At 65.0% G+C, this 55,280-nt stretch carries 52 protein-coding genes (2 of these 52 cut by a window edge); 26 read left to right on the top strand and 26 right to left on the bottom strand.

Annotation, left to right across the window (positions count from 1 at the left end):
• From ACVOLO_RS00865 to ACVOLO_RS00840, 6 genes are all read right to left on the bottom strand, one after another.
• Positions 1-389: the start of a ferredoxin--NADP reductase gene (locus ACVOLO_RS00865; RefSeq protein WP_481568378.1), read on the bottom strand. The gene continues 394 nt to the left of window position 1, outside the view; 389 of the gene's 783 nt are visible here — the first part of the coding sequence; its start codon is at positions 387-389; its stop codon lies beyond the left edge, outside the window.
• 223 nt (positions 390-612) lie between these two features.
• Positions 613-2,478: an ABC transporter ATP-binding protein gene (locus ACVOLO_RS00860; RefSeq protein ID WP_481568377.1), complete on the bottom strand. Its 1,866-nt coding sequence runs from the start codon at positions 2,476-2,478 to the stop codon at positions 613-615.
• 70 nt (positions 2,479-2,548) lie between these two features.
• Positions 2,549-2,866 (bottom strand): BON domain-containing protein, encoded by a 318-nt coding sequence (locus tag ACVOLO_RS00855; RefSeq protein ID WP_481568376.1) that lies wholly within the window; start codon positions 2,864-2,866, stop codon positions 2,549-2,551.
• 86 nt (positions 2,867-2,952) lie between these two features.
• Positions 2,953-3,597, bottom strand: coding sequence for a trimeric intracellular cation channel family protein (locus ACVOLO_RS00850; protein ID WP_481568375.1), 645 nt, complete (start codon positions 3,595-3,597; stop codon positions 2,953-2,955).
• 80 nt (positions 3,598-3,677) lie between these two features.
• Entirely contained in the window at positions 3,678-4,127 is a 450-nt protein-coding gene (locus tag ACVOLO_RS00845; protein ID WP_481568374.1) for a carboxymuconolactone decarboxylase family protein, read from the bottom strand.
• Positions 4,128-4,160: 33 nt separating this feature from the next.
• A complete protein-coding gene (locus ACVOLO_RS00840; protein ID WP_481568373.1) occupies positions 4,161-5,060 on the bottom strand; it encodes an RNA polymerase sigma-70 factor in 900 nt (299 codons plus the stop codon).
• A 186-nt stretch (positions 5,061-5,246) separates the two neighbouring features.
• Here ACVOLO_RS00840 and ACVOLO_RS00835 point away from each other — a divergent pair, with 186 nt between their 5' ends.
• From ACVOLO_RS00835 to ACVOLO_RS00825, 3 genes are all read left to right on the top strand, one after another.
• Positions 5,247-6,764: a fumarate hydratase gene (locus ACVOLO_RS00835; protein ID WP_481568372.1), complete on the top strand. Its 1,518-nt coding sequence runs from the start codon at positions 5,247-5,249 to the stop codon at positions 6,762-6,764.
• A 72-nt stretch (positions 6,765-6,836) separates the two neighbouring features.
• The gene (locus ACVOLO_RS00830) at positions 6,837-7,154 is read left to right on the top strand and encodes a hypothetical protein (RefSeq protein WP_481568371.1); all 318 of its coding nucleotides are present in this window, start codon (positions 6,837-6,839) and stop codon (positions 7,152-7,154) included.
• Positions 7,155-7,465: 311 nt separating this feature from the next.
• Positions 7,466-8,101: a glutathione S-transferase family protein gene (locus tag ACVOLO_RS00825; RefSeq protein WP_481568370.1), complete on the top strand. Its 636-nt coding sequence runs from the start codon at positions 7,466-7,468 to the stop codon at positions 8,099-8,101.
• 9 nt (positions 8,102-8,110) lie between these two features.
• Here the strand turns inward: ACVOLO_RS00825 and ACVOLO_RS00820 are convergent, their stop codons facing one another.
• On the bottom strand, positions 8,111-9,220 hold the full coding sequence (locus tag ACVOLO_RS00820; RefSeq protein WP_481568369.1) for a sterol desaturase family protein: 1,110 nt from the start codon (positions 9,218-9,220) through the stop codon (positions 8,111-8,113).
• Positions 9,221-9,414: 194 nt separating this feature from the next.
• On the opposite strand from ACVOLO_RS00820, the gene ACVOLO_RS00815 reads away from it, so the two are divergent.
• On the top strand, positions 9,415-9,948 hold the full coding sequence (locus tag ACVOLO_RS00815) for a DsbA family protein (protein WP_481568368.1): 534 nt from the start codon (positions 9,415-9,417) through the stop codon (positions 9,946-9,948).
• 54 nt (positions 9,949-10,002) lie between these two features.
• Here the strand turns inward: ACVOLO_RS00815 and arsC are convergent, their stop codons facing one another.
• The 3 genes from arsC to ACVOLO_RS00800 all read right to left on the bottom strand — a co-directional run bounded on the left by arsC (position 10,003) and on the right by ACVOLO_RS00800 (position 12,108).
• Entirely contained in the window at positions 10,003-10,353 is a 351-nt protein-coding gene (gene arsC / locus ACVOLO_RS00810; RefSeq protein WP_481568367.1) for an arsenate reductase (glutaredoxin), read from the bottom strand.
• Between the two features lie 4 nt (positions 10,354-10,357).
• Entirely contained in the window at positions 10,358-11,491 is a 1,134-nt protein-coding gene (locus tag ACVOLO_RS00805; protein ID WP_481568490.1) for a phospholipase A, read from the bottom strand.
• Positions 11,492-11,622: 131 nt separating this feature from the next.
• On the bottom strand, positions 11,623-12,108 hold the full coding sequence (locus tag ACVOLO_RS00800; protein WP_481568366.1) for a DUF456 domain-containing protein: 486 nt from the start codon (positions 12,106-12,108) through the stop codon (positions 11,623-11,625).
• A gap of 232 nt (positions 12,109-12,340) precedes the next feature.
• Here ACVOLO_RS00800 and ACVOLO_RS00795 point away from each other — a divergent pair, with 232 nt between their 5' ends.
• Complete coding sequence (locus ACVOLO_RS00795; RefSeq protein WP_481568365.1) at positions 12,341-12,550, top strand: cold-shock protein; 210 nt, start codon at positions 12,341-12,343, stop codon at positions 12,548-12,550.
• A gap of 87 nt (positions 12,551-12,637) precedes the next feature.
• Here the strand turns inward: ACVOLO_RS00795 and ACVOLO_RS00790 are convergent, their stop codons facing one another.
• Together ACVOLO_RS00790 and ACVOLO_RS00785 are read right to left on the bottom strand one after the other, a co-directional pair.
• The gene (locus tag ACVOLO_RS00790; protein ID WP_481568364.1) at positions 12,638-13,132 is read right to left on the bottom strand and encodes a glycine zipper 2TM domain-containing protein; all 495 of its coding nucleotides are present in this window, start codon (positions 13,130-13,132) and stop codon (positions 12,638-12,640) included.
• Between the two features lie 109 nt (positions 13,133-13,241).
• A complete protein-coding gene (locus ACVOLO_RS00785) occupies positions 13,242-13,673 on the bottom strand; it encodes a hypothetical protein (protein WP_481568363.1) in 432 nt (143 codons plus the stop codon).
• 76 nt (positions 13,674-13,749) lie between these two features.
• Between ACVOLO_RS00785 and ACVOLO_RS00780 the strand changes: the two genes are divergently transcribed.
• On the top strand, positions 13,750-14,556 hold the full coding sequence (locus ACVOLO_RS00780; protein WP_481568362.1) for a tRNA threonylcarbamoyladenosine dehydratase: 807 nt from the start codon (positions 13,750-13,752) through the stop codon (positions 14,554-14,556).
• A 146-nt stretch (positions 14,557-14,702) separates the two neighbouring features.
• On the opposite strand, the gene ACVOLO_RS00775 is transcribed toward ACVOLO_RS00780, so the two are convergent.
• Together ACVOLO_RS00775 and ACVOLO_RS00770 are read right to left on the bottom strand one after the other, a co-directional pair.
• Positions 14,703-15,473, bottom strand: coding sequence for a TatD family hydrolase (locus ACVOLO_RS00775; protein WP_481568361.1), 771 nt, complete (start codon positions 15,471-15,473; stop codon positions 14,703-14,705).
• A 3-nt stretch (positions 15,474-15,476) separates the two neighbouring features.
• Positions 15,477-15,698: a DUF6116 family protein gene (locus tag ACVOLO_RS00770; protein WP_481568360.1), complete on the bottom strand. Its 222-nt coding sequence runs from the start codon at positions 15,696-15,698 to the stop codon at positions 15,477-15,479.
• Between the two features lie 155 nt (positions 15,699-15,853).
• Here ACVOLO_RS00770 and ACVOLO_RS00765 point away from each other — a divergent pair, with 155 nt between their 5' ends.
• The 8 genes from ACVOLO_RS00765 to ACVOLO_RS00730 all read left to right on the top strand — a co-directional run bounded on the left by ACVOLO_RS00765 (position 15,854) and on the right by ACVOLO_RS00730 (position 25,299).
• On the top strand, positions 15,854-16,681 hold the full coding sequence (locus ACVOLO_RS00765) for a glycine zipper 2TM domain-containing protein (protein WP_481568359.1): 828 nt from the start codon (positions 15,854-15,856) through the stop codon (positions 16,679-16,681).
• Positions 16,682-16,944: 263 nt separating this feature from the next.
• The gene (locus ACVOLO_RS00760) at positions 16,945-17,484 is read left to right on the top strand and encodes a GNAT family N-acetyltransferase (RefSeq protein ID WP_481568358.1); all 540 of its coding nucleotides are present in this window, start codon (positions 16,945-16,947) and stop codon (positions 17,482-17,484) included.
• Between the two features lie 135 nt (positions 17,485-17,619).
• Positions 17,620-18,279, top strand: coding sequence for a glutathione S-transferase family protein (locus tag ACVOLO_RS00755; RefSeq protein WP_481568357.1), 660 nt, complete (start codon positions 17,620-17,622; stop codon positions 18,277-18,279).
• A gap of 46 nt (positions 18,280-18,325) precedes the next feature.
• Positions 18,326-20,596, top strand: a complete 2,271-nt coding sequence (locus ACVOLO_RS00750) for a thiamine pyrophosphate-dependent enzyme (protein ID WP_481568356.1) — start codon at positions 18,326-18,328, stop codon at positions 20,594-20,596.
• Positions 20,597-20,831: 235 nt separating this feature from the next.
• A complete protein-coding gene (locus ACVOLO_RS00745) occupies positions 20,832-21,389 on the top strand; it encodes an NADPH-dependent FMN reductase (RefSeq protein WP_481568355.1) in 558 nt (185 codons plus the stop codon).
• Positions 21,390-21,628: 239 nt separating this feature from the next.
• The gene (locus tag ACVOLO_RS00740) at positions 21,629-23,044 is read left to right on the top strand and encodes a replicative DNA helicase (RefSeq protein WP_481568354.1); all 1,416 of its coding nucleotides are present in this window, start codon (positions 21,629-21,631) and stop codon (positions 23,042-23,044) included.
• Positions 23,045-23,058: 14 nt separating this feature from the next.
• Positions 23,059-24,468, top strand: a complete 1,410-nt coding sequence (locus ACVOLO_RS00735; RefSeq protein WP_481568353.1) for a cryptochrome/photolyase family protein — start codon at positions 23,059-23,061, stop codon at positions 24,466-24,468.
• 132 nt (positions 24,469-24,600) lie between these two features.
• The gene (locus tag ACVOLO_RS00730) at positions 24,601-25,299 is read left to right on the top strand and encodes a YiaD family glycine zipper/OmpA-like lipoprotein (RefSeq protein WP_481568352.1); all 699 of its coding nucleotides are present in this window, start codon (positions 24,601-24,603) and stop codon (positions 25,297-25,299) included.
• Positions 25,300-25,512: 213 nt separating this feature from the next.
• Here ACVOLO_RS00730 and ACVOLO_RS00725 read toward each other — a convergent pair whose 3' ends face one another.
• Positions 25,513-26,712, bottom strand: coding sequence for an acyltransferase family protein (locus ACVOLO_RS00725; protein WP_481568351.1), 1,200 nt, complete (start codon positions 26,710-26,712; stop codon positions 25,513-25,515).
• 160 nt (positions 26,713-26,872) lie between these two features.
• On the opposite strand from ACVOLO_RS00725, the gene ACVOLO_RS00720 reads away from it, so the two are divergent.
• Positions 26,873-27,778: a LytTR family DNA-binding domain-containing protein gene (locus ACVOLO_RS00720; RefSeq protein WP_481568350.1), complete on the top strand. Its 906-nt coding sequence runs from the start codon at positions 26,873-26,875 to the stop codon at positions 27,776-27,778.
• A 176-nt stretch (positions 27,779-27,954) separates the two neighbouring features.
• On the opposite strand, the gene ACVOLO_RS00715 is transcribed toward ACVOLO_RS00720, so the two are convergent.
• Both ACVOLO_RS00715 and ACVOLO_RS00710 read right to left on the bottom strand, forming a co-directional pair.
• Positions 27,955-29,301: an ABC transporter substrate-binding protein gene (locus ACVOLO_RS00715; RefSeq protein WP_481568349.1), complete on the bottom strand. Its 1,347-nt coding sequence runs from the start codon at positions 29,299-29,301 to the stop codon at positions 27,955-27,957.
• A gap of 128 nt (positions 29,302-29,429) precedes the next feature.
• A complete protein-coding gene (locus tag ACVOLO_RS00710) occupies positions 29,430-30,563 on the bottom strand; it encodes a PPC domain-containing protein (protein WP_481568348.1) in 1,134 nt (377 codons plus the stop codon).
• 210 nt (positions 30,564-30,773) lie between these two features.
• Between ACVOLO_RS00710 and prfB the strand changes: the two genes are divergently transcribed.
• Positions 30,774-31,899, top strand: a protein-coding gene (gene prfB / locus ACVOLO_RS00705) for a peptide chain release factor 2 (RefSeq protein ID WP_481568347.1) whose coding sequence is annotated in 2 segments (ribosomal slippage) — positions 30,774-30,848 and positions 30,850-31,899 — 1,125 coding nt in all. Because the reading frame shifts where the segments join, the coding sequence is not laid out codon by codon here.
• 108 nt (positions 31,900-32,007) lie between these two features.
• The gene (lysS, locus tag ACVOLO_RS00700) at positions 32,008-33,528 is read left to right on the top strand and encodes a lysine--tRNA ligase (RefSeq protein ID WP_481568346.1); all 1,521 of its coding nucleotides are present in this window, start codon (positions 32,008-32,010) and stop codon (positions 33,526-33,528) included.
• A gap of 489 nt (positions 33,529-34,017) precedes the next feature.
• On the opposite strand, the gene ACVOLO_RS00695 is transcribed toward lysS, so the two are convergent.
• A complete protein-coding gene (locus ACVOLO_RS00695; RefSeq protein ID WP_481568345.1) occupies positions 34,018-35,700 on the bottom strand; it encodes a long-chain fatty acid--CoA ligase in 1,683 nt (560 codons plus the stop codon).
• Between the two features lie 105 nt (positions 35,701-35,805).
• On the opposite strand from ACVOLO_RS00695, the gene ACVOLO_RS00690 reads away from it, so the two are divergent.
• Complete coding sequence (locus tag ACVOLO_RS00690) at positions 35,806-36,258, top strand: nuclear transport factor 2 family protein (protein ID WP_481568344.1); 453 nt, start codon at positions 35,806-35,808, stop codon at positions 36,256-36,258.
• A gap of 78 nt (positions 36,259-36,336) precedes the next feature.
• On the opposite strand, the gene serA is transcribed toward ACVOLO_RS00690, so the two are convergent.
• Positions 36,337-37,578 (bottom strand): phosphoglycerate dehydrogenase, encoded by a 1,242-nt coding sequence (gene serA / locus ACVOLO_RS00685; RefSeq protein WP_481568343.1) that lies wholly within the window; start codon positions 37,576-37,578, stop codon positions 36,337-36,339.
• A 206-nt stretch (positions 37,579-37,784) separates the two neighbouring features.
• Here serA and ACVOLO_RS00680 point away from each other — a divergent pair, with 206 nt between their 5' ends.
• The gene (locus tag ACVOLO_RS00680) at positions 37,785-39,173 is read left to right on the top strand and encodes an FAD-binding oxidoreductase (RefSeq protein WP_481568342.1); all 1,389 of its coding nucleotides are present in this window, start codon (positions 37,785-37,787) and stop codon (positions 39,171-39,173) included.
• 48 nt (positions 39,174-39,221) lie between these two features.
• On the opposite strand, the gene ACVOLO_RS00675 is transcribed toward ACVOLO_RS00680, so the two are convergent.
• Both ACVOLO_RS00675 and ACVOLO_RS00670 read right to left on the bottom strand, forming a co-directional pair.
• A complete protein-coding gene (locus tag ACVOLO_RS00675; protein ID WP_481568341.1) occupies positions 39,222-40,289 on the bottom strand; it encodes an ATP-binding protein in 1,068 nt (355 codons plus the stop codon).
• Complete coding sequence (locus ACVOLO_RS00670) at positions 40,289-41,035, bottom strand: response regulator (protein ID WP_481568340.1); 747 nt, start codon at positions 41,033-41,035, stop codon at positions 40,289-40,291. The genes ACVOLO_RS00675 and ACVOLO_RS00670 overlap by 1 nt, the downstream gene beginning before the upstream one ends.
• 126 nt (positions 41,036-41,161) lie before the next feature.
• On the opposite strand from ACVOLO_RS00670, the gene ACVOLO_RS00665 reads away from it, so the two are divergent.
• From ACVOLO_RS00665 to ACVOLO_RS00645, 5 genes are all read left to right on the top strand, one after another.
• Positions 41,162-42,304, top strand: coding sequence for an efflux RND transporter periplasmic adaptor subunit (locus ACVOLO_RS00665; RefSeq protein ID WP_481568339.1), 1,143 nt, complete (start codon positions 41,162-41,164; stop codon positions 42,302-42,304).
• 21 nt (positions 42,305-42,325) lie between these two features.
• Positions 42,326-45,451 carry a multidrug efflux RND transporter permease subunit gene (locus tag ACVOLO_RS00660; RefSeq protein ID WP_481568338.1) on the top strand — a complete coding sequence of 1,042 codons (3,126 nt, stop codon included), beginning with the start codon at positions 42,326-42,328 and terminating at the stop codon, positions 45,449-45,451.
• Positions 45,452-45,562: 111 nt separating this feature from the next.
• Positions 45,563-45,865 carry a DUF2388 domain-containing protein gene (locus tag ACVOLO_RS00655; RefSeq protein ID WP_481568337.1) on the top strand — a complete coding sequence of 101 codons (303 nt, stop codon included), beginning with the start codon at positions 45,563-45,565 and terminating at the stop codon, positions 45,863-45,865.
• 38 nt (positions 45,866-45,903) lie between these two features.
• The gene (locus tag ACVOLO_RS00650; RefSeq protein ID WP_481568336.1) at positions 45,904-47,739 is read left to right on the top strand and encodes a DUF7844 domain-containing protein; all 1,836 of its coding nucleotides are present in this window, start codon (positions 45,904-45,906) and stop codon (positions 47,737-47,739) included.
• 13 nt (positions 47,740-47,752) lie between these two features.
• The gene (locus ACVOLO_RS00645; protein WP_481568335.1) at positions 47,753-48,838 is read left to right on the top strand and encodes a two-component system sensor histidine kinase NtrB; all 1,086 of its coding nucleotides are present in this window, start codon (positions 47,753-47,755) and stop codon (positions 48,836-48,838) included.
• An 88-nt stretch (positions 48,839-48,926) separates the two neighbouring features.
• Here the strand turns inward: ACVOLO_RS00645 and yeiP are convergent, their stop codons facing one another.
• From yeiP to ACVOLO_RS00620, 5 genes are all read right to left on the bottom strand, one after another.
• Positions 48,927-49,493: an elongation factor P-like protein YeiP gene (yeiP, locus tag ACVOLO_RS00640; protein ID WP_481568334.1), complete on the bottom strand. Its 567-nt coding sequence runs from the start codon at positions 49,491-49,493 to the stop codon at positions 48,927-48,929.
• A gap of 115 nt (positions 49,494-49,608) precedes the next feature.
• Positions 49,609-50,379, bottom strand: a complete 771-nt coding sequence (locus ACVOLO_RS00635) for an SDR family NAD(P)-dependent oxidoreductase (protein ID WP_481568333.1) — start codon at positions 50,377-50,379, stop codon at positions 49,609-49,611.
• A gap of 79 nt (positions 50,380-50,458) precedes the next feature.
• A complete protein-coding gene (locus ACVOLO_RS00630) occupies positions 50,459-53,011 on the bottom strand; it encodes a sensor domain-containing protein (RefSeq protein ID WP_481568332.1) in 2,553 nt (850 codons plus the stop codon).
• Positions 53,008-53,901, bottom strand: coding sequence for a hydroxymethylglutaryl-CoA lyase (locus ACVOLO_RS00625; RefSeq protein WP_481568331.1), 894 nt, complete (start codon positions 53,899-53,901; stop codon positions 53,008-53,010). The genes ACVOLO_RS00630 and ACVOLO_RS00625 overlap by 4 nt, the downstream gene beginning before the upstream one ends.
• 34 nt (positions 53,902-53,935) lie before the next feature.
• Entirely contained in the window at positions 53,936-54,724 is a 789-nt protein-coding gene (locus ACVOLO_RS00620; protein WP_481568330.1) for an enoyl-CoA hydratase-related protein, read from the bottom strand.
• 125 nt (positions 54,725-54,849) lie between these two features.
• Here ACVOLO_RS00620 and ACVOLO_RS00615 point away from each other — a divergent pair, with 125 nt between their 5' ends.
• Together ACVOLO_RS00615 and feoB are read left to right on the top strand one after the other, a co-directional pair.
• Positions 54,850-55,098 (top strand): FeoA family protein, encoded by a 249-nt coding sequence (locus tag ACVOLO_RS00615; protein WP_481568489.1) that lies wholly within the window; start codon positions 54,850-54,852, stop codon positions 55,096-55,098.
• On the top strand, positions 55,095-55,280 hold the beginning of the coding sequence (gene feoB, locus ACVOLO_RS00610; RefSeq protein WP_481568329.1) for a ferrous iron transport protein B. Its footprint extends 1,671 nt past the window's final position; only the first 186 of its 1,857 coding nucleotides appear in the window; the start codon lies at positions 55,095-55,097; its stop codon lies off the right edge, out of view. Before ACVOLO_RS00615 ends, feoB begins: the two co-directional genes overlap by 4 nt.

The following is a 55,280-nucleotide window of genomic DNA, read 5'->3' as shown; positions in this document are numbered from 1 at the left end:
TCTTTGACGATGCTCAGCCACGGCGCCAGGCCGGTGCCGGTGCCCAGCAGATACAGGTGCTTGCCCGGGTGCAGGTCGCTGATCAACAGCGTGCCGGTGGGCTTCTTGCCGACCAGCACCTTGTCGCCGGGCTTGAGGTGCTGCAGGCGCGAGGTGAGCGGGCCGTCCTGCACCTTGATGCTGAAGAAGTGCAGCTGCTCTTCCCAGTTGGCGCTGGCGATGGAATAGGCACGCAGCAGCGGGCGGGCGCCCTCGTTTTCCAGGCCGATCATCACGAACTGGCCATTGTCGAAGCGGAAGCCGCTGTCGCGGGTGGTGGAGAAGCTGAAGTAGGCGTCCGTCCAGTGACGGACTTCAAGCACCGTTTCGGCGCCAAAAGCGGATGACATGCCGGTGGTTCAATTGGGGGTGACCGGGGCATTCTAGCCGATTCCGCACAAATGGGAATGAATCTCATTTGTTGGCGAGGGGCGGGGGATTGGGGAGTCGAGATTGGGGATTTGATAAAGCGCGCTACGTTGACCGGAGGCGGCGCTGGCTCCGGTGAGGAATAAGCAGGAAACCTGCGAATCCCGAATCCCGAATCCCGAATCCCGAATCCCGAATCCCGAATCATCGATACCCCGCCGCCTGCAGCTCAAACAGCTCCGCATAGCGGCCGCCTTCGATCATCAGTTCTTCGTGGGTGCCGCTGGCTTCGATGCGGCCATCGGCCAGTACCAGGATGCGGTCGGCCATGCGCACCGAGGAGAAGCGGTGTGAGATCAGCACCGCAGTGCGGTTGTCCGAGAGCTCCTTGAAGCGCTGGAACACCTCGAACTCGGCACGGGCGTCCAGTGCGGCGGTGGGTTCGTCCAGGATCATCACCTGCGCATCGCGCATGTAGGCGCGGGCGATGGCGATCTTCTGCCACTGGCCGCCGGACAGGTCCACGCCGGTCTTGAAGCGGCGGCCGATCAGCTGGTCATAGCCGCCGGGCAGGCCGTCGATGACTTCATCGGCCAGTGCACGATGTGCCGCGTCGCGGATGCGGCCCTTGTCATCCATCGCCTCGACCAGGCCCACGCCGATGTTCTCGCCGGCCGACAGGTGGTAACGCACGAAGTCCTGGAAAATGACGCCCATGTTGGCGCGCAGGTCGTCCAGGTCGTAGTCGCGCAGGTCGCGGCCATCGAGCAGGATGCGGCCTTCGTCGGGGTCGTACAGCCGCGCCAGCAACTTGACCAGGGTGGTCTTGCCGGCACCGTTCTCGCCGACCAGCGCAATCACTTCACCGGCCTGCAGATGGAAGTCGAGATGGCGCACCGCCCAGCGTTCGGCATCGGGGTAGCGGAAGCCGACGTTCTCGAACACGAAACCCTCGCGAATCGGGCGCGGGATCGCCACTGCATTCTCGCGCGAGTGGATTTCCGGTTTGATCGCAAAGAACGAGAACAGGTCGTCCAGATACAGCGCTTGGCTGGCCACCTGCGAAAAGCCGGTCAGCAGGCCTTCCAGCAACTGCCGCAGGCGCATGAAGCTGCCGGATAGAAACGTCAGATCGCCAATGCTGAAATCGCCGCGGATCGTGCGCCAGGCGATATAGGCATAGGCCGCGTAATACCCCAGCGTGCCGAGCGCGGCCAACAGCGTGCCCCACACCGCGCGCTTGCGTGCCAGGGCGCGGTTGGCGTGATAGAAGCGTTCGGACAACAGCTTGTAACGGTCGATCAGGAAACGGTGGAGGTTGAATATCTTCACCTCCTTGGCGGTTTCCACGCTGGCGCCGACCTGGCGCAGGTAGTCCAGCTGGCGGCGCTCGGGCGTCCAGCTGAAATTGAGCGAATAGCCCAGCGTGTTGAAGTGGGATTCGCCGATGAACGCCGGTATCAGCGCCACGGCCAGCAGCAGCATCAGCCACGGGGCGTACATCACCAGGCCGGCGGCAAAGCTGATGACGGTGATGACATCCTGCGCCTGGCCGAACAGTTGGCTCATCAGGCTCATGCGGCCCATGGTCTGGCGCCGGGCGCGGTCGAGCTTGTCCTGCAGTTCGGGGTCTTCGAAATCCTCCAGGTCCAGCTCGGCGGCGTGCTCCATCAGACGCACGCTGGTGGCGTTGGTGAACAACTCCGACAGCAGCGAATCGGCGTAGTTGACCAGCCGCCCGAGCAGGTCCGAGCCGATGGCGATGCTCAGTTCCAGCAGCAGCAGTTCAAGCAGGGTGTTGAGGTGGCCGCTGGACAGTGCTTCGCCCAGTGGCGGCATGCCGCCGGCACCGGCCAGGCGCACCGCCTCGTCGATGATCAGCTTGCCCACGTACAGCATGGCCACCGGCATTACCGCGCGGATCAGGCGCAGGCCCAGGCTGGTGATGGTCAACAGGCGGCTGGTCTGCCACACCTGCCGCAGGAAGGGCGGCAGGTTGCGCATGGCGTTCATGCGTTCGCGCAGGCTGGGTTGCGGTTTGGCGCTGTTGGCTGCGGGGGCGTGTGGCATGGGTGACTCAAACGGCAGGGAGCGTGTTCAGGGTAACTGCAAAGTGTTGCCTGCCGTCACGCGCGGGGACTCAGCCGTCCTCGCCCAGGTCGATGTCACCCATCCGCGCGTCATCGCGCCCATCGGGGTTGTCGCGCACGGCTTCGCCGCGTGGCCCGAAAGATGCATTGTCCGGGTCGACATGCAGGTGGCTGCGTATCTGGCGCACACCCTCGATGCCGGCGATCAGTTTTTCGACTTCATGCTTGACGGCGGCCGTGGGCACATCGCCGGACAGGGTTACTTCCCCGTCCTTCACCTGTGCCAGCACCTGCGAGGACTGGCCATGCTGGCCAAGCGTGTGCACGACTTCGTCGCCGATCAGCGTGTCTGAGCGTTCTACGGCCATTGCGGTCTCCTGCGGAAGCGGAGCCTGCACGATGGAGCAACTGCCGTGAGCGTGATGTTACCCGGGCAGAACGGACGCGGCCGTTGTCATGCGCGCGGGCCTTCCGGTGGAGGCGGATCGGAAGATTGCAGCGCCACCGGCAGGTGCCAGCCAAAATGCATGGCCATCATCCGCAGCCCGAAGCACAGTCCGGCACCGGCCAATGCGCAGGGCAGGGGCGGCAGGCCCAACCAATAGCCAACCGCGACCACCGCAGCACCGGCAAGCGCGGCCACCGCATACAGTTCGGCCTGCAGGACCAGCGGCACCTGCGCCAGCAGCACGTCGCGGGCGATGCCGCCGCCAATGCCGGTCAGCATGCCCAGCGCGGCCGCCATCGGTGGTGCGATGCCGAACGCCAGTGCCTTCTGCGTACCAGCCACCGCAAACAGGGCCAGCCCCATCGCATCGAACATGCGCACCGGGTACTGCATGCGCTCGATCAACGGCGCCCAGAAGAAAGTGACGATGCCTGCGGCCAGGGTGATGGCCGGGTAGCGCCAGTCGCTGATCGCCGCTACCGGGGTAGCGCCGATCAGCAGGTCACGGGTGATGCCGCCGGCCAATGCAGCGGCAAACGACAGCACCAGCACACCGAAGATATCCAGCCGCCGACGCACGCCCATCGTCGCCCCGGACAGGGCGAAGACGAAGGTGCCGATGAGGTCGAGGATCAGTACAAGGGTTCCCATGCGGCCTATTGTGCGGTTTGCCTGCGGCTGCGGCCATCGGCCCGGTCCGGTGGGACAGCCGGCCGGACCGGAAAAGGGGCTTACGGCAGCGGCGGCAACAGCCCGGCACCGAGGCGGTTCCAGGCATTGATGACGGCCACGGCCATGCTCAGGTCGCTGATGCCCTTTTCGTCGAAATGCGGTGCCAGGGCGTCGAAAGCGGCATCGGAGGGAGCGCCATCGGGCAGCCGGGTGAGCGCTTCGGCCCAGCCCAGTGCCGCGCGTTCGCGCGCATCGAAGAAGCGGCTTTCGTGCCAGGCCGGCAGCGTGTCGAGCTTGCGCGGCTCGATACCGGCCTTGCGCAACGCGGTGGCATGCATGTCCATGCAGTAGCCGCAGCCGTTGATCTGCGACACGCGCAGGAACACCAGTTCCATCAGGTCGTGATCCAGCGAACTGTCATGGACGGCCTTGCTGGTGGCCAACAGGCCCTTGAAGGCGTCGGCGGCAAGGCGGGTGTACGCAACGCGGGGGGAGTTTGAAGAGGACATCGTTGGCTCCATGGCGGCCACGGTGGCCGCCTTTCATTGCAAGGACGCGCCAGCGCCGGGGGCTGTGACAATGGCTGGCAGTTTGTTGGGGTTGAGCACGCTGTAGATGGTGGCGATGCGGCCGTCGACGACCTCGATGGTGGTGATCGAGTGCAGCTGGCCAGCGTGAAAACGCAGGATGGCCGGTTGACCGTTGACGCTGCCCAGCTGTGCCGGTTGGGTGCCACCGCGCCGGGCGATCGCCCAGAACAGGCGGCCGATGCGCTCGGCGCCGAGCAGCGGGCGGATGGCCGCGGTGACCACGCCGCCGCCATCGGAAAGCAGGCGCGCATTGGCGTGCAGCAGGGCCTGGATGGCCTCGCTGTCGCCGTCCTGGCAGGCGTCCATGAAACGGGCCAGCAACTGCCGGTGCTGGGTGCCATCGGCGGCAAAGCGCGGCCGCCCGGACTGCAGGCGCTGCCGGGCACGGTGGACCAGTTGGCGGCAATTGGCTTCGCCGTGGCCGAGCAGGTTGGCAATGTCGCGATAGTCGTGGTCGAACACTTCCTTGAGCAGGAAGGCGGCACGTTCATCGGGGCTGAGTTGTTCGAGCAGGGTCAGGAAGGCCAGCGACAGGTCCTCGGCCAGGGCATGAACCTGGTCCGGGGCGGGTGGGACAGGCAGGTCCAGCGAGACCTGCAGTGGCTCCGGCAGCCAGGGGCCAACGTAGTCCAGCCGTTGCCGCTTGGCCGCGCGCAGTCGATCAAGGCCCAGGCGCGTGGTGGCGGTGACCAGCCAGGCTTGCGGGTCGCTGATCACGGTGACGTCCGTGCTAGCCCAGCGCAGCCAGGCGTCCTGGACCACGTCTTCGGCATCGGCGCGGCTGCCGAGCAGGCGGTAGGCAAGGGCCAGCAGACGCGGGCGGTGGGTCTGGAAGGTGGTTTCGGCGTTCATGCAACAAGGACGCAGCAGCGTGGACCAGCGTGACAGTGTAGGAGCGCCTTCAGGCGCGATGCACGGGGTGCCCCTGATCGCCAGCGTTTCGCGGCCAAGGTCGGGATTGGCCGGGAAGCACGCGCCGGCGGCAAGGCGTAAAATGGCCGGCTGAACCCCCGCCAGCCTTCAGCAAGCGAGCAAGCCGTGACATCGATCAAGCAGGAAGACCTCATCCAGTCCGTCGCCGACGCACTGCAGTACATCTCGTACTACCACCCGGTCGACTACATCAAAAACCTCTCCGCCGCCTATGAGCGCGAGGAGTCGCCGGCGGCCAAGGAGGCCATTGCGCAGATCCTGATCAACTCGCGCATGTGCGCCGAGGGTCATCGCCCGATCTGCCAGGACACCGGCATCGTTACCGTGTTCCTGGAAATCGGCATGAACGTGCGCTGGGACGACGCCACCATGGGCGTCGAGGACATGGCCAACGAAGGCATCCGCCGCGCCTACGCCTACCCGGACAACAAGCTGCGCGCCTCGGTGCTTGCCGACCCGGCCGGCAAGCGCACCAACACCAGGGACAACACCCCGGGTGTGGTCAACATCAAGGTCGTGCCGGGTGACAAGGTCGATGTAATCGTCGCCGCCAAGGGCGGTGGTTCCGAGGCCAAGAGCAAGTTCGCCATGCTCAACCCGTCCGATTCCATCGTCGACTGGGTGCTCAAGACCGTGCCGACCATGGGCGCCGGCTGGTGCCCGCCGGGCATGCTCGGCATCGGCATCGGTGGCACCGCCGAAAAGGCGATGCTGCTGGCCAAGGAATCGCTGATGGAGCCGATCGACATCACCGATCTGCAGGCCCGTGGCGCTTCCAACCGTGCCGAAGAACTGCGCCTGGAACTGTATGAAAAGGTCAATGCGCTGGGCATTGGCGCGCAGGGCCTGGGCGGCCTGACCACGGTGCTCGACATCAAGGTCAAGGATTTCCCGACCCACGCCGCCAACCTGCCGGTTGCGATGATCCCGAACTGTGCCGCCACCCGCCATGCGCACTTCACCCTGGACGGCAGCGGCCCGGTGATGCTGGACCCGCCGTCGCTGGAAGACTGGCCGCAGATCACCTACGACGCTTCCAAGGGCACCCGTGTCGATCTGGACACCATCACCCCGGAAGAAGTGGCCAGCTGGAAGCCGGGCCAGACCCTGCTGCTCAACGGCAAGCTGCTGACCGGCCGCGATGCCGCGCACAAGCGCATGGTCGACATGCTCAACAAGGGTGAAGAACTGCCGGTCGATCTGAAGGGCCGCTTCATCTATTACGTCGGCCCGGTCGATCCGGTGCGTGACGAAGTGGTGGGCCCGGCCGGCCCGACCACCGCCACCCGCATGGACAAGTTCACCCGTCAGATCCTGGAGCAGACCGGCCTGCTGGGCATGGTCGGCAAGGCCGAGCGTGGCCCGGCCGCGATCGAGGCCATCCGCGACAACAAGTCGGCCTACCTGATGGCCGTGGGTGGCTCGGCCTACCTGGTGTCCAAGGCGATCAAGGCCTCCAAGGTGGTCGGCTTTGCCGACCTGGGCATGGAAGCCATCTACGAGTTCACCGTGCAGGACATGCCGGTGACCGTGGCGGTGGATTCCACGGGTGAATCGGTGCACAAGACCGGCCCGCGCGAATGGCAGGCCCGCATCGGCAAGATTCCGGTGATCGTCGAGTAATCGGCGCCTCACTGGTGATGCCACGACGGCCCGGGCTATGCTCGGGCCGTTGCCGTTTTCTGGAATCGACCGATGCGCTGCTTTCGACAGGGATTGGCTTCGATGGTGTTCCTGCTGTTGGCCGGTTGTGGCAGCGGAGCCTGGCGTGATGCACCAAGGAATGACCCTGCAGCCTGTGTGAATTACTGCCAGAGCCGCTATCAGGACTGCAACGCCAACCCGCGCAGTTTTGGCGATTGCGGCGAAGCAAACCGCAACAACCAGTGCGACAAGATCACCAACCCTGAACTGCGCGGGGACTGCCAGACCTCACAGGCGTTCTGCCAGAACCGCTCGGCAGCGGCGGTCTGCGGTGAGCGGCTGAACAGCTGCATGGCCAGCTGCAACTGAGTCGGGCCACGTTCGGCCGGTGCACGACAACCTCCCGCGTAGGAGTGCCTTCAGGCGCGAAGCTGGTGATTCGCAGGGAAACCGCTAGCTGCCATGCGGAACAGCTTCGCGGCCGAGGCCGCTCCTACGGAAGGCCAGCCATTCTTGAGGCGTGCTTCACTGCCTGGGCGCCGGGCTTGGGTAGGAGCGCCTTCAGGCGCGAAGCTGGCGATCCGCAGGGAAGCCACTAGCTGCCATGCGGACCAGCTTCGCGGCCAAGGCCGCTCCTACAGGGGAGCTAGAATGCCGGCCTGCCCATCTGGAAGCTGCCCATGTCCGTCGTGTTGTATGGATCGCAAAGCACCGCGTCGCTGGTCGTGCATTGGCTGCTGCTTGAGCTGGGCATCGACCATGAACTGCATCAGCTGGACTTCGAGCGCAGCGAGCAGAAATCCGCCGACTATCTGGCGATCAATCCCGTCGGTCGGGTGCCGACGTTGCTGATCGACGGGCAGGTGTTGACCGAATCGGCGGCCATCGCGATGCATCTGGCCGACCTGCATCCGCAGGCCGGGTTTGCGCCGGCACCGGGCACGCCCGCACGCGGTGACTATTACCGCTGGATCTGCTTCTGCGTGTACACGCTGATGCCCGCGTATCGCAGTTGGTTCTATCCAGATGAGCCAGCCGGCGAGGCCAATGCCGCCGAGGTCAAACAACGTGCCCGCATGCAGCTGGAAACCGCCTGGCAGCAGATGGCCGACCATCTCGCCACGCACGGTCCGTATGTGCTGGGCGAACAGTTGTCGGTGGTGGATTTCATGCTGACCATGCTGATGCGCTGGAGCCGCAACATGCCGCGCCCAAGTGATAGCTGGCCGGCCTTGGCCGCGCATGCCGCCCGCATGAAGGCGCGCCCTGCCTTTGCCGAGGTCTATCGGCGCGAGGGCATCAGCGACTGGCGCTGACGGCGCCGCTCAGTCCACGTAGTCGTCGTATTTGCGGCCGCCCTGGAAGGGCATCAGGTGCTGTTTGACGATGCCGTTCGGCACGGTCTCCAGCTTCATCACGCCGTATTCCTGCGGCCACTGCGCCTGGTCGCGCGGCAGCTTGAAGGTGCCCATCAGCATGTCCACCAGCGGCAGGTGGATGGCGTAATTCACGTCCACATATTCCTGCTGCCGCGCGTGATGCCAGTGGTGGTAGCGCGGCAGCACCAGCAGGTATTCCAGCCAGCCGAAACGGATGCCGAGGTTGGCGTGAGCCAGCACGGCCTGCAGGCCGACGAGGATCACGTAAGCGTTCACCGCGGGCGTGGAGAAACCCAGGATCAGCAACGGCAGCAGCACCGCGCTGCGGGTCATCACGATCTCGACGAAGTGGATGCGCGAACCGGCCAGCCAATCCATGTGGCGGCTGGAGTGGTGCACCGCGTGGAAACGCCAGAGCCAGGGAATGTTGTGGTACGCGCGGTGCAGCAGCGCCTGTGCCATGTCGGCGACGAACACCGCGATCAGGAACTGTGCCCACACCGGCAGTGACTGGATTGCCACCTTGAGCGAGGGGAAGGCCGCCAGCCCGGCAATGGTCGAGGTGGAGGCGGTGACCAGGATCAGAATGAACTGCACCAGCACATGGCTCATGAAGAAGTAGGCCACGTCGGTGCGCCAGCCCGGCCGCAGCGGCGAGAGTTCACGCTTGCCCAGGTAGCGCTCCAGCGGCACGAATACCAATGCGGAGAAGAACAGCGACAGCACGAACCAGTCCAGGCCCAGCGAATACGGTGTCTGCCCGATGGCATCAAATTGCACGTTGGTGCCGCCCAGCAGCACGGCCAGGGTCGCACTGCCCACGCCGAGGGTGGCGATGCGCTTGTTGCGGTCGCGGAGGATGGCAACCGTGCCCATGATGAAGGCTGCCGCCAGCCCCACCAGCAGCAGGTGACGGGCGAAGTGTTCGTTGTAGACCGCGCGGAACTCGCGGCTGGTCAGTAGTTCCGGGAAGTGGAAGCAGGCCACGGCCATCAGACTCAGCAGCCCCAGCAGGGCAGAGCCATAGGCGAAGAATGAACGGTGCTGTCGGGCCATGCGCGGACTTCCTGTCAGTGACGGGCGATTCTGCCCGCTGCCAAGCCCATCGGGAAGGCCTGACGGGGCTGCTGCTGGTGCTGGGCTTGCACTTCACACCCGCTGCGCAGCCGGCCGGGTAACGTCCGTCGGCAAGGGCGGCGACAGGAGCATGGCCGGCCTGATGCTCGAATCCGTCATTCCAAGGTGCGCTGATGGCCGTGCTGAGTGTAGTTGCCAACAAGAATGACCATGTCCAGGGCAGCCTGGATGCGCCTGTCGTGCTGGTGGAGTACGCCGATTACCAATGTCCGCACTGCGGCGAGGCGTTTTCGCTGGTGCAGCGCCTGCAGCAGCGGTTTGGCGATGCGTTGTGCGTGGTGTTCCGCAATTTCCCGTTGGTGCAGATGCACCCGCAGGCGCTGCCGGCCGCCATCGTCGCCGAGTACGCCGCCGCGCACGGCCAGTTCTGGTCCGCACACGATGCGTTGTTCCGCAGCCAGCAACAGCTGGGCGAGGTGGTCTACCGGGAGCTGATGCGCGAGCTGGGCTTGCCTGAAGACGAGATGATGGCGGCGATGGAGACGCCGGCTTATATGCAGCGCATCCAGGACGATATCGAAGGCGGCGTGCGCAGCGGCGTCAAGGGCACGCCGACCTTCTTCGTCAATGACCAGATATTCGTGCCGCAGCGCAGTTTCGAGGAGCTGTACGAGCTCATCAACGGCGCGGTGGCAGGCTCGGGCTGAAATGGACAGGGCGCGTCATCGACGCGCCCTGTGCCTGGAACCTGCAGTACGTGCTCAGCCCAGCAGCGAGAGCACCGTTTCCGGTGGCCGGCACAGTGCGGTGCCCTTTTCGGTGCGCACGATGGGGCGGTTGATCAACGCCGGGTGCGTGGCCATGGCCGCGATCAGGGCGTTGTCGTCGTCAAGCTTGCCTGCGAGTTCAAGCTCGGCGTAGGCAGGTTCCTTGTTGCGCAGCAGGTCGCGGGCGGGCATGCCCATTTCAGCCAGCAGCGTGCGCAGTTCGGCCGCTGAAGGCGGGGTGTCGAGGTAGTTGATGACCTCGATGTCGGCCCCGGCTTCCTGCAGCAGGGCCAGGGCGCCGCGTGAATTGGAGCAGCGGTTGTTGTGCCAGATCGTTGCTTTCATTGCTTCAGAACCATTCCAACAGGGAGACGCCGACACCAATGTAGGTGGCGCGGTGGTTGTAGTCGATCATGCTTTCGCCATAGCCATCGAACACCTGCACATGGCCGCGCAACAGGTTGTTGATGGGGAAGCCGTAGTCCAGCTGCAAGGAGCCGTGCGCACGGTCACCGCTGCGCAGCGAGTGGCGGCCGGTCAGCGCCAGTTCGTGCCCGTTGCGGTTGTAGACAATGGTGGCGTCGCCGCGGCCGATGTAGTCCTCGATATCCGGGTTGTTGTCGTCGCGGTCGCCTTCGGGAATGCGGTACCAGGGGCGCAGCATGATGGCCCAGTTCTCGCGGTCCAGCCCCACATTGAAGATGACCCGGTTCCAGCTGCGTGACAGCGGATCGCTGCGGCCGTTGGACTGGTGGTTGAGGCTGACGCCCATCATGCGCCCGTTCCAGCCGAACAACGAATAGCCGTTGCGGAAGGTCAGCATCACTTCGGGTTCGTAGTTGGTTTCGCGGAATGGCCGCGACAACTCACTGTTGTAGGCCTGCCAGCGCGAGCTCTGGGTGTAGCCCACCCAGATGTCGCCGTTGTCGCCGAACAGGTTCTCGGCCACCTTGGTCTTGAAGCTGAGCTGGAACTTGAGCTCGGTACTGTTCAGCTCCTCGGGCTCGGTAACGGTGTTGTTGGGGTTGGGCGAGTGCGGCATCTCGTTGGGCTTGCTGCTCCAGAAGGCCGGCAGCAGGTACACCGGCTTGTAGGCGCGCAGTTGGAACAACCCCAGCTTGGAGTCCTTGGCCAGCTCCCAGCGGCTGTCCAGCAGCGAGCCGCGGCCGGCATTGGCGGCCAGCGAGTCCAGTTCGTCATGGGCAAACAGTTCATTGCGGCGCGGGTCTTCCTCGTCCAGCGCCTTGGCAGTGGCCTTGGCTTCCTTGCGCGCCATCGATGCCGCGCTGGCCGCGGCGTCCGCGGCACGGGTGTCCACCGGACTGCGGCCGAGCGCCTTGTCATAGCAGGCCAGCCGGCTGGCATCGGAATCCAGCGCGAAACAGGCTTGCGGGGAAGCCGGGTCGGCAACGTATTCCTGGGCAAGAAGGGAGTTGCTGGTGCCGCCAAAGGTGATCAACAGGGCGCAGTGCAGGGGGCTAATTCGCATGGTGTACATCCGGTCGCTGGAGGGGCCGGGCTGCTGCCGGGCAGGAAGTGCGGGCAGCAGCATGAAGGCTTCGGTGGGATTGTCGGCGATTGTCCCGTGGAGAGGGAGTCACGGGGCCTTGCCGTTCATACGAACCAGGCCACGGCAAACACGGCGATCATCGCCATGGCCAGGCCCAGCTTGAGAGCCACGCCCAGTACGATGCCCAGCCAGGTTCCCAGTCCCACCTTGGTGGCCTGGCCGAGTTGGCGGCCGTGGTAATACTCGCCCAGCAATGCGCCCGCGAACGGGCCGACAAACAAGCCGATGGGCATGAAGAACAGGCCGGCCACGGTGCCGATGGCCGCCCCGGCAAGCGCCATCTTGCTAGCGCCCACCTTCTGCGCGCCGATCAGCGTGGACACCACGTCCACCACAATCGAAATGACGGTCAGCACACCCAGTACCACCAACGGCAGCCAGCCCACCCGTTCGAAACCCTCTGTCCAGGCGGCGACCAGCAGGCCGGCAAAGACCAGTGGGACACCGGGGAGGGCGGGCAGGATGATGCCGGCTACACCCACCAGGACCAGCAACGCAGCAATCGCATAGAAGATGAATGAATAGTCCATGTTGACTCTGAAGGGGGTCGAATAGGGGTTGACTTTATTGACGGCTCAGTATTGCAATTCCGTTGGCCCCGGGTTAAGTTGCAGCCGCTGAGCTTGGCAAGGTCACCGTGAATCGTGGCCTGATGGGTAGATCGAATGATTTGCTGCATCGTTGCACCTCGCTTCCTCCTTGCAATCAGCCGCCTTACGGGGCGTTCCATCAAACGAGAGAGAGCACCAGGGAGTTAGTGAGATGTCCGACCGCGAAAAGGGTACCGTCAAGTGGTTCAATGATGCCAAGGGCTTCGGCTTCATCAGCCGTGAAAGTGGTGAGGATGTGTTCGTGCACTTCCGCGCCATCCAGTCCGACGGTTTCAAGAGCCTGAAGGAAGGCCAGCAGGTCACCTTCACCGTCGTGCAGGGCCAGAAGGGCCTGCAGGCCGACGCTGTGCAGCCGCTCTGATCAGCAACAGCGCGCAGCATCGAAAATAAAGAAAGGCCCGCGTAAGCGGGCCTTTCTTTTCTTTTGCAGGCAGGCTGGGCTGTCAACTCAGCGCAGCACTACACGACCATTGACCACGCGGACATAGGTGTTCTCGCGGATGCCGCCGAGGTCCTTCTGGTTGACCATGATCGTGCGGCCGTCATCCATGCGCACCTGGATGTCATAGGAGTTGCCGGTCACGTTCTGCTGGATCTTGTTGCCGGCCAGCGCGCCGCCCACGGCACCGGCCACCGCAGCGATGTTCTGGTTGCCCTTGCTGCCGCCGGTGTGGTCGGAGATTTCATGGCCGGCCACCGCGCCCACCAGGCCGCCGAGAATGGCGCCGGTCGCCGCCGGTGCGGTACGGCCCGAGGCCACGGTGTTGATGCGGGTGACAATGCCACAGTCATTGCAACGGTTCTGGTTGTAGCCGTTGTTGTTGTAGCCATTGTTGTAGTTGCCGCCGCCGTAGTTCCCGCCGTTGCTGTAACCGGGGGACGTGGCGCAACCGGCCAAGGCCAGGCTGGCAATTGCGCCTACGGCGATCAGTCGAATCTTCATGGTGTTTCTCCTTGCCAGATGAGGATGCGGATATGGACGCATATCCTTCGCGAAGATCGTGTCTGTTTACACGTGAATGGAGGGCCAACCGTTGGCCCCCAGCCTGTATTTACCTGAAATCCTGGTGGCAGGCCTTGCAGTCGGTGTCGATCTTCTGGGCCAGCGAGGCCAAGGCCGCGCAGTCAGCCGGCGGGGTGGCCAGGGCGTCGTTCAAGGTCGCGCGGAAACGGCTGGCATGCTGCTGGAAACGCTGGTCGTCCCGCAGGCTCGGGAAGGCGGCCTCCAGGTCATTGGACAGGGCGCGCAGGGTCTGCAGGCGCGGAACGGTGTCGTTGACGGTGCAGCGGTTCTGCTTCTGGCTGTCGCCGAGCAACTGGGCCTGCTTGGCCATCACCGTCATCAGGCTGCTGGGGAAGTGGTCCTGGCGGGCCTGCAGGGCACGCATGCCCATCACCGTGACCACCACGCCGATCAACAGCCCGGCGATGAGGACGAACAGGTAACGGGTTGCTTTGGACGGCGGGCGGACGGGTTCGGTCATTGCGTTGGCTCCAGCGGCTACGTGGCAGTGAGGTGGTGATGTTCGCCCATTATGCCGTCAAGGCTAAAATGCGCCGATGAAAGAACAACTGCGTGAGCGATTTGCCGGCGTGGACCGGCTGTACGGGGCGGGCACCATCGAGCACCTGTCCAACTGCAAGGTGGCCGTGGTCGGCATGGGCGGGGTGGGCTCGTGGGTGGTCGAAGCCCTGGTGCGTTCGGCCGTGGGCCATCTCACCCTGATTGACGCCGATGATATCTGCGTGTCCAACAGCAACCGGCAGCTGCCGGCGATGGCCGGGCAGTATGGCCGCAACAAGGCGCTGGCCATGGCTGAGCGCTGCCGGGCGATCAACCCGGAGGTGGATGTGGATGCGGTGGAGTCCTTCCTCACCACCGGCAACATGGAGCAACTGCTGGACAAGGGTTTCGATCTGGTGATCGATGCCTGCGACAGTTTCCGGGTGAAGGTGGAAACCATTGCCTGGTGCCGCCGCCGCAAGTTGCCGTTGATCACCGTGGGCGCGGCCGGTGGCCGTACCGACCCGACGCTGGTGCGGGTGCGTGACGTGTCCCGCACCGAGCACGACGCGATGATGGCGCTGATCCGCAAGAAGCTGCGCAGTGAGTTCAATTTCCCCAAGAACGCGTCCCGCTACTTTGGCGTGCCGGCGGTGTACTCGCTGGAGAACGTGAAGTACCCGCAGGCCGACGGCAGCGTCTGCGGCGTGCGCCCGAACCTTGGCCCGGATGAGGCGATGAAGCTGGATTGCGGCGCCGGGCTGGGCGCGGCCACGCACATCACCGGCGCATTTGCATTTGTTGCGGTGGGCAAGGCGCTGGAGATGCTGCTGAAGAAGCGCGAGGCCAAGCCGGCTGCGTGAGGTCGCAGCCTGGCTGTTGTTCGGGCAGGCTTCCGTGGGAGCGGCTTCAGCCGCGAAGCTGGCCATGCATAAGGTCGGTACGCATTCTGCGGTTGCGGGCGGTGTCGGCTGCCGTGCCGCCGCGGGTTTCGCGACCCAGGTCGCTCCTACGGTGCGGACATGCCAAACAGGCGCTGTGCGTTGGCGCTGGTCTGTGCGGCGATGGCTTCAGGTGTTTCGCCGCGCAGTTCGGCCACGGTCTGCAGGATGGCGGTCAACCGGGCGGGTTCGTTGCGCTGGCCTCGGATGCCGGCATCGGGCTGGTCGGGTGCATCGGTTTCCAACAGCAGGTATTCCAGCGGCATCTGCGCCACCAGGGTGCGCAGGCGGTTGGCGCGCGGGTAGGTCAATGGGCCGCCGAGGCCGATCATGAAACCCAGTTCCCACAGCTGCCGGGCCTGCTCGGGGCTGCCGGAGAAGCTGTGCACCACGCCACGCAACTGGCCAGTCCGGCGGATGCGCTGGATCACCTCGTCCACCGCGCGCCGCGCATGCACGACCAATGGCAATTGGTACTCGCGGGCCAACTCCAGTTGCCCCTGGAAAAAAAACCGCTGCTGCTCGGGATCGAGATCTTCGACAAAGAAATCCAGTCCGCATTCGCCGATGGCTGCGGGGGATTCGCGTTCGATCCACTCGCGCAGCAATGGCAGGTGCTCGGGGCGGTGGTCGGCCAGGAACATCGGATGCAGGCCATACGCAGGGTAAAGCCCGGGATCAGCGGCACATACCTGCTGCAGCTTGGGCCAGCTGGCAGCGGTTACCGCCGGCACCACCTGCTGGCGTACGCCGACAGCACGGGCACGGGCCAGCACCGTGTCGCGGTCGATGTCGAACGCTTCGGCATCCAGGTGGCAATGGCTGTCTACCAACTGCATGGTTCAGGGCTTGCGCGGCAGCGCCGGAGGCTCGCTCACCGGGTCCTTGCGGCGCTTCCAGTTGGCCAGCAGCAAGGTGCCCAGGCCAAACAGGATTTCATCCAGGAACGGCAGCGGATCAGGCAGCAGCAAGCTGAGCGTGAACAGCGCAGCCGTGAACTTGAACAGGGTGGGGTAGCGCAGCTTGCGCGCCCAATCCAGGAGCGGCGTCAGCATCAGGGACATGGCGGATCCAGTTGAAGTGAGGGCCAACAATGCGGATATTGCGACGCCCGGAGCGTTTTCGATAGCTGACTGCCAGAAATACTGGCCTCTGTTCAGCTTGACCGTGCTGGAATCGGCCCACATCAGAACGCGGCAGAGCCGCTGGGAGCCCGCTTATGAAGAGCACCACTACAACCATCCTGGTGGCTACCGGCGCATTGCTGGTCGGCGGTATCGCCACTGCTGCCTTCATGCAGGGCCGCGACAAGGCCACCACGCTGCCGGCTGCGGAAACGCCGGCGCCGCTGGTGGACGGCGCCCTGCAGGGCGACGATGCGGCGACCAATGAGGTCGCGGCAACTGGCAACAAGCTCGAATATGCCGATGTGCTCAAGGTCGCCCCGGTGACCCAGAAAGAGCGCCTCTATGGCACCGTCACCGCCAGTGATCCGATCCGCGAGACCTCCAGCACCAGCACCCCGCATGAAGTCTGCGAGGACGTGGTGGTGCAGGAGCGTCTGCCCGAGCGCGACGGCAATGTCGGCGGCACGGTTGCCGGCGCGGTGATCGGTGGCCTGCTGGGCAACCAGGTAGGTGGCGGCAACGGCAAGAAGGCAGCGACCGCCATTGGCGCCGCAGCAGGCGGTGTAATCGGCAACCAGGTCGACAAGCGTCACGTTGGCGGCCGTGTGGTCAGCCGTACCGAACGCCAGTGCCATACCGAGCAGCGCACCGCTGAATCCAGCCGCATCACGGGCTACAACGTCACCTATCGCAAGCCCGATGGCAGCACCGGCACCATGCGCACGGACAACAAGCCGGGTGAGCGCGTGTCGCTGGGCAATACCGACCAGACCATCGGTTACGACGTGACCTACCGTTACGACGGCGAGGAAAAAACCGTGCGCATGGACAACCGCCCGGCCAGCGATCGCCTGCCGGTGCTGGATGGCCAGATCGTGACCCAGACGGCATCGGTTGCCGGGGATGGCAGCCGGCAGTAAGTGCCGCCGTTTTGCTGTGAAGTGGAAGGCCGGCGAAAGCCGGCTTTCTGCGTTATTGGGGTGCACGGTTGAAAGGCACCCCTCCCCAGCCCTCCCCTTGGCTCCGCCAAAGGGAGGGGGCAGGAGCGGCCTTCCGCTGCCAGTTATCAGGTTGCAGGAATCACACCCTCCCTTGCGCGCAGCGGAGGGGAGGGCTGGGGAGGGGTAGCGCTTTGGAAGGTAGGTGCTAGCGTTACCGTCCCCAGTAACGGAGCACACAATGCATGAGCATCTTCGACCTGCAACTGGAAACCGAGCGCCTGCTGCTGCGTCCGCCGACAGCCGAGGACTTCGAGGCGTTTGCCGCATTCTGTGCTGACCCGGTCACGATGCAGCATCTGGGGGGCGTGCAGGCCAAGCCAGTGGCCTGGCGCAGTCTTGCCGGGTTGGTGGGCAGTTGGCAGTTGCTGGGTTATTCGATGTTCTCGGTGATCGAGAAAAGCAGCGGCCGCTGGGTGGGCCGTGTTGGTCCATGGCAGCCCTACGGTTGGCCGGGCACCGAAGTGGGTTGGAGCATCGCCTCGGAATTCTGGGGCCGCGGTTACGCGCCGGAGGCGGCGCGGGCAAGTATCGACTGGGCGTTCGATACGCTGGGCTGGAACGAAGTCATCCACACCATCGCGCCGGATAACGGCAACTCTCAGGTGGTTGCACGCAAGCTGGGTTCCAGCATTCTGCGCACCGCGCATTTGCCGCCACCGAATGAAGTGTTGGTGGATGTCTGGGGGCAATCGCGCGCGCAATGGCGGGCACAACAGGGGTAACGCCCGGCGCAGTGTGGTTTCACGGCGGAGCGGCGAGGTGCGGTTTTGCTGCGATTGCAGCTTTACCCAACCGCCGTGATTCCGTTCAAATGGGCTCCGTCATCTGCCATTGCGGCAGGCGGGAGAGCCGGTTCAGTGAGTAACTCTGGGGCTGCGTTGACGGTGTACGGCATGTCCACGTCGGGCAATTGCCACAAGGTTCGGTTGTTGCTGGAGCAACTGGGCACGCGCTACGAATGGTGCGAGGTGGACAGCGCCGCTGGACAGACCCACACCCCGGAATTTCTCGCGATGAATCCCAACGGCAAGGTGCCGCTGGTACGGCGGAATGACGGCCGGGTGCTCACCGAATCCAATGCCATCCTGTTCTGGCTGGCCGAAGGTACAGCGTTCCTGCCGACCGACGGCTGGCAGCGTGCGCAGGCGCTGTCGTGGATGTTCTTCGAGCAGTACAGCCACGAGCCCTATATAGCCGTCGCGCGTTTCATCTGTGGCTGGACGCCACTGGATTCGCCGCGCCGTGATGCATTGCCGCGGCTGCGCCAGCGGGGCCATGAAGCCTTGACGGTCATGGAGCAGCATCTGGCTGCACACGACTGGTTCACCGGCCCGCAGTACGGCATCGCCGATATCGCACTTTTCGCCTACAGCTCGGTTGCCGAAGAGGGCGGGTTGCAGCTTTCGCCCTATCCGGCCGTGCAGCGTTGGCTGCAGCGCGTGCGCGACCAGCCCAGCTTCGTGCCGATGCCTGCCGCTGATGTGGAGGTGCAGGCACGCTTCGCCGCTTCGCACTGAATCTATTTCCCCCGCAATACCCGCTTGCCTTGTGGAGTCTGTCTGCATGTTTGCTCGTGTACCGAATCCCATTCCTGCCCGCATGAAGGGCCTGAACCGCGCCGAGATCTGCGACACCAATTTCATCGACCACGTCAAAAGCCTGGGGCAGGGGCCGGGCGCAGGCCCGCAGGATGCCGCGCCGATACTGCCGGGCAGCGCGCTGGACGCGAAGGGCTTCCGCGAACTGTTCGAGTCGCAGTTGATCAGCCGTCACCTGGATCTGATGGCGCGCGTATTGCGCGTGCAGAACAAAGTCTTCTACACGATTGGCTCCTCCGGGCACGAAGGCAATGCAATGGTGGCGCGGGCGACGCGGCATACCGATCCGGCGTTCCTGCATTACCGCTCCGGCGGCTTCATGGCCGAGCGGTTCCGCAAATTGCCGGGCATGGACCCGGTGATGGATTCGGCCCTGTCCTTTGCTGCCAGCAAGGACGACCCGGCCAGCGGTGGTCGCCACAAGGTGTGGGGCAGCAAGCCGTTATGGGTGTTGCCGCAGACCTCCACCATCGCCTCGCACCTGCCCAAGGCGCTGGGCACCGCAATGGCAGTGGAAGCCGGCAAGCGGCTCGGGCATGGCTTGCCGATTCCCGATGACAGCATTGCCATCTGCTCGTTTGGTGATGCCTCGGCCAACCATGCCACTGCGCAGACGGCATTCAATGCCGCCGCCTGGAGCAGCTTCCAGAAGCTGCCGGCGCCGGTGTTGTTTGTGTGTGAGGACAACGGCATCGGCATTTCGGTGAAAACGCCGGAAGGCTGGATTGCCGAGAGCTTCCGCCATCGTCCCGGCCTGGATTACTTCCATGCCGATGGCCTGGACCTGGCCACCGGCTATGCCGACGTGCAGCGCGCGGTCGAGCATTGCCGCCGTACGCGCCGGCCAACGTTCCTGCATCTGCGCACCACGCGTTTGATGGGCCACGCCGGCACCGACTTTGAAATTGAATGGCGCGCACTGGAGGAGCTGTGCGCGGTGGAAGCCGGCGATCCACTGCTGCGCTCGGCGCAGATCGCGGTTGAGTCCGGCCTGATGGACAGCGAAGAAGTGCTGGCGCTGTACGAACACACGCGCAAGCGTTGCTTCGAGGCGGCCGAAGCGGCGGATCAGCGCCCGCGTCTGAAGAGTCTGCAGGAGGTGATGACGCCGCTGGCGCCCTACACGGCGGACAAGGTGCAGGCTGAAGCCAATCGTGCCGACTACAGCGAGCGTCGCCTGCAGGTGTTTGGCAGCGACGCGGCCCTGCCGGAGAACCAGCCGCCCAGGCATCTGGCCATCCAGATCAACCAGGGCCTGCACGAGCTTTTCTGCAAGTACCCGGAAACCTTGTTGTTCGGCGAGGACGTGGCACAGAAGGGCGGCGTCTACACGGTGACCAAGGGCCTGCAGAAAGCGTTCGGCCCGCGCCGGGTGTTCAACACCTTGCTGGATGAAACCATGATCCTGGGCATGGCCCAGGGCTTCGCCAACATGGGCCTGCTGCCGCTGCCGGAAATCCAGTACCTGGCCTACCTGCACAACGCCATCGACCAGGTGCGCGGCGAGGCCTGTTCGCTGCAGTTCTTCTCCAATGACCAGTACCGCAACCCGATGCTGATCCGCATTGCCGGCCTGGGCTACCAGAAAGGCTTTGGCGGGCACTTCCACAACGACAACTCGATCACGGCCATCCGTGACATTCCCGGGCTGGTGGTGGGCTGCCCATCGCGCGGTGACGATGCGGCCGCCATGCTGCGCACGCTGGCGGCGCTGGCCAAGGTGGACGGGCGCGTATGCGTTTTTTTGGAGCCCATCGCGCTGTACATGACCAAGGATCTGTACGAAGCCGGCGATGGTGAATGGCTGTTCCCGTACCCGGCACCGGGGCAGAGCATCGCCCTGGGCGAGGGGCGTGTGTATGGCCAGGGCAACGAAGACCTGGTGATCTTCAGCTACGGCAACGGCGTGCCGATGAGCCTGCGCGCCGCGCGCACCATTGAAAAATCCCAGGGCTGGAAGGTGCGGGTGGTGGACCTGCGTTGGCTGGTACCACTCAACGATGCCTGGATCGCCGAACAGGCAAAGGGTGCCAAGCGCATCATCGTGGTGGATGAAGGCCGGCACAGCGCGGGTGTGGGCGAGGGCGTGATTACCGCCCTGGTGGAAGCCGGGCTGGGCAGCGTGCCGCTGCGGCGGGTGACCGGCGCAGACACCTATACACCGCTGGCCGGGGCTGCGTTGCTGGTGCTGCCGGGTGATGCGGATGTGGTGGTGGCTGCGGCGGAGTTGGGGTGAGTGGAGGGGCTTTGCCGCTTTCCGCTTTCCCCTCTCCCCAACCCCTCTCCCGGGAGGGTTGTGGGGCTTCATAGAGGCAGCTTCTCAGATTGGTTCATATTGCCATGTACTGAGCCCCTCTCCCCGCGCGGGTGAGGGGTTGGGGAGAGGGGGGCGATGCCCACAACGCACCCCCTTCACCCCGCCCATAGCCCATCATGGCTAGCCTGATAACTTCATTCGCAGCGAGGTCACCATGAGTCATCACAAGATTGCGGTTTTTGTCGGCAGTCTGCGCAAGGAGTCGATCAACCGCCGCTTGGCGCATGCACTGGAAAAACTGGCCGGCGAACGCGCCAGCTTCGAGTACATCCGGATCGACGACATTCCCCTGTACAACCAGGACCACGACACGCAGTTCCCGCCCCAGGGCACCCGCATGAAGGGCCTGATCCGCGGCGCCGATGCGGTGTTGTTCGTCACCCCCGAGCACAACCGTTCCTTCCCCGCGGCGCTCAAGAATGCCATCGACACCGCCACGCGGCCCTATGGCGACAACGCCTGGGCAGGCAAGCCGGCGGCGGTGATCGGCTGCTCCCCCGGCGGTGCGGGCAGTGCCCTGGCCCAACAGCACCTGCGCAACGTGCTGGTAGCGGCGAACCTGGCGGTGATGCCGCAGCCGGAGGCCTTCGTGCAGTTCAAGGAGGGCATGATCGAAGCCGACGGCACCATCACCAACGACGGCACGCGCAAGTTCCTGCAGGGCTACATTGATGCGTTCCTGGCCTGGGTGGCCCTTCAGACCAAGGTCTGAACCGCCCGCGTATCCAGCAGCGGGCAGCGCCGCTGGATAGCGCCACATTTGCGATAATCCACGCCCCGCGCCGCAACGGTGCCGGGCGTTTTGTTCTGTATGACACCCCGATCAGGGCCATCCGGGCAGCCGCCCGGCGCCTGAGTTGCGGACAGGTTATCCACAGAGTTGTCCGTACCCCGGTGGCCGCCGCCCACCTACCATGGCCACACGGCCTTACCGCAGGAAATACGCTTTTCATGTCCGCTCGTACTGGTTTCCGATCCGACCGCAACGACCGCGCAGAGCGCGGCGAACAGCGCATCGACGCCCTGCGCGTGCCCCCGCATTCGGTGGAAGCCGAGCAGGCGGTGCTGGGTGGCCTGATGCTGGCGCCGGAGGCATACGACCGGGTCAATGAGGCGCTGACCGAGAAGGACTTCTACCGGCGCGACCACCAGTTGATCTACCGCGCCATCCGCGAGTTGTCCGAGCGCGACCGCCCGTTCGATGCGGTGACCCTGGGTGAATGGTTTGAGTCGCAGGGCAAGCTGGACCAGGTGGGCGACGGTGCCTACCTGATCGAGCTGGCCAGCACCACGCCGTCGGCGGCCAACATCAGTGCCTATGCCGAGATCGTGCGCGACAAGGCGGTGCTGCGGCAGCTGATCCAGGTGGGCACGGACATCGTCAATGACGGTTTCCAGCCCGAAGGCCGCGACAGCTCCGAGCTGTTGGCTACCGCCGAAAAGTCGGTGTTCGCCATTGCCGAGCAGGGCGCGCGCGGGCGTACCGACTTCGTGGCCATGCCCGGCGCGTTGAAGGATGCCTTCGAGGAGCTGCGCAACCGCTTCGAGAACGGCGGCAACATCACCGGCCTGCCGACCGGCTACAACGACTTCGATGCGATGACCGCCGGCCTGCAGCCGACCGACCTGATCATCCTTGCCGCGCGTCCGGCCATGGGCAAGACCACCTTTGCGCTGAACATCGCCGAATACGCGGCGATCAAGTCGAAGAAGGGCGTTGCGGTGTTCTCGATGGAAATGTCGGCCTCGCAGCTGGCAATGCGTCTGATCTCCTCCAACGGCCGCATCAACGCGCAGCGCCTGCGTACCGGCCAGCTGGAGGACGAGGACTGGAGCCGCGTCACCGGCGCCATCCGCATGCTGAAGGAAACCAAGATCTTCATCGACGATACGCCGGGCGTGTCGCCGGAAGTGCTGCGCTCCAAGTGCCGCCGCCTCAAGCGTGAGCACGACCTGGGCCTGGTGGTGATCGACTACCTGCAGCTGATGAGCGTGCCGGGCAACAGTGAAAACCGTGCGACCGAAATCTCCGAAATCTCGCGTTCGCTCAAGGGCCTGGCCAAGGAGCTGAACGTGCCGGTGATCGCGCTGTCGCAGCTCAACCGCTCGCTGGAAACGCGTACCGACAAGCGCCCGGTGATGGCCGACCTTCGTGAATCCGGCGCTATCGAGCAGGACGCGGACATGATCGTGTTCATCTACCGCGATGATTACTACAACAAGGAAAATTCGCCGGACAAGGGCCTGGCCGAGATCATCATCGGCAAGCACCGTGGTGGCCCGACCGGCTCGTGCAAGCTGAAGTTCTTCGGCGAGTACACCCGCTTCGACAACCTCAGCCACGACTCGGTGGGTTCGTTCGAATAAGCAGGGGCAAGCGCATGTCCGTGGCCATTGTCTGGTTCCGGCGCGACCTGCGCCTGCAGGACAACCCCGCCTTGCAGGCAGCGCTTGAGGCCGGGCATCGCGTGGTGCCGCTCTACATTCACGCGTCCGAAGAAGAAGGGCAGTGGGCGCCGGGCGCGGCGTCCGATGCCTGGCTGTACCGTTCGCTGCACGCGCTTGATGGCGCGCTGCGTTCGCTGGGCGCCTCACTGGTGTTGCGCCGTGGCGACAGCTGGGAGCAGCTGCAGGCCTTGATCGCCGAAAGCGGCGCTGAAGCGGTGTATTGGAACCGCAAGTACGAACCGGCCACGCAGCCGCGCGATGCGGCGATCAAGCGCGGCCTGCGCGAGCAGGGCGTGCACGCCGAAAGCCACAACGGCTACCTGTTGTTCGAGCCGTGGGAGTTGGCCACGCAGCAGGGCGGGCCATACAAGGTGTTCACCCCGTTCTGGCGCAACGCGCTGAGTCACTGGCGGCTGCCGGCACTGTCTGCCGCGCCCGCACGCTTGCCTGCACACGGCGTCACCGGCGTGCCCTTGGCGGCGTTGGGGCTGCAGCCGCGCCCGCGCTGGGACGCCGGTTTCTGGGAACACTGGGAGCCAGGCGAGGGCGGCGCACTGGAGGCGTTGGAGGTCTTCATCGATGGCGCGCTCAACGGCTATCGCGAACAGCGTGATTTGCCGGACCGCGTCGGCACCTCGCTGATGTCGCCGCACCTGCATTTTGGCGAGATTGCCCCGTGGCGCATCGCCCATGCATTGGAAGCGGTGCGCAGCGCTGGCCGTGATGCGGACATTGATGGCTATCTGCGGCAACTGGGCTGGCGCGAGTTTTCCTGGCACCTGTTGCACCACTTCCCGCGCACATCCGGGCACAACCTCAACCCGCGCTTCGACGGATTTGCCTGGGCAACACCACAGCCCGCACTGCTGGACGCCTGGCAGCAAGGGAACACCGGCATCCCGATCATCGATGCCGGCATGCGCGAACTGTGGGCCACCGGCTACATGCACAACCGCGTGCGGATGCTGGTCGGCAGCTTCCTGTGCAAGCACCTGCGCATGCACTGGCGCGAAGGTGCGCGCTGGTTCTGGGACACGCTGGTGGACGCGGACCTGGCCAACAACAGCATGGGCTGGCAATGGATTGCCGGTACCGGCGCCGACGCCGCCCCGTACTTCCGTGTGTTCAACCCGGTCACGCAGGCGCAGAAGTTCGATCCGCAGGCGCGTTACATCAGCCGCTGGGTGCCGGAACTGGCGGCCTTGCCGCTCAAGGCGCGGTTCGCCCCCTGGCTTTCGCCGGCGCTGCTGGCCGAGCTGGCGCCGTCCTATCCACGGCAACCGCTGGTGGATCTGGCAGCCGGTCGTGAGGCGGCGTTGAGTGCCTACCACCGTTGTCGATAGGCGCTTGAACGGTTCAGTCAGAAAACTGAATGGAAGCTTCGCCGGAGAGGTTTCCATCATGTCGGCATCGCGTTGTGCTGTTTATCCTTGCCCGGCACCCATGTGGCCGACCGGCCGTTCAAGGAGACTCAGATGACCACCCGTACCGTTTTCCGCAATCTTTCCATTGGTCTGGTTGCTGCAGCCGTCCTGTCGGCCTGCGCCACCGGGGGTTCCTATGTCCAGCAGGACCAGTACGGCAATCAGCCCCAGCAGCAGAACAAGACCGGCAAGGGCGCCCTGATCGGTACCGCCATCGGCGTGGCCGCCGGCTTGCTCAGCGGCGGTGACGCTACCGAGCGTCGCCAGCGTGCGATGGTGGGTGCGGGTATCGGTGCGCTCAGCGGCGCGGCAGTGGGCAACTACCAGGACCGCCAGGAACGCGCCCTGCGTGAGCGCACCGCCAACACCGGCATCGATGTGCAGCGTGATGGCGACAACATCACCTTGAACCTGCCCGATGGCATTACCTTCGACTTCAACAAGACCACGCTCAAGCCGCAGTTCTACAGCGCACTCAATGGCGTGGCCGGCACCTTGAACGAGTACAACCAGACCATGATCGAAGTGGTCGGCCACACCGACAGCATCGGCACCGATGCGGTCAACAACCGCATTTCCAAGGAACGCGCCGACGCCGTGGCTGCCTACCTGAGTGCACAGGGCGTGCAGCGCGCGCGCATCGAGACGCTGGGTGCCGGCAAGTCGTACCCGATTGCCGACAACAGCACCGACGCCGGCCGCGCGCAGAACCGCCGCGTCGAGATCCGCGTGATCCCGCTGCGTTCGTGATCGAGGCGTTTGCCGTGTGAACAGAAAGGGCCGCGCAAGCGGCCCTTTCCTTTGGCCGGCCATCAAGGCATGGACGGCAGCAGCGCTGCTGATGCGACATCACCAGCGGCCCGGCCATCAGCAACCGGGGGGCGAGCGGGTGACAGATTCCATTCCGGCGCAGAGTGGCTGGGCGTGTCATTGCTGCCTGCACGGCCGGGTTGCCACACCGTCTCAGCCGCCCTCGCGCAGCGCTGCCGGCAGGGGTTCCGCTGCCGGGCGCGGCAAGGGTTTGAGTCCAAACCAGGGCCTGAGCAGGCGGCTGCGGCGGATCAGTTCATTCGCTGCCAGGCACAGCGCGAATGTGCTGGCGATCAACAGGGCGGCTTCGGCGGGCGGTGCCATCGCTGCCGGTTTCAGGCTGTGCGCCAGCACCACGATCACGCTCTGGTGGAGGATGTAGAGCGGGAACACCGCCACGGTCAGATAGCGCAGGACAGCACTGTCGGCATGGCGCCAGCGGTAGGCGAAGCCGAGCAGGGCGGCGATGGCGCACCACTGGTCCACTGCCCACACCACGCGCAGGGTCATCCGCAGCGCAAGCGGCAAGGGCTGTGCCTCGCCGAAGCCTGCGAAGTACCAGTAGTAGGTGATCAGGGCATAGCTGGCAGCCGCCAGCCCAAGTGCAACCCAGCGCAGCCGCTGCAGGGATTCCCAGAAGCGAGTATCGAAAGCGGCAAGAAAGCCGATGAAGAACACGGTGGCGTACTCGGCGTGGCTGTACCAGTCATCGGTCAGTGCATGGGTCTGCTCGAAGCGTGCCACCAGCAGCAGGCGGGCCAGCGCCAGCAATGCCACTGGCACCAGCAGTGCCCCTGCTCCCTGCAGGGCCGCGCCGGCCCATTGCCTCAGCCGCTCCAGGGCCGGGGCCGGCAGCAGCTTCCATAACAGCCAGGCCAGCACGGTGTAGCACCACAGGTAGGGCAGAAACCAAAGGTGGTTCCAGGTCGGGAGCCGCAGGCAATCCCCGTCGCTGCCGCAGAAGCCGTGGTAGCCGCTCAAGTACTTTGCATAGAACGCCAGGTAGGACTCCCCATAGCCGCCGGGCAGTTGCTCGACGACCTGCAGATACGCCTGCGGCGGCACGATGATCAACATGCCGAACAGCAACGGCAGCAGCAGTTGTCGCGACCGTTGCCGCAGCACGCCGCCGGACAGCTTGCGCATCAGGTAGGCGGTTGCCACACCGGAGATCAGGAACAGCAGCGACATCCGCCAGGGGCTGGTGAGCAGCATGAACGGCTCCGGGCCTTCGCCGGCATGCGGGCTTTTCACGTGCCAGCCCCAGCTCACGTAGTACATGCCCACGTGGTAGATCACCAACAGGCCGAAGGCGATCACGCGCAGCCAATCCAGGTCGTGACGTCGTTGCATTGCTTGGTTCGCCCCTTGTCCGAGAAGAGTGGTGATTGGGGCAATTGCCGAGGCCGCGGAGGCGGGTGATGGGATCGATTGCGGTGACGAAGGGACGAATGGCGGCGTCCCAGGGACGGAGTGGAGCGGCCGGCACGGGGCGCTGGCCTAGAATGCGCTGATGGATAAAACCCCTGGACGTGATGTGCTGGAGCGCTACCGGCCCTGGCAACGCAGTACCGAGATGCTGTTCTGGTTGCTGGTGGTCGGCATCAACTGCAGCGGAAATGCGCTGACCGTGTTGATGGACGCAAGGCGCAATGGCGAGGTCGCGCTGCAGGCTTGGGAACCTTGGGTATGGGAGTTCTCCAGTGGCCTGGTGTGGTTGCTGATCGTGGTGCCGGCGGTGGTCTGGTTCAGCAATCGCCTGCCGCTGCACCTGGACAACTGGCGCCGTCGGCTGCCCTGGTATGTGCTGGCCAGTGTGCCGGTGTCACTGGTGCACGTGTTGTCCATGTTCGCGCTGCGCGTCCTGGTCTATCGGTTGATGGGCGATGACTACAGCATCGACTCGCTGCCGCAGGCCCTGCTGTACGAGTACCTCAAGGACGCGCGTACCTTTGCCTTCATCGTGGCGATCACCCATGCGTACCAGTTCCTGCTGCGCCGCTTGCAGGGTGAGGCGCAGTTGCTGGCCGCGCCCGATGAAGGCCCCCCGCTGGAGCCGGTGGAGCGGCCGGAGCGGCTGTTGGTGCGCAAGCTGGGGCGTGACTTCCTGGTGGCCACGCAGGACATCGAATGGGCACAGGCCGCAGGCAACTACGTCAACCTTCGGGTGCGGGGGCATGATTATCCGCTGCGGATCACGATGACGGCGCTGGAAGGCATGCTCGACCCGGCCAGCTTTGTTCGGGTACACCGCAGCTGGCTGATCCATATCGCCCATCTGGTCTCGATTGAGCCACTGGACGGAGGGGATGCGCGGCTGCAGATGGATGACGGCCAGCAACTGCCCTGCAGCCGCCGCTATCTGCCACAGGTGCGGCAGCAATTGAGCGAGGGCCAACGCGCGGCGTTGCCTGTCTGAGTCCGCCCGATGTGCGTTGCACGCGAACCCCGCCCGGCCATGGGCGGTAACGCGGACCCCTGCGTCGCTGAAGTGAGATCGAAAAAAAACAGTGCCGAGCATGGCTCGGCACTGTCGGAATTACGTGGCTGCTGCGGAAGCCGGCGTGATGCCGGCCTCCGTGTGCGTGCAGCTGATTACTTGCGGCGGACCAGCAGGCGGTAGCCGCCGGTGGCGTTGGAGTCGAAGCTGTGTGCCAGCAGCACATAGCGGCCGGCTTCCAGTTCGATTTCCAGCGACGGATCCAGGCTGGTATCGCTGTCATCCTGCTTGGCGACTTCCTCGCCGTTGCGCATCAGCGTGATCATGCCGTCCAGGCCGCCGTTGCCGACCATGCTGATCACGTAGTTGCCCTTGCGCGGGATGTCCAGGTTGTACAGGTCGCGGTTGCCCGGGCGCAGCTGGCCCTGGATTTCGCGGCCGATCTTCAGCTCCGGACGGGCAGCGGCCTGGCCGGCAGCGGACGTCACGGTGGCCAGCTGGAACACACCGCCGCGGCCGTTCACCGAACGTACCGAGATGTTGTACTCGCCGGCTTCCAGCACCTGGGTCAGGCGCGAGTTGGTGCCGTTGCCAGCGCCGTCATCGTCGCTGAGAACCAGGTCACCGCCCTGCATGGTCAGCAGGGTGTCGATGTCGTTGCTGGTGGCATCGAACTGCACGCGACGGCGCTCGGGCAGGGTGAACACGAAGCTGCGGGTGGCATCGGAAGCAACGAAGCCGCTGACCGAGCCGTCCATCGGCAGCGCGCTGCCATCTTCAAACACCAGGCCTTCGGGCAGGTCGGCCTGCTCCACGCTCAGGTAGAAGGCGCCGGCGGCATCGCTGAAACCGGCGGCCTTCAGGGTGTAGGTGCCCGGCTGCAGCGGCGCCATCAGGCGTGCGTTCAACTGGTTGCCGCCATCGTCGTCTTCCATGCTGACGCCGTTGCCGCTGAGTTCCAGGCGCGAATCAAACTCGCTGGATTCCATGTCGATGGTGTACAGGCCCGGCTTGGTGACCTGCAGGGTGTAGCTCTTGTCACCGCCGCGCAGCCAGTCGGTGATGCGCTGGCCTGCGGTCAGCGGCTTGCCGTCATAGGCGACGATCGGCTCGACCGACAGCTGGAACGGGCCAAAGGCGCGGGCGTCGGCGCCGCTGACGGCCACCATGTACGCGCCGGCCTTGTCGGCACGCACGCTCAAGCTGCTGTCGCCGTTTTCACTGGCTTCAGAACGGGCGACCAGCGCGTCGCGGTGGAACACCGCCAGCGTGCCATTGAGAGCGCCTTCCAGCTTCAGCGAAACAGCCTGGCCGGCGGCCAGCTGCAGCGAGAACAGCTGGCTGCGGGTGCCGTCGGCATAGTTGACCGGGGTGGCGGAGGTGATTTCGCCGGAAACATCAGCGTTGAGAGCCAGCGGGCGGGCGGCCGGGGCGGCGTGAGCGGGGACGTTCACGGCGGCGGCGATGGCCAGGGACAGCAGTCCTGCTGCAAATCGCTTCACTTCGATCTTCCTTATGGTGGAACAGGGGAGGTTGTGCAGATGCCCGCGCCATGGTTGCGCGAGCACGGACATTCTGCGGGGTACAGGCGCTGCCGGCCGGGGGACCGGACAGCGCAGGTCAATTGCCGTCAGTGGATGACAGCGGCATCAGCGGCGGCGGACGCGGCATCGGCTGCCGCTTCGACGGCCGCATCGGCACCGTTCTTGCGGTTGTCGTTGGCCGGCGCAGCGACGTCGGAGCCCAGGTCGGTGGTTTCCAGCTCGAACACGCCCTGCTGGCTGCCCAGGCTGCTTACCGCGACGATGTAACGGCCCTGACGCAGGTCCAGGATCAGCTGCGCGTTGGTGCCGTTGCCGCCGTCGTCGTCCTCGGCGTCCACACCCGGGCCGGTGATCTTCAGCACCGAGTCGAAGCTGTCGGCGATGGCATCGAACTGCACCTGGCGCGGGCGGTCCACGTTGAGCACGAACGTGCGGCGGCCGCGCGAATCCATCATCGACTGCGCCGGCTGGCCGATGGTCAGGGCGGTGCCGTCGCGGGTGACCAGGCCATTGGGCGTCGGGGTCAGGGCGACGCTGAGCTTGAACGAGCCGGTGTTGCCGTTCACCGAGGAAGCGGCAATGGTGTACTCACCCGGCTCGAGATAGGTCTGGATACGGGCGTTGAGCTGGCCGCCGCTGTCGTCGTCCTCCAGCTCCACGTTGCGGCCGTTCAGCTGAAGCTTGGCGTCGAACGCGCTGGATTCGAGCCTGATGGAGTACAGGCCGGCCTTGTCCACCTTGAGCTTGTATTCCTGCTTCTCGCCCACCAGCCAGTCGATGGCCTGGCTGTCGTCGCCCAGCGGCTTGCCGTCGTAGGGCACCACCTGGGCGGTCTTGAGCTTGAACGGGCCAAAGCTCTGCGCGCTGGCGCCGTTCACGGCCACCAGGTAGGTGCCGTCCTTCGGTGCGCGGAAGGCCAGACTGACCGAGCTGCCGGTGGTATCACCTTCGCCGGAGCTGCCGGAGGAGGCATTGGCCAACATGCTCTGGCCATCAAACACGGCCAACTGGCCGGTGAGGGCGCCGCCCAGCTCCAGCGACACCGCCTCGCCGCTCTTCAGGGTCATCTTGTAGCCCTGATGGCGGCTGCCGTCGTTGTAGTTGAGGTTGCTGGAAGAGGTGATTTCGCCGGATACGGTGTCGCCGACCCCCAGCTTCGGGGAGTTGTCGCCGCCGGCAACGCCCCCCAGTTTCTGGCAGGCAGCAAGCGCAAGTGTCATCGAGACAGCAGCGAAAAGGCGGGCGGGGCGAGTGTTCAAGCGGGTGTCCTTCGTTTGTTGACGTGGTTTCCGTTCCCCGCGTGGGCGGGTCCGGTCGCGATTCTAACGGCAACCGGCGTCTATTCAGTGAGAAAACCGCGGGCATCAGTTCAAGCCGCCAGCGGATGTTAGAATTGCCCGCTTGTCTGCCTCATTTTTGATAGACCGACCATGATCGAACTCAACCCCATCCGCCAGCGAATCACCGATCTGACCGATCGCGTCCTTTCGCTCCGGGGGTATCTTTGACTACGACGCCAAGAAAGAGCGTCTTGAAGAAGTAACCCGCGAGCTGGAAAACCCCGACATCTGGAACAACCCCGAGTACGCCCAGACCCTGGGCCGGGAACGTTCGGTGCTGGACAAGACCGTCAGTGGCATCGCCGCCGTGCTGGACGGCATGAATGACGCCACCGAACTGCTGGAACTGGCCGAGAGCGAGCAGGACGAAGACACCGCGCTGTCGGTGATCGCCGACCTGGACAAGCACCAGGGCCATATCGAGAAGCTGGAATTCCAGCGCATGTTCTCCGGCGAAATGGACAGCTGCAACGCGTTCGTGGACATCCAGGCCGGTGCCGGTGGCACCGAAGCCCAGGATTGGGCCGAGATGATGCTGCGCATGTACCTGCGCTGGTGCGAATCGCGCGGCTGGAAGACCGAGCTGATGGAAGTGTCCGGTGGCGACGTTGCCGGCATCAAGTCGGCCACCTTCCGGGTCGAGGGCGAGTTCGCCTATGGCTGGCTCAAGACCGAGATCGGCGTGCACCGCCTGGTGCGCAAGTCGCCGTTCGACTCGGACAACCGCCGCCACACCAGCTTCACCTCGGTGTTCGTGTCGCCGGAAGTCGATGACAACATCGAAATCGACATCAACCCGGCCGACCTGCGTACCGACGTCTACCGCTCCTCCGGTGCCGGTGGTCAGCACGTCAACAAGACCGAGTCGGCGGTGCGTATCACGCACATTCCGACCAACACCGTGGTGGCCTGCCAGACCGGCCGCAGCCAGCACCAGAACCGCGACACCGCGATGAAGATGCTGGCCGCCAAGCTCTACGAACTGGAAGTGCAGAAGCGCAACAGCGCGCGTGACGCGCTTGAAGCCACCAAGTCCGACATCGGCTGGGGCAGCCAGATCCGCAACTACGTGCTCGACCAGAGCCGTATCAAGGACCTGCGCACCGGCATCGAGCGTACCGATACGCAGAAGGTGCTGGACGGCGACCTGGATGAATTCATCGAGGCCAGCCTGAAATCCGGCCTGGAAGCCGGCGCCAAGCGCAGCGACGCCTGAGCAGGACCGGGTGGCCCTTCAATACGGGCCACCCGCATTGTTGTACGGTGCGGCGATGCCTTCACGCCGCCGCCCTTCGTTTTCTCCCCCAAATTCAAAGCCAATGCCATGAACGAACAGACCCCGGTAACGCCGCAGCCCCCCGTCGACGAGAACAGCCTCATCGCCGAGCGCCGCGCGAAACTCACGGCGCTGCGCGGGCAGGGTATTGCCTATCCGAATGATTTCCGTCGCGAGGATTTCGCCGACAAGGTAAAGGCGGAGTTCGCGGACGAGCAGGCCTGGACTGCCGAAACGCTGGAAGCTTCCAACCGCAAGGTGAAGCTGGCGGGCCGGTTGATGGCCAAGCGGGTGATGGGCAAGGCCAGCTTTGCCACCATCCAGGACGAGTCCGGCCGCATCCAGCTGTTCCTGCAGTCCACCGCACTGGGAGATGCCTACGCCGCCTTCAAGGGCTGGGACGTGGGCGACATCATCGCCGTCGAAGGTGGTTTGACCCGTACCAGGACCGGCGAGCTTTCGGTGCGTGCCGACAGCATCCGCCTGCTGGTCAAGTCGCTGCGTCCGCTGCCGGACAAGTGGCATGGGCTGGCCGATGTCGAGCAGCGCTACCGCCAGCGTTATGTGGACCTGATCGTGACCCCGGAGTCGCGCGAGGTCTTCATCAAGCGCTCGAAGATCATCCGCGCCATGCGCGCGTGGCTGGACAGCCGCGACTTCCTGGAAGTCGAGACGCCGATGATGCATTACATCCCCGGCGGCGCCACGGCCAAGCCGTTCAACACGCACCACAACGCACTGGACCTGGACCTCTACCTGCGCGTGGCGCCGGAGTTGTACCTCAAGCGTCTGGTCGTGGGCGGGCTGGAGCGCGTGTACGAAATCAACCGCAACTTCCGCAATGAAGGCGTCAGCACGCGCCACAATCCGGAATTCACCATGATGGAGCTGTACGAGGCCTACGCCACGTACAACGAAGTGATGGATCTGACCGAAGGCGTGATCCGCGATGTTGCCCAGCAGGTGTTGGGCAGCACCGAAGTGGAGTGGGACGGCGCGCAGATCAATCTGGGCCCGGCCTTCCGCCGCTGGCGCATGGATGAAGCGGTGCGCCACCACAACCCGGAAATCTCGGCGGCCGACTGCACCGACCGCGACGCGCTGCTGCGCCATTGCGAACGCCTGAAGATCCGCGTCAAGCCGTCCTACGGCTGGGGCAAGCTGCTGCTGGAAATCTTTGAAGCCACCGTCGAGCACACCTTGATCCAGCCGACCTTCATCACCGATCACCCGGTGGAAGTGTCGCCGCTGGCCCGTGCCAGCGACAACGAGCCGGGTTATACCGACCGTTTCGAGCTGTTCGTCAACGGCAAGGAACTGGCCAACGGTTTCTCCGAGTTGAACGATCCGGAAGACCAGGCCGCGCGCTTCCAGGCCCAGGTGGCCGCGAAGGAAGGTGGCGACGACGAAGCCATGCATTACGACGCCGATTACATCCGTGCCCTGGAATACGGCCTGGCGCCGACCGGCGGCCTGGGCATCGGCATCGACCGTCTGGTGATGATGTTGACCGGCCGTGCCTCGATCCGCGACGTGCTGCTGTTCCCGTACATGCGCCCGGAAAACTGATCCAGCGTTGTGCGATGTAGAAAAGCCTCCGTGGAAACACGGAGGCTTTTTCATGGGCCTCGCAGGGCACGCAGCAGCGGCGGGTGCATGCAATGTAGGAGCGGCCTTGGCCGCGATGCCGATAATGCGACGGCGCAGGAGATGGCTTTCCTCGGTTTCTTTCAGGTCGTCATTCCCGCGTAGGCGGGAATCGCTTTGGCCTTCCACACCACCCTTCAGATCGTCATTCCCGCGTAGGCGGGAATCGCTTTGGCCTTCTACGTCACCCCTCAGATCGTCATTCCCGCGCAGGCGGGAATTGCTTCTTGCGGATAGTCTCAGCGTACGTGGATTCAACAAAAAACAAAAAAAGCAAAGAGCGAAAATCCAAAGAGCGATTCCCGCCTGCGCGGGAATGACGGCATAAGAGCAAAGCCCAAGTCGTAACCGCCAAACAAAAAGCCCTCCCGGTGAGGGGAGGGCTTCTGTCTCAGCCATTCGCCGCCGGAATCAGGCTTCCGGCTTGGAATCACGCAGCTCGCGGCGCAGGATCTTGCCGACATTGGTCTTGGGCAGCTCCTTGCGGAACTCCACGATGCGCGGGTGCTTGTAGCCGGTGAGGTTTTCGCGGGCGAATGCCTTGACCTGCTCTTCGGTGAGGCTCGGGTCCTTCTTGACGATGACCACCTTCACCACTTCGCCGGACTTCTCGCTCGGTGCGCCGACCGCGGCCACTTCCAGCACGCCGGGCATCATCGCGATGACGTCCTCGATCTCGTTCGGGTACACGTTGAAGCCGGACACCAGGATCATGTCCTTTTTGCGGTCGACGATGTAGAAGAAGCCGTTTTCATCCATGCGCGCCATGTCGCCGGTGTGCAGCCAGCCTTCGGCATCGAGCACCTTGTCGGTTTCATCCTGGCGGTGCCAATAGCCCTTCATCACCTGCGGGCCACGGATGCACAGCTCGCCCACTTCGCCCATGGCCACCATCTGGCCGTCGTCGTTCTTGACGCAGGCATCGGTGGAGGGAATCGGCAGGCCGATGGCGCCGTTGTACTCCTTCAGATCCAGCGGGTTGATGCAGGCCGCCGGCGAGGTTTCGGTCAGGCCGTAGGCTTCCACCAGGGTGACGCCGGTGACCTTCTTCCACTTCTCGGCCACGGCGCGCTGCACGGCCATGCCGCCGCCCAGTGCGAACTTGAGCGAGGAGAAATCCACGTCGGCAAAGCCGTCGGTGTTGAGCAGGCCGTTGAACAGCGTGTTGACGCCGGTGATGGCGGTAAAGCGGTTGTTCTTGAGCTCCTTGACGAAGCCCTTCATGTCACGCGGGTTGGTGATCAGGTAGTTCAGGCCGCCCAGCTTCATGAAGACCAGGCCGTTGGCCGTCAACGCGAAGATGTGGTACAGCGGCAGCGCGGTGATGATCACTTCCTCGCCGGGCTTGACGCCCGAGGCGCTGATCCAGGCCGAGGCCTGCTGCATGTTGGCGATCAGGTTGCGATGGGTGAGCATCGCGCCCTTGGCCACGCCGGTGGTGCCGCCGGTGTACTGCAGGAAGGCAATGTCGTCGTGGTTGATCTCCACCGGCGGCAGCGCATGGCGCTTGCCCAGGTTCAATGCTTCCTTGAAACGGACCGCGTTGGGCAGGTGGTAGTCCGGCACCATCTTCTTTACGTACTTCAGCACGAAGTTGATGATCGAACCCTTGGGGAAGCCGAGCATGTCGCCCAGGCCGGTGGTGATGACCTGCTTGACCGGCGTATCGGCGATGACCTGCTGCACGGTCTCGCCGAAGTTGTCGACCACCACCAGCACCGAGACATCGGCGTCCACCAGCTGGTGCTTGAGTTCGCGCGCGGTGTACAGCGGGTTGACGTTCACCACGGTCAGGCCGGCGCGCAGGATGCCGAAGATAGCAATCGGGTACTGCAGGCAGTTGGGCATCATCACCGCGACGCGGTCGCCCTTCTTCAGCTGCAGCTCGCCCAGCAGGTAGGCGGCGAACTGGGTGACCAGCACGTCGGCCTCGCCATAGGTGAGCACCTTGCCGAAGTTCGAGTAGGCGGGACGATCACGGAACTTGGCCACGGAGGTGTCGAATACGGCCGCGACGGAACGGAATTCGTTGACGTCGATTTCAGCCGGCACGCCAGCCGGGTAGCTCTGCAGCCAGGGACGTTCCTGATTCATCTTCCCCTCCAGGAAATGGATGTGATCTAGTGGTGAGGCCCGGCATCACGCTGCAGGGCCATTGGCGCAGCATACCGTTACGAATTGAAAAGGCGAAGAGATTGGATGATCCGAACAGTCCTCAACTGCATGCTTTGTGCGGTGATCATGCTTTCCATGGCCGCCTGTGGGCGGGAGCCGCCGGAACAGCGGCTACGGCAGACCATTGCTGCAATGCAGGAATCGGTGGAAAAGGACAGGCCGAACGACTTCATGGCGTCGGTGGCCGATGACTTCGTCGGCAATGGCGGGCTGGATCGTGCAGGCCTGGAGCGCCTGCTCAAGGGCCAGTTGCTGCTCAATACCAAGGTGACGGTGCAGACCGGGCCGCTGTCGGTGGAAATGGGGGCCGGTGCCGCCACCACCGCAACTGTGCGTTTCAGTGTGCTGCTGGCCGGGGGCGGTGGCCGCTTCGTGCCCGAACGCGGTGACATGCAGGAAGTGGTCAGCGGCTGGCGCGAGGTGGACGGCCAGTGGCGCCTGTACAGCGCGTCATGGAAGCCGGTGGGCGCGGACTGACCATTCAATGCAACAACGGCGCGGGCCGCAGCGGGCTTGAACGCCCACGCGACCCGCGCCGCTGCGGTGAGGCATGTATCAGTACAGAACGCGCGTGCGCAGCGTGCCCGGGATCGACGCCAGTTCCTCGCGGATGGCGCCGGCCTGTTCTTCGGTGGCAGCGATATCGATGACCACGTAGCCAACCTGCGGATCGGTGCGCAGGAACTGGCCGTCGATGTTGAGGTTATGGCGCGAGAAGATCTCGTTGATCTTGGACAGCACGCCGGGCACGTTGCGGTGGATGTGCAGCAGGCGCGTGCTCTGCGCGTGCTCGGGCAGGGTGACTTCGGGGAAGTTGACCGCCGACAGGGTCGAGCCGTTGTCGCTGTAACGCACCAGCTTGGCGGCCACTTCGATGCCGATGTTGTCCTGCGCTTCCAGCGTGGAGCCGCCGACGTGCGGGGTCAGGATCACGTTGTCATGGGCGGTGAGGGGGGACTCGAACCTGTCGCCATTGCCCTTGGGCTCGACCGGGAACACGTCCACCGCCGCACCACCGATGTGGCCCGAGCGCAGCGCCGCATCCAGCGCGTCAATGTCCACCACCGTGCCGCGGGCGGCGTTGATCAGGTGTGCGCCTGGCTTCATGCGGGCCAACTGGTCGGCGCCGATCATCCACTGCGTGGACGGGGTTTCCGGCACGTGCAGGGTGACGATGTCCGAGCGTTGCAACAGGTCGTCCAGGCTGATGGCCGGCTGTGCGTTGCCCAGCGACAGCTTGGTTTCGATGTCGTGGAAGATCACCTTCATGCCGAACGCTTCGGCCAGCACGCCGACCTGCGTGCCGATGTGGCCGTAGCCGATGATGCCCAGGGTCTTGCCGCGCACCTCATGGCTGCCCGACGCGGATTTGGACCAGCCGCCGCGGTGGCACTCGGCGTTCTTCTGCGGCACGCCACGGGTGAGCAGGATCGCCTCGGCGATGACCAGCTCGGCTACCGAGCGGGTGTTGGAATAGGGCGCGTTGAACACGGGGATACCGGCCAGCTCGGCCGCTTCCAGGTCCACCTGGTTGGTTCCGATGCAGAAGCACCCGACCGCGATCAACCGCTTGGCATGGGCCAGCACATCGGCGCTGAGGTGCGTGCGCGAGCGGATGCCGACGATGTGGGCCTCGGCGATGCGCGCCTTCAGCTCGTCTTCCGGCAGCGATTTGCTGTACAGCTCAATCTGCGAGTACCCGGCAGCCCGGAAGGTGTCCACGGCGGTCTGGCTGACCCCCTCAAGCAACAAAACGCGGATGTCCTGCTTCGGAAACGAGGTCTTCTTGGGCGACATGTCGGGCACGACGGCACAGAGTGGGTGGCCGCTCACTATGCCAGAACCTGTGGCGCTTTGGTGCGCTGCGCCATGCGCCAAGATATTGATGGAAAAAGGTTTCAACTGAATTTACCTGCGCTGTTGTGTGCGCATGAAGGCCCGGCTGGACGGCGCGCTGCGTGGCTGGCACGCTTGCCTGCTTTCGCGTCCCAGAACCTCCCGCCATGACCGACCCGCGCCTGCACGCCCTGCAGCAAGCCTGCCCCAGCCTGCGTTTGAAGACTGATCCGTCCGACCTGGAGCACTACGGCCGGGATTGGACCCGGCGCTGGACGCCTGCGCCGCTGGCGATTGCCTTGCCGGCCACCGTCGAAGAAGTGCAGGCCGTGGTGCGCTGGGCCAACGAACAATCGGTGGCGGTGGTGCCGTCAGGCGGCCGCACGGGCCTGTCCGGTGGCGCGGTGGCAGCCAATGGCGAGCTGGTGCTCAGCCTGGAACGCATGAACAAGGCAGTGAGTTTTGACGCCGTGGACCGCACCTTGACCGTGCAGGCCGGCATGCCGCTGGAAGCGTTGCACAACGCGGCGCGCGAACATGGCCTGATTTACCCGGTGGATTTCGCCGCGCGCGGTTCGTGTTCCATCGGCGGCAACATCGCCACCAATGCCGGCGGCATACGGGTGATCCGCTACGGCAATACGCGCGAGTGGGTGGCAGGGTTGAAAGTGGTGGCCGGCAACGGCGAGCTGCTGGAGCTCAACAAGGGCCTGATCAAGAATTCCAGCGGCTATGACTTCCGCCAGCTGATGATTGGCTCGGAAGGCACGCTGGGCATCGTGGTGGAGGCGACGCTGAAGCTCACCGATCCGCCGCCGACCACTAACGTGATGCTGCTGGCGCTGCCTTCCTTCGAGGTGCTGATGCAGGTGTTCTCCGCATTCCGCGAGCGTCTGCAGCTGGAGGCGTTTGAGTTCTTCACCGACCGCGCTGTCCACCATGTCACCGCACATGGCGCGCAGTATCCGTTCGAGGAAATCCACCCGTACTACGTGGTCACCGAATACGCCTCGGCCGACGAAGCGGGCGAGGCAGCAGCGATGGCGGCCTTTGAGCATTGCATGGAGCAGGGCTGGGTGCTCGATGGTGTGATCAGCACCAGCGAGGCGCAGGCGCAGCAGCTGTGGCGTCTGCGCGAAGGCATCACCGAGTCGGTGGCGCGCTACAAGCCGTACAAGAACGATGTGTCGGTGCGCATTTCGGCGATGCCGGCGTTCCTTGCCGAATCACAGGCCCTGATCAACGGCGCCTACCCGCATTTCGAGGTGGTCTGGTTTGGCCATATCGGCGACGGCAACCTGCACATCAACGTGCTCAAGCCCGACGACACGAGCGATGCTGATTTCCTGGCCCAATGCGAGCAGGTCACCAAGCTGCTGGCGCAGGTGCTGCACCGTTTCCACGGCAGCATCTCGGCCGAGCACGGCATTGGCCTGGTCAAGAAGGCGTACCTGGACAGCACCCGCGATGCCGCCGAAATCACCCTGATGCGCGGGGTCAAGCGCGCGTTCGATCCGAAGGGTTTGATGAACCCGGGCAAATTGTTCGACCTGTAAGCCGGGCCGGAGATTCGCAGCGCCGGCTTTGTTGAAGGCCGGCGCCTGCTATTGCCGCGGCAGTTCAAGCACGAAACGGGTGCCACCGTTGTCGCCGGGAAGGCAGCGGATGTTCCCGCCATGTGCATCGACGATGGCCTTGACCACCGCAAGGCCCAGCCCGCTGCCGCCCCCCTGGCGCGAGCGTGAGCTGTCGCCGCGCATGAAGGGGTTGAAGATGTGCGCCAGCAGGGACGGGTCGATGCCCGGGCCTTCGTCTTCGATGGCCACCAGCACATGCTGGACCGTGTCGTGGATGGCAATGCGCACCCGGCCGGGGCTGGCGTAACGGCGCGCGTTCTCCAGCAGCGCGAGCAGCGCCTGGCGCAGGCGCGTGGGGTCACAGTAGGCAGGGTGTTCATCGCGGCTGGTTTCCAGCTCCAGCACGAAGCCGGCACTGCGGAAACCCGGGTCGACCAGGGTCATCACCGAATGGACTTCCTGGACAACATCGGTGCGGGCACGATGGACTTCCAGGCGGCTGTTGTCGGCCAGGCTGAGTACGCGCAGGTCTTCGATCAGCCGCGACAAGCCCTCCACCTGTGACAGCAGGCTGTGGAACTGCGCCTCGTCCGGTTGGAATACTCCTTCGGCCAGGCCCTGCAGGCGACCGCGCAGAATGGTCATGGGCGTGCGCAGTTCGTGGGCAATGGCGGCATGCCACATCGCGCGTTCGGTCTCCATGTGCTGCAGCCGCGCGGCCATGGCGTTGAAGTCCTCGGCCAGCAGCGCAACCTCGTCGGGCGAATCGTCACTGACCTTGGCGCGTACCCCAAGGTCGCCTTCGGCCAGTGCACGGATGCTGTCCAGCAGCGCGCTCAATGGCAGCAGGATGCGATGGGCCAGACGGATGGAAGCCGCGATGGCCAGGGTCAGGCCGATCGCCGTCACCCCCAGCATCCAGGCCAGCTCCGGGCCGGTGGGCATCCAGCCTTCCGGTTCCAGCGTACTGGCCGGGTAGAACTCCACCAGGACGGCGTAGAGCAGGTAGGAGGACAGGATCATCATCACGATGACACTGAGCACCATGATCGACATCGACACGATGATGTGACGACTGAGGCCGGTGCGACGCATCAGCGGTCCGCCATCAGCCGGTAGCCGACGCCACGCACGCTGGCCGGAACGTTGCTCAAGCCCACCTCGTCGAGTTTGCGCCGCAGCTTGCTGACGTGGCTGTCGACGGTGCGCTCCAGTGCCTCGCTTTCGGGCAGGCATTGGTGCATCAACTCGCTGCGGCTGAAGATGCGCAGCGGCGCCAGTGCCATGCAGTGCAGCAGCTTGAACTCGGTGAGGGTGAGCAGCAGTTCGTGGCTGTAGCCGTCTCCTTCCACGTGCACGGTGTGCGCCAGTGGATCGATCAGCAAGGGGCCGGCCCGCAACGCCGGGGATGCTTCCTGACGCGGTGCGCGCAGTGTGCGGCGCAATACCGCGCGCACCCGTGCGGCAACTTCGGCGGGGTTGAACGGCTTGACCACATAGTCGTCGGCACCCATGCGCAGCGCGGTGAGCTTGTCCAGGTCCTGGTCCAGCGCCGTGAGCATGATGATGGGGGTGTCGCCACGCTGGCGCAGTTCGCGCAGCACGCTCCAGCCATCCAGGCCGGGCAGTTGCACGTCCAGCAACACCAGGTCCGGGCGAGCGCTGCGGTGCAGGTCCAGCGCGGTGCGGCCGTCAAGCGCACGGACGGTGCGCAACTGCTCACGTTGCAGATATGCAGCAATGATGTCGGCGATTTCAGGTTCGTCCTCGACGATCAGGACGAGCGCGTCGTGGGAGCGGTCCCACGTGGCCGCAGTGGCGGCGGAGTCAAATGCGGGCATGCAGGGCAGAGGGCCGGAAGGTGCTTGCCTCCATCGTATCTCCACACTTCCTCCATCGAAACCCCATCATCGGCGCGCAGACTGCACGTCTCACGAACCATGCCGGTCTGCGGCTCAAGCAAAGCAATGAGAACCTTCTGGAAACCGGCCACGCTGATCGTGGCCCTGGTGCTGGTCCTGACGGCCTGCTCCGAACCCGCGCCGACACCAGCGGCAACCCCAAAGGTCAGCATCGTCACCGTCGGCACCCAGGTGGTGCAGCGTGATGACGAACTGCAGGGCCGCGTGACGGCTTTGCGTACCGCGCAGATCCGTGCCCAGGTGGGCGGCATCGTGCTCAAACGACACTTCGAGCAGGGCGCGGAAGTAGCGGCCGGCGAGGCCTTGTTCCAGATTGATCCGGCTGCTTTCCGTGCTGATGTCGACTCCGCATCGGCTGCCTTGCAGCGCAGCCAGGCTGCACTGGCCCATAGCCGCGTCCAGTCCCAGCGCCTGCGCACATTGGCCGATATGCAGGTGGTGAGCCACCAGCACCGGGACGATGCGGATGCCGCGCACGAGCAGGCGCGTGCCGTCGTGGCCGAAGCCCGTGCGGTGCTGGCCAGGCGCCAGCTCGACCTGCGCCACGCCACGGTAAGTGCGCCCATCTCCGGCCGAATCGACCAGGCATTGATCAGCGAAGGCGCCCTGGTGGGCACGGCCGATGACCCGCCGATGGCGGTGGTGCAGCAGATCGACCAAGTCTATGTCGACGTACGCCGGCCGGCATCGCAGCTGGCTGCGCTGCAGCGCACCGCGGCTGATGGACAGGTATTGGCCGTCACCATCCTGGGGCCCGACGGCAAGCCGCATGAGCAACAGGGACAACTGTTGTTCTCGGGCGTCAACGTGGACCAGCGCACGGGTGATGTGATTCTTCGCATCCTGGTGGACAACCCGCAGCGGCGCCTGTTGCCCGGCATGTTCGTACGCGCGGTGGTGCCGCGTGGTGCGCCAGTCCGCGCGGTGCTGGTGCCCCAGCAGGCGGTGATGCGCAGTGCAGGTGGGCAGGCTTATTCCTGGGTGGTGGGTGATGACGGAAAAGCGGTGATCCGCACCCTTGAACTCGACGGCAGCGTCAACCGCCAATGGCTGGTCCGCACGGGCCTGGCCAGCGGCGACAAGCTGGTGGTGGAAGGCCAGGAACGGCTGCAGGAAGGGGCGCCCGTGCAGACGCAGGCCTGGCAGCAACCTGCCGAATCCACTGCCCTGGGCAGCGCTGGAAAGTAAAACCCTTCGGAAAACCTCCACATGGCACGTTTCTTCATTGATCGCCCGGTGTTCGCCTGGGTGCTGGCGATCTTCATTGTCCTGGCCGGCGTGCTGGCCATCCCACGCCTGGCGGTTGAGCGCTACCCGGCGGTGGCGCCGCCCAGCGTCAGCATCTATGCCAGCTATCCGGGCGCAAGCCCGCAGACGCTCAATGATTCGGTGGTGGGGCTGATCGAGCGGGAGCTGTCCAGCGTCAAGCACCTGCTGTATTTCGAATCCTCGGTAGATACCTCCGGCGAAGCCTCGATCACGGCGACCTTCGTGCCCGGCACCGACCCGGAAATGGCACAGGTGGACGTGCAGAACCGGATCAAAGCAATCGAGCCGCGACTGCCGCGCAGCGTGCGCCAGAACGGCCTGTACGTCGAAGCGGCGGATTCGGGCTTCCTGATGCTGGTGGGGCTGAATTCACCCGATGGCAGTGTGGACGAGGCAGGCCTTGGCGACTTCATGGCCCGCAACATCATCGAAGAGCTGCGCCGTATCGACGGCGTGGGCCGTGTGCAATTGTTTGGTGCCGAGCAGGCGATGCGCGTGTGGCTGGATCCCTCGCAGCTCAACGGCTACGGGCTGACCATGAGCGACGTGGCCAATGCCATCGAGCAGCAGAACCTGGAAATCGCACCGGGGCGTATCGGCGACTCGCCGGGCGTTCCCGGCCAGCGCATGACCGTGCCGTTGAATGCCGATGGTCAGCTGTCCACGCCCGAGCAGTTCAACAACATCGTGCTGCGCGCCGGTGTGGATGGTTCGCGGGTGCTGCTGGGGGATGTGGCCCGGGTTGAGCTGGGTGCGCAAAGCTACGCGTGGGGAACGCGCGAGGATGGCCGCCCGGCCACGGCTGCCGGTGTGCAGCTGCGCCCCGGCGCCAATGCCGTGCGCACGGCGGCGGCGATACGCACGCGCATGGCCGAGTTGGAATCACTGTTGCCGCCCGGCGTGCAGGCCAGTATTCCGTTCGATACCGCGCCGTTTGTGAAGATATCCATCCAGAAGGTCCTGCAGACGCTGCTGGAGGCGATGGCGCTGGTGTTCGCGGTGATGTTCCTGTTCCTGCAGAACTGGCGCTATACGCTGATCCCGGCATTGGTGGCGCCCATCGCACTGCTGGGGACATTCGCGGTGATGCTGGCAGCGGGCTTCTCGATCAACGTGCTGACCATGTTCGGCATGGTGCTGGCGATCGGCATCATCGTCGATGACGCCATTGTGGTGGTGGAAGGCGTGGAGCGGATCATGGCCGAGGAAGGGCTGTCGCCGCGCGATGCCACGGTCAAGGCGATGCGCGAGCTGACCGGGGCGGTGATCGGCATCACGTTGGTGCTGACCGCGGTGTTCATCCCGATGGCGTTCGCCGGTGGTTCGGTGGGGGCGATCTATCGCCAGTTCACCGTGTCCATGGCGGTGTCGATCCTGTTTTCGGCTGTGCTCGCGTTGAGCCTGACGCCTGCGCTCTGCGCCACGCTGCTGCGCCCAAGCACGCGGGGACATCACGACCGTGGCGGCCTGTTTGGTGCATTCAACCGTGGCTTCGAGCGCATGACCGGCCGTTACCAGCGCGGCGTGGCGGTGGTGCTGCGCCGTACCGGGCGGGTGATGGGAGTGTTCGTGGCGTTGGTGGTGGCACTGCTGCTGGGCCTGTACTGGCTGCCAGGGGCGTTCCTGCCGGAGGAGGACCAGGGCTATTTCATGACCTCGATCCAGTTGCCGGCCGAAGCAACAGCCGAACGCACGCTGGCCGTGGTGGAAACCTACGAAGCCCATGTGGCCTCGCGGCCTGGCATCGACTCCAATCAGGCGATCATGGGGTACAGCTTTGCCGGTTCCGGGCCGAGTGCTGCGATGACCTACACCATGCTCAAGGATTGGGGTGAACGCGCGGGCGCAACCGTCGCGACGGAAGTGGCGGCGGCCCAGCAGGCCATGCAGGCCGTGGCCGAAGGCGAGGTGATGAGCGTGATGCCGCCGGCCATTGACAGCCTGGGGACATCGTCCGGTTTCAGCATGGTGCTGCAGGCGCGCACCGGGCAGAGCCATGCGCAGCTTGCCGCAGCCCAGCAGCAGTTGCTGAAGCTGGCCGAAGCCAGCCCGTTGTTGTCCGAAGTGCATGCCGAGGGCCTGCCGTCGGGCAGCAGCATCCGTCTGGATATCGACCGGGCCAAGGCCGAGGCGATGGGCGTGGCCTTCACCGATATCAGCAACACGCTGTCGGCGGCGATGGGCTCCCAGTACGTCAATGACTTCCCCAACGCCGGGCGCCTGCAGCAGGTGATTCTGCAGGCCGATGCCGCACATCGCATGGAGATCGAGGACGTGCTGCGGTTGCATGTGCGCAACGCCGACGGTGGCATGGTGGCGCTGTCCGAGCTGGTGACGCCTGCCTGGATCAAGGCCCCGCTGCAGTTGCAGCGTTATCTGGGTTTCCCGGCGATGAACCTGTCCGGTTCACCGGCGCCCGGCGTTTCCACCGGCCAGGCAATGGCGGAGATGGAGCGCCTGGCAGCGCAACTGCCGGCCGGCTTCCAGGTGCAGTGGACCAGCCAGTCGCTGCAGGAGCGGCAATCCAGTGCGCAGGCGCCATGGCTGCTGCTGTTGTCGATGCTGGTGGTGTTCCTGGTGCTGGCCGCGTTGTATGAAAGTTGGTCGATCCCGCTGGCGGTGTTGCTGGTGGTGCCGCTGGGCCTGCTGGGTGCCGTGTCGGCGGTGCTGTTGCGCGACATGCCCAACGATGTGTGCTTCAAGGTCGGCATGATCACGGTCATCGGTTTGTCGGCCAAGAACGCGATCCTCATCGTCGAGTTCGCACGGCAATTGCAACAGCAGGGGCGCGGCGTGCTTGAAGCTGCACTGGAAGCGGCGCGCCTGCGTCTGCGGCCCATCGTCATGACATCGATGGCGTTCGCGCTGGGTGTCGTGCCGCTGATGCTGGCCCAGGGCGCGTCGAAGGAAACCCAGCAGGCCATTGGCACCGGCGTATTCGGCGGCATGGTCACTGCAACCTTGCTGGCGGTGTTCGTCGTGCCGGTGTGCTATGTGGTGGTGCAGCGGGCAACCCAGTGGCTGCAGGCTCGGCTGAACAGGCGCGACTTCCAGCAAGGCGCTTGATGGAGAAACGCGGCTTGCTGAACAGGGGGCGGCTGCGTGCCTGCAACAGGTTCGACCTGTGCACCGGGCGCCGTTATTCTTTGCCATCTTTCCTTGCAGCGCCTTCTCCCGATGAAGATTCGCCCGATCCTGTTCTGCGCCCTGTTTGCCCTGCCGATGTCGGTGTTCGCCGGCAGTTTTGCCGGTACTTCGGCCGGTTCGGCCACGGGTGCCTCGTCCAACAGCTCGGGCAGTTCGTCCGGCGATGACAAGGTGGTGCTGGAAGCGCGCGAGGACGCGGCCGGCTTTGTCGCCAGCAATGGCGCCATTCGCGGCGCCTGGCTGGAAGCGGCCTTGATCCACCTGCGTGAAAAGGATGCGGCCGCCCGCGATGCCAGCGACATGGAATTGGCCCGGAAGATCCTGGCGCTGTGACCATGTCCTGCCGGCTGCCGCCCCTGCGGTGGCTGGCAATGCGGGGGTTGCTGATGTTCGCGGCGCCGCTGCCGGCCGCCGCAGCCATCGAACTGGCAGTGCCCGCAGGCGGGCTGACGCCCGCCGAACAGCAGGCCAGCGAGCGCTTGGCCGCCGATGTGCTCGGCCAACTGCCGGCCGCATTGCGCGATGGGCAGGATCTGCATCTGCGCCTGCGTTGGCGCGATGACCTGCCGGCACACGTGCAGGGCAGGGCACGCGGGAACGAACTGGGCCTGGATCGTCGCTTGCTGGCGCCATTGATCGACGCCGCCGATGCGCCGCACGGCCCGGCCTGGCAGCAGGCGCGGGCCGCCTTGATCCATGAGCTTGCACATGCGCTGGATCGGTCGCCGCGCGGTGGCTGGTCGCGGCAGGCACGCTTTCTCGACCTGGCCGGTTGGCAGCGGCGGCCATTGTGGCTCGGTCGCGGCGACAATCACTTTCAGCTGCGCAGCCCGGACCGCTACGAACTGCACAGCCCGGCGGAATTCTTCGCAGTCAACCTTGAACACTATCTGCTGGACGACAGCTACCGCTGCCGACGGCCGGCGCTGCATGCCTGGTTCGCCCAGCAACTGGGCCCGGTGCCAGTGCAGGAGGGACCGGCCTGTGCCTCGGGCATGCCGTTCATGCAGTCAGGCGAACAGGAAGGCCTGGCCGACCTGCTCGAACTGGATCCTTCGCGCATCTACGCAGTGGACTACCTGCTGGCCGAGGGCAATGCACAGCTGATGAGCCGATGGGGGCACAGCATGCTGCGTCTGGTGATCTGTGCGCCGGGACGCGCGCCGGGCCCGGCCTGTCGGATGGATCTCCAGCATCACCTGGTGCTTTCGTTCCGTGCGTTTGTTGGCGATGTGCAGATATCCAGCTGGCGGGGGCTTACCGGCTCCTATCCGTCGCGGCTGTTCGTGCTGCCGCTGAGCCGGGTGGTCGAGGAATACACGCGCACCGAACTGCGCGGCCTGTCGTCCACACCGTTGGCATTGTCGCGGCAGGAGATCGATCAACTCCTGGTGCAGGCCGCACGGCTGCACTGGGGTTATGACGGTCGCTACCTTTTTGTCAGCAACAACTGCGCGGTGGAAACCTGGAAGTTGTTGCACGAAGGTGTGCCGCGGCTGGATGCTGCGTCGTTGTCGTCGATCACGCCGACCGGATTGCTGCGCCGACTGCGCGAGCAGGCGGTTGCCTCGCCGGAACCGGCCGATCGGCAGCAGGCAATCCGCAATGGTTACTACTTTGAATCGGCAGCCAGCCACTACGCGCTGGTGTTTGATGTCGCGCGCAAGGCGTTGCCACTGCCGGCAAAGAACGTGGAGGGCTGGCTGGGCCTGCCGGCCACGCGGCGCCGGGAATGGATGGTGCAGGCGGACAACGAGGTGCTCGCTGCGATGCTGTTGCTGGAACAGGCGGCGTGGCGGCAGCAGGAGCTGGCCGCGCGTGATGTTCTGAAGCGGCAACTGCTGTCGGGCAAGGATGCGGCAGCCACGCTTGAGCAGTTCAACGAGCTGATGGCGCGCGCAGGCGTGTTGCTGGCTCCCGGTAGTTTGCCCGTGCCGGGCTACGGTATTCCCGATGTGCACGAGCGCCGCGCGTTGCGTACGGAGGCGGCGGCCGGTGCCGGAGAGGCCGAGCAACAATGGCTGGCGCTGCGGCAACAGGCGTTGTCCCTGCTGCCGGCAAGTCAACGCCTGCAGATGGAAGGTGTGGAAGAAAACCTGAACTATCTACGGCAACGCCTGCGTTTGCGGTACGGTACGGAATCCGCAATTGCGGATGATCCTGAAAACACGGTTGGACGCGAGGCGCATGGTTTCAAACTTCACTGACGAAGCAATGCTGATGGACATCTTGAAGCTGCGTTCCTACGCGATCCTGCGCCTGGACGGCGACGGGCGCGTGCACGGTTGCAATGCAGGGGTTGGAGCGATTTTCGGGTATGCCGTCGAGGAACTGGTCGGGCGGAATGTCTCCTGCCTGTTCAGCGAATCCGATGTGGGGCGCGGGGTTCACCAGCAGGCGCTGCAGGACGCAATCGCAGGTGATTTCGAGCAAATGAGCCTGGCCATGGTGCGCAAGGACGACAGCCGTTTCCGCGCAAGCCTGGTGCTGGAGAGCATCTCCAGCAACGACAACGATGCGGCAAGCGTGCTGATGGTCGTCCGCGACATCACCGGCTTTTTCAATACGCAAAGGCGGTTGCAGCAGGCGCAGGAACTCACCCTTCGCGGGCAACGGCTGGACGCGGTGGGCAAGCTGACGCTGGGGCTGTCACATGACTTCAATAATCTGTTGTCGGTGATCGGCAACAGCCTGGACATGCTGGCCGCGCGACGTACCAGTGACGAGGCTGCGCGGCGCATCCTCGATATCGCGTTGCGTGCGGTCGAGCGCGGCACGCAGCTGACCCGGCAGATGCTGGCTTTCGGTGGTGGCCAGGCGCTGGTGCCGCAAGTCCACCATGTGCGTGACCTGCTGCGCGCATCCCATGAGCTTTACGAGCGCGTCTGCGGTGAAGGCGTCGGGCTGGAGATACGGATCGGTGACAACCTGCCGCCGATCGCGGTGGATGTCGCACAGTTCGAGGCGGCCCTGCTCAATCTGTTGAGCAACAGCCGTGACGCCATGAATGGCATCGGCCGGGTGCTGGTGGAAGCGCGCCCGGAAACCATGTCGTTGCCGGCCACGAAGGGAGACAACCGTGCGTTCGTCTGCATCACGGTCGGCGATACCGGGCCGGGCATCGGCGGTGACATCCGGGAGAGCGTGTTCGAGCCGTTCTTCACCACCAAGGCGGTTGGCGACGGCAGCGGCCTGGGCCTGAGCCAGGTCCATGGGTTTGCTGCGCAGGCCGGTGGCCTGGCGACGGTTGGCAGCTCTCCGCTGGGCGGTGCCGCGGTGAGCATCTATCTGCCCGCTGCAGGCTGAGGCAGCCCGGCGCGGCGCGTTTGGTCTCTGGCGTTCAAGCACCGCCGCTCCTTCCCGGTGAGGCAGGAGCGGCGTGTGTTGCGGTGGCTCAGTCGGCGCGGCCGCCGAACTCGCCCGTGGTGGTGTTCACCAGGATGCGCTCACCGTTGACGATGTACTCCGGCACCATGATCTCGATGCCGGTATTCAGCTTGGCCGGCTTCGGCCGCTTGGTGGCGGTGCCGCCCTTCAGTTCCGGCGGGGTTTCAACCACTTCCAGGGTGACGTGCTGCGGCATCTGGATCGCCACCGGCATATCGTCGATGACCTGCACATAGATGCCGGTCAGGCCTTCGGTGATGTAACCGGCGTCCTCGCCAATCACGTCCGCGTCCAGCGTGTACGGGGTGTAGTCCTCGTCATCGAGGAACACGAAGGCATCACCGTCCATGTAGGAGAAGCTGGACTGGCGGCGCAGCAGTTCCACTTCCTGCAGGCTGTCATCGGCGTCGAAGCTGGCATCGAGCTTGTTGCCGCCCGGCACGCTGTACATGATGAAACGGAAGCGGACGTTGCCACCCCGGCCCTGCGGCGAGCTGCGCTCGATGTCGCGGATCTGATAGACGCCGTTGTTGTACTCGACGACGTTGCCCTTCTTGATGTCGTTGGCTTTCATAAATGCAGGGATTGGGGAATAGGGAATGGGGATTGGAAAAGCGGGGCGGGCACTCGTGTGGATGGGTTGGCGCATGCCAATCTCCACTCCCGAATCCCCAATCCCCGCTCCAGAGTCACTTCGGTGCCAGACGCACGGCACCGTCGAGGCGAATGGTCTCACCGTTGAGGTAGGTATTGCCAATGATGTGGCCGACCAGGCTGGCGAAGTCGGAGGGCTGGCCCAGCCGTGACGGGAACGGGATGGAGGCGGCCAGCGATTCCTGCACATTGGCCGGCATGCCATCGACCATCGGGGTCCAGAACACGCCCGGGGCGATGGTCAGCACGCGGATGCCGAAGCGCGACAGCTCGCGGGCCATCGGCAGGGTCATGCCGACCACGCCGCCCTTGGAGGCAGAGTAGGCGGCCTGGCCGATCTGGCCTTCGTAGGCGGCCACCGAGGCGGTGTTGATGATCACGCCGCGCTCGCCGTCGGCGCTGGCCTCGTTGTGCTGCATCAGGTCGGCGGCGGCCTTGGCGACGTTGAAGCTGCCGACCAGGTTGACCATCACCGTGCCCTGGAAGTTGGCCAGCGGCATCGGCGCTTCGCGGCCCAGCACGCGGCCGGCGCCCAGAATGCCGGCACAGTTCATCACCACGTTCAGCCCGCCCAGGAACGCCTTGGCCTCGGCCAGGTTGGCGGCCACGCCGGCTTCGTCGGTGACGTTGGTGTTGAAGTAACGCGCATGGTCGGCGCCGAGTTCGGCGACCGCAGCGGCTCCCTTCTCGTCGTTGAGGTCGAACAGGGCGACCTTGCCGCCGTTGGCGACGAGGAACTGGGCAACGCCGAGGCCGAGGCCGGAGACACCGCCGGTAATGACGGCGCGAACGGAGGACAGCTGCATTGGAACGATCCTGCGGAAATGGATCGCCGATTCTAGCCGATGGCCGGCATTGGCAAGCGTGGCGATCAGGCCGCTGCGCTCAGCGCAATGTGTGCGCGAACTCCGCAGGTGACAGGCCCGGCGCGAACAGGAAGCCCTGGCCCACCGGCACGCCCAACTGCAGCAGGTAGTTGCGCTGTGCTTCGGACTCGATGCCCTCGGCCACCAGCCCCAGCCCCAGGCTGCGTGCGATGCCGCTGACCGCCTCGCAGACGGCGACATCGGAGCGGTTCCTGGGCACGCCGCTGATGAACAGTTGGCTGAGCTTCAAACCGTGAATGGGCAGGGTGCGCAGGTAATTCAGCGCGCTGTAGCCTTCACCGAAATCATCGATGGTCAGCATCACGCCCATCTGCCGCAGTTCGGCGAAGGTGCGCAGGGTGGAGGGGGCGTCCTCGATCAGTACCCGCTCGGTGAATTCCAGCTCCAGGGCAGCGCCGGGCAGGCCGTGTTCGTCCAGCACTTCACGTACCTGGCGTGCCAGCCGGTCGCCGCTGAACTGCCGGTAGGACACATTGATCGCCACGCGGATCAGCCCCAGGCCGGCGTCCTGCCATTGCCGGATCTGTTTGCAGGCCTCATGCAGCACCCATTCGCCGATGCGCACGATGTCGCCGGTGTTTTCGGCATGGCTGATGAAGATGTCCGGGCGCAGTTCGCCCAGTTGCCGGTTGCGCCAGCGGATGAGCGCCTCGCAGGCGATGATCCTGCCGCTTTGCAGGTCCACCTGCGGTTGGTACACCAGCCGGAATTCATTGCGCTCAAGCGCCTTGCGCAGGCGCCGTTCGATCTGCAGACGGTCGTGCTGGCGTTGCTCCATCTCCGGGCAGAACTCCAGCCAGCCATTGCGGCTGCGGCGCTTGCATTCGTACATGGCCAGGTCCGCGCTCTGGATCAACTGCTGCGGACGCAGCCCGTGCTGTGGCGCCCGCGCGATGCCGATGCTGGTAGTCACCGAAAACTCGTCCTTGCCGAACTGGAAGGGCGGGGTGAAGGCCCGGGTAATGGCCTCGGCCAGTTGTTCGGGGCGCTGCGGAAGGTCGCGCGCATCGCAGGTCACGACGAACTCGTCGCCGCCAAAGCGCGCCAGCAAGCCCTCGGTGCCGACCGCATCGCGGATGCGGCGGCTGGCTTCAATCAGCAATTGATCGCCGGCGTTGTGGCCGAGGACATCGTTGACGGTCTTGAAGCGGTCCAGGTCGATGTACAGCACCGCCACGCCGGCATGCGACGGGTTGCTCAGGCGCGCTTCCAGATCCGTCAGCGTGGCATCGCGGTTCATGATCCCGGTGAGGGGGTCGGTGCGCGCCTGGTTCTTCAGCGTCTCCTCGGCGTGCTTGGGCTCGGTGATGTCCTGCAGGGTGCCGGCGACCCGGGTGGAAGCCAGATCACCCGGTTCCACTTCACCGATCATGCGGATCCAGAAGCTGTGGCCGTTGGCGCGCTGCCCCTGCAGTTCCAGCTCGAAGCCATCGGGCTGTTCGGCAATGTGCTCCATCGCCTCGCGCAGCAGCTGGCGGGAGCTGGAGTTCAGGCAGGAAAGCAGTTGCTCCAGGTCATCGGGCGCCTGCTGCTGGCCGAGGATGCGCTGCGCCTCGCCGGTGAGGTACAGGCGCTGCTGGCCGCGGTCCCACTCCCAGCCGCCGATATGCGCCAGCGACTGCGCGCGGTCGAACAGGGCGTGGTCGCGCTTGAGTTCGGTGATGTCGCTGAACAGCGAGAACACGTGGTCAGGCAGGTCGCAATCTGACGAAAACACCGGCACCGTGGTGATCGATATCCAGATCATGCGGCCGTGCGGGCGGTAGTACAGGCCGATGATGGTGCTGGGAATGATGCGGCCGTTGCGGAACGCCTTGGATACCGGCCATTGCTCCACGCCCAGGCGGCGGCCGTGCTCATCGACGGTGATCCACTCCTCGCCGCTCAGCGGCAGTTGCCCGGGCGCCATGCCGCTCATGTTGAAGATGCGGTGCGCGGCCGGGTTGGCCGAGACGATGCCCAGGTTGCGGTCGAACAGCATCACCCCCTTGTCGATGGATTCGAGCAACAGCCGATAGCGCGTCTCGGCCTGCCAGCGGCGGCTCAGGTCGCGGGCAACCGCGACGATGCAGGGCTGGCCATCGTGCTCGAACGCGGCCGAATGCACTTCCACGGGAAACCGGCTGCCATCGCCGCGCATGTTGGTGACTTCCACGACATAGGTCTCGCCGCGGTGCAGGGTTTCCCAGACCGGCTCCAGGTGGTCCGCGGGCAGGTCGGGGTTGAGCAGCTCGATGGGCTGGCCGACGATCTCCTCGCGGCTGCGTCCGTAGGCGTTCACCCCGGCGGTGTTGACGTCCAGCACCACGCCGGTGGCGCTGAGGATGCTGACCGGGTCGGGCACCGCATCGAACAGCGCCTCGTAGCGACGCTGCGCGGCCTGGCGTTCGCTCATGGCCTCGCGCAGTGCGGCGCTGGCGGCCTGCAATACGCGGTGCAGCCTGGGTGGCAGGGGCTGGTGCAGTGCCTGTTCCAGTTCGGCCAGCGCATCGACATGGGCGGCAGGATGCTCGCCCGGGTCGTGGACTATGCGCTGGCCGGTTCCGGTCATGACACTGTCAAAGCCTTTCCTGTCTTGCTGCCTGTTGGCCGGCCCAGACGCTCGGCGAGCCAGTTCCCTGTGGCGGCCAGGGCCGGCAGATCGATGCCGGTGGCCAGGCCCATCCCCTGCAACATGTACACGACATCCTCGCTGGCGACATTACCACTTGCACCGCGCGCGTAGGGGCAGCCTCCCGTCCCGGCCACGGCGGCGTCGACCACACGCACGCCTACCTCCAGGCAAGAGGCGATATTGGCCAGCGCCTGGCCATAGGTGTCGTGGAAGTGGACGGCCAGCGCCTCCATCGGGATTTCCGCCGCCACCGCCTGCAACATGGCGCGGGCCTTGAGCGGCGTGCCGACGCCGATGGTGTCGCCCAGCGAGATTTCGTAGCAGCCCATGTCGTGCAGGCGCACAGCCACGCGCACCACATCAGCCAGTGGCACGGCGCCCTGGTAGGGGCAGCCGAGCACGGTGGAAACATAGCCGCGCACCTTGATGCCATCGGCCTTGGCCCGGGCCAGGATGGGCTCGAAGCGCTGCAGCGATTCATCAATGCCGGCATTGGTATTGGTGCGGTTGAACTGCTCCGAGGCGGCGGTGAACACCGCAACCTCCTGCACGCCAACGGCAAGGGCGCGGTCGTAGCCCTGTTCGTTGGGCACCAGCACCGGGTAGCTGATGCCCGGGCGGCGCTGGATGCCGGCAAAGACCTCGGCGGCATCGGCCAGCTGCGGCACCCACTTGGGGCTGACGAAGCTGGTGGCTTCGATGCTGCGCAGGCCGGTGGCCGACAGGCGGTCGATCAGTTCGATCTTGTCGGCGGTGCTGACCAGCTGTTTTTCATTCTGCAGACCATCGCGCGGGCCTACTTCAACGATACGGACGAAGTCGTTCATGGTGTTCCAGGGCAAGGCGGGTGAGGGCGGCCGATTACTTCGTGGCCCAGGCGGGCGGGCGCTTTTCCAGGAAGGCTGACAGCCCTTCACGGCCTTCGTCGGAGGCACGCAGCGCGGCGATCAGGCCGGCATTGGCGCGGTCCAGCCCATCGCGGTCGCCCACGGCGGCGCAGACTTCACGCACCAGCACCTTGGCCGAACCAGCGGCGACCGGCGCCGCCTTGGCCAGCAGGTCCAGTTGCGCGCGCACCGCTGCGTCCAGCGCATCGGCGCTGACAACCTGGTGGACCAGCCCGATGCGCTCGGCCGTGGCCGCGTCGAAATGCTCGCCGGTCGCAAACCAGCGCCGCGCCTGGCGCGGGCCGATGGCCGCAATCACATAGGGTGAAATGACCGCGGGTAACAGGCCCAGGCGGCTTTCGGTCAGGCCAAAACGCGCGCCTTCGGCCGCGATGGCGATATCGCAACAGGCGACCAGGCCAACGCCACCGCCGAACGCCGCGCCGTGGACCCGGGCAATGGTCGGCTTGGGCAATTCGTCCAGCGTGCGCATCAGCTGCGCCAGCGCCAGCGAATCGGTACGGTTTTCCTCCTGTGTGGCGGTGGCCATGGCGCGCATCCACTGCAGATCGGCACCGGCCGAGAAGGAGGGGCCATTGCCAGCCAGCACCACCGTGCGGACAGCGGGGTCGGCGCCCAGTGCCTGCAGGGCCTGGGTCAAGGACTGGATAAGTTCGGCATCGAATGCGTTGTGCAGTTCCGGCCGGTTCAAGTGCAGGGTCGCAACCGCGCCCTCATGCTGCACGAGCAGTGCATCGCTCATCTGGGAAAGCCTGTGTATCGAGGAAATCCGGCAAATCATAGCGGTGCAAGGGTGGGACGCCATGACGCGGCGCGGCGATGCTAGAATTGATAACCATTCTTATTCATCACATAGGCGCCCATTCAGTGACGTTGTCAGATTTGCCGCTGCATGCCCCGGCCCGGGTGGAGGATGTGCAGGACCTGCACCCCAATGACGCCATCGCCCGCAGGTTGCGGGAGTTGGGATTCGTAAACGGCGAAGAGGTTCGTCTGTTGGCCCGCGGCCCGGTGGGCGGCGAGCCGTTGCTGTGCCAGGTAGGTTTTACCCGGTTCGCGCTGCGCCGCAGTGAAGCGGGCCGCGTGCGGGTGCGACGTGAAGGAGCCGGATCATGAGTGAATCGATTGCCCGGCTGGCGCTGGTCGGCAACCCCAACAGCGGCAAGACTGCGCTGTTCAACCAACTGACTGGCAGCCGCCAGAAAGTGGCCAACTACACCGGCGTAACCGTCGAGCGCAAGGAAGGCCGCATGCGTGGTCCGTCCGGCCGCGAATATGCCGTGCTGGACCTTCCGGGC

Source organism: Stenotrophomonas sp. STEN056 (assembly GCF_056759635.1).
Note: the sequence above shows the minus strand (reverse complement) of the source record. Positions and strands in the feature narration are given on the sequence as shown.

What these genes read in the sequence shown, in the direction of transcription:
- ACVOLO_RS00650 (WP_481568336.1), top strand. Translation starts at nt 45,904, where the DNA reads ATGCGGGGGTTGCTGATGTTCGCGGCGCCGCTGCCGGCCGCCGCAGCC.
- ACVOLO_RS00780 (WP_481568362.1), top strand. Translation starts at nt 13,750, where the DNA reads ATGAAAGAACAACTGCGTGAGCGATTTGCCGGCGTGGACCGGCTGTAC.
- ACVOLO_RS00630 (WP_481568332.1), bottom strand. Translation starts at nt 53,011, where the DNA reads ATGACCGGAACCGGCCAGCGCATAGTCCACGACCCGGGCGAGCATCCT.
- ACVOLO_RS00840 (WP_481568373.1), bottom strand. Translation starts at nt 5,060, where the DNA reads ATGAACGCCGAAACCACCTTCCAGACCCACCGCCCGCGTCTGCTGGCC.
- ACVOLO_RS00795 (WP_481568365.1), top strand. Translation starts at nt 12,341, where the DNA reads ATGTCCGACCGCGAAAAGGGTACCGTCAAGTGGTTCAATGATGCCAAG.
- ACVOLO_RS00790 (WP_481568364.1), bottom strand. Translation starts at nt 13,132, where the DNA reads ATGAAGATTCGACTGATCGCCGTAGGCGCAATTGCCAGCCTGGCCTTG.
- ACVOLO_RS00825 (WP_481568370.1), top strand. Translation starts at nt 7,466, where the DNA reads ATGTCCGTCGTGTTGTATGGATCGCAAAGCACCGCGTCGCTGGTCGTG.
- ACVOLO_RS00730 (WP_481568352.1), top strand. Translation starts at nt 24,601, where the DNA reads ATGACCACCCGTACCGTTTTCCGCAATCTTTCCATTGGTCTGGTTGCT.
- ACVOLO_RS00655 (WP_481568337.1), top strand. Translation starts at nt 45,563, where the DNA reads ATGAAGATTCGCCCGATCCTGTTCTGCGCCCTGTTTGCCCTGCCGATG.
- ACVOLO_RS00750 (WP_481568356.1), top strand. Translation starts at nt 18,326, where the DNA reads ATGTTTGCTCGTGTACCGAATCCCATTCCTGCCCGCATGAAGGGCCTG.
- ACVOLO_RS00690 (WP_481568344.1), top strand. Translation starts at nt 35,806, where the DNA reads ATGATCCGAACAGTCCTCAACTGCATGCTTTGTGCGGTGATCATGCTT.
- ACVOLO_RS00635 (WP_481568333.1), bottom strand. Translation starts at nt 50,379, where the DNA reads ATGCAGCTGTCCTCCGTTCGCGCCGTCATTACCGGCGGTGTCTCCGGC.
- ACVOLO_RS00820 (WP_481568369.1), bottom strand. Translation starts at nt 9,220, where the DNA reads ATGGCCCGACAGCACCGTTCATTCTTCGCCTATGGCTCTGCCCTGCTG.
- ACVOLO_RS00860 (WP_481568377.1), bottom strand. Translation starts at nt 2,478, where the DNA reads ATGCCACACGCCCCCGCAGCCAACAGCGCCAAACCGCAACCCAGCCTG.
- ACVOLO_RS00845 (WP_481568374.1), bottom strand. Translation starts at nt 4,127, where the DNA reads ATGTCCTCTTCAAACTCCCCCCGCGTTGCGTACACCCGCCTTGCCGCC.
- ACVOLO_RS00665 (WP_481568339.1), top strand. Translation starts at nt 41,162, where the DNA reads ATGAGAACCTTCTGGAAACCGGCCACGCTGATCGTGGCCCTGGTGCTG.
- ACVOLO_RS00800 (WP_481568366.1), bottom strand. Translation starts at nt 12,108, where the DNA reads ATGGACTATTCATTCATCTTCTATGCGATTGCTGCGTTGCTGGTCCTG.
- yeiP (WP_481568334.1), bottom strand. Translation starts at nt 49,493, where the DNA reads ATGAAAGCCAACGACATCAAGAAGGGCAACGTCGTCGAGTACAACAAC.
- ACVOLO_RS00735 (WP_481568353.1), top strand. Translation starts at nt 23,059, where the DNA reads ATGTCCGTGGCCATTGTCTGGTTCCGGCGCGACCTGCGCCTGCAGGAC.
- ACVOLO_RS00765 (WP_481568359.1), top strand. Translation starts at nt 15,854, where the DNA reads ATGAAGAGCACCACTACAACCATCCTGGTGGCTACCGGCGCATTGCTG.
- ACVOLO_RS00850 (WP_481568375.1), bottom strand. Translation starts at nt 3,597, where the DNA reads ATGGGAACCCTTGTACTGATCCTCGACCTCATCGGCACCTTCGTCTTC.
- ACVOLO_RS00620 (WP_481568330.1), bottom strand. Translation starts at nt 54,724, where the DNA reads ATGAGCGATGCACTGCTCGTGCAGCATGAGGGCGCGGTTGCGACCCTG.
- ACVOLO_RS00745 (WP_481568355.1), top strand. Translation starts at nt 20,832, where the DNA reads ATGAGTCATCACAAGATTGCGGTTTTTGTCGGCAGTCTGCGCAAGGAG.
- lysS (WP_481568346.1), top strand. Translation starts at nt 32,008, where the DNA reads ATGAACGAACAGACCCCGGTAACGCCGCAGCCCCCCGTCGACGAGAAC.
- ACVOLO_RS00720 (WP_481568350.1), top strand. Translation starts at nt 26,873, where the DNA reads ATGGATAAAACCCCTGGACGTGATGTGCTGGAGCGCTACCGGCCCTGG.
- ACVOLO_RS00660 (WP_481568338.1), top strand. Translation starts at nt 42,326, where the DNA reads ATGGCACGTTTCTTCATTGATCGCCCGGTGTTCGCCTGGGTGCTGGCG.
- ACVOLO_RS00760 (WP_481568358.1), top strand. Translation starts at nt 16,945, where the DNA reads ATGAGCATCTTCGACCTGCAACTGGAAACCGAGCGCCTGCTGCTGCGT.
- ACVOLO_RS00695 (WP_481568345.1), bottom strand. Translation starts at nt 35,700, where the DNA reads ATGAATCAGGAACGTCCCTGGCTGCAGAGCTACCCGGCTGGCGTGCCG.
- ACVOLO_RS00775 (WP_481568361.1), bottom strand. Translation starts at nt 15,473, where the DNA reads ATGCAGTTGGTAGACAGCCATTGCCACCTGGATGCCGAAGCGTTCGAC.
- ACVOLO_RS00830 (WP_481568371.1), top strand. Translation starts at nt 6,837, where the DNA reads ATGCGCTGCTTTCGACAGGGATTGGCTTCGATGGTGTTCCTGCTGTTG.
- ACVOLO_RS00680 (WP_481568342.1), top strand. Translation starts at nt 37,785, where the DNA reads ATGACCGACCCGCGCCTGCACGCCCTGCAGCAAGCCTGCCCCAGCCTG.
- ACVOLO_RS00625 (WP_481568331.1), bottom strand. Translation starts at nt 53,901, where the DNA reads ATGAACGACTTCGTCCGTATCGTTGAAGTAGGCCCGCGCGATGGTCTG.
- ACVOLO_RS00785 (WP_481568363.1), bottom strand. Translation starts at nt 13,673, where the DNA reads ATGACCGAACCCGTCCGCCCGCCGTCCAAAGCAACCCGTTACCTGTTC.
- ACVOLO_RS00710 (WP_481568348.1), bottom strand. Translation starts at nt 30,563, where the DNA reads ATGACACTTGCGCTTGCTGCCTGCCAGAAACTGGGGGGCGTTGCCGGC.
- ACVOLO_RS00815 (WP_481568368.1), top strand. Translation starts at nt 9,415, where the DNA reads ATGGCCGTGCTGAGTGTAGTTGCCAACAAGAATGACCATGTCCAGGGC.
- ACVOLO_RS00645 (WP_481568335.1), top strand. Translation starts at nt 47,753, where the DNA reads ATGGACATCTTGAAGCTGCGTTCCTACGCGATCCTGCGCCTGGACGGC.
- ACVOLO_RS00670 (WP_481568340.1), bottom strand. Translation starts at nt 41,035, where the DNA reads ATGCCCGCATTTGACTCCGCCGCCACTGCGGCCACGTGGGACCGCTCC.
- arsC (WP_481568367.1), bottom strand. Translation starts at nt 10,353, where the DNA reads ATGAAAGCAACGATCTGGCACAACAACCGCTGCTCCAATTCACGCGGC.
- ACVOLO_RS00675 (WP_481568341.1), bottom strand. Translation starts at nt 40,289, where the DNA reads ATGCGTCGCACCGGCCTCAGTCGTCACATCATCGTGTCGATGTCGATC.
- ACVOLO_RS00740 (WP_481568354.1), top strand. Translation starts at nt 21,629, where the DNA reads ATGTCCGCTCGTACTGGTTTCCGATCCGACCGCAACGACCGCGCAGAG.
- ACVOLO_RS00725 (WP_481568351.1), bottom strand. Translation starts at nt 26,712, where the DNA reads ATGCAACGACGTCACGACCTGGATTGGCTGCGCGTGATCGCCTTCGGC.
- ACVOLO_RS00855 (WP_481568376.1), bottom strand. Translation starts at nt 2,866, where the DNA reads ATGGCCGTAGAACGCTCAGACACGCTGATCGGCGACGAAGTCGTGCAC.
- ACVOLO_RS00770 (WP_481568360.1), bottom strand. Translation starts at nt 15,698, where the DNA reads ATGTCCCTGATGCTGACGCCGCTCCTGGATTGGGCGCGCAAGCTGCGC.
- serA (WP_481568343.1), bottom strand. Translation starts at nt 37,578, where the DNA reads ATGTCGCCCAAGAAGACCTCGTTTCCGAAGCAGGACATCCGCGTTTTG.